At 68.0% G+C, this 56,466-nt stretch carries 52 protein-coding genes (2 of these 52 cut by a window edge); 34 read left to right on the top strand and 18 right to left on the bottom strand.

The genetic code is table 11. From position 1 onward, the window contains the following. On the bottom strand, positions 1-190 hold the 5' end (the start) of the coding sequence (locus tag EV652_RS22920; protein ID WP_132211225.1) for a CHAT domain-containing protein. 2,432 nt of this gene lie to the left of the window's left edge; the window shows 190 of its 2,622 coding nt (coding positions 1-190); its start codon is at positions 188-190; its stop codon lies beyond the left edge, outside the window. 41 nt (positions 191-231) lie between these two features. Between EV652_RS22920 and EV652_RS22915 the strand changes: the two genes are divergently transcribed. After that, complete coding sequence (locus tag EV652_RS22915; protein ID WP_132211224.1) at positions 232-1,647, top strand: S8 family peptidase; 1,416 nt, start codon at positions 232-234, stop codon at positions 1,645-1,647. Positions 1,648-1,650: 3 nt separating this feature from the next. Here EV652_RS22915 and EV652_RS22910 read toward each other — a convergent pair whose 3' ends face one another. After that, entirely contained in the window at positions 1,651-2,208 is a 558-nt protein-coding gene (locus EV652_RS22910) for a hypothetical protein (RefSeq protein WP_132211223.1), read from the bottom strand. A 407-nt stretch (positions 2,209-2,615) separates the two neighbouring features. Between EV652_RS22910 and EV652_RS22905 the strand changes: the two genes are divergently transcribed. Continuing rightward, positions 2,616-3,677, top strand: a complete 1,062-nt coding sequence (locus EV652_RS22905; protein WP_132211222.1) for a hypothetical protein — start codon at positions 2,616-2,618, stop codon at positions 3,675-3,677. Between the two features lie 45 nt (positions 3,678-3,722). Here EV652_RS22905 and EV652_RS22900 read toward each other — a convergent pair whose 3' ends face one another. Both EV652_RS22900 and EV652_RS22895 read right to left on the bottom strand, forming a co-directional pair. Then, positions 3,723-4,718 carry a cation diffusion facilitator family transporter gene (locus EV652_RS22900; RefSeq protein WP_132211221.1) on the bottom strand — a complete coding sequence of 332 codons (996 nt, stop codon included), beginning with the start codon at positions 4,716-4,718 and terminating at the stop codon, positions 3,723-3,725. Positions 4,719-4,761: 43 nt separating this feature from the next. Then, complete coding sequence (locus EV652_RS22895) at positions 4,762-5,517, bottom strand: DUF4118 domain-containing protein (RefSeq protein WP_132211220.1); 756 nt, start codon at positions 5,515-5,517, stop codon at positions 4,762-4,764. A 138-nt stretch (positions 5,518-5,655) separates the two neighbouring features. Between EV652_RS22895 and EV652_RS22890 the strand changes: the two genes are divergently transcribed. Further along, a complete protein-coding gene (locus tag EV652_RS22890; protein WP_132211219.1) occupies positions 5,656-5,949 on the top strand; it encodes a hypothetical protein in 294 nt (97 codons plus the stop codon). Positions 5,950-6,327: 378 nt separating this feature from the next. Here the strand turns inward: EV652_RS22890 and EV652_RS22885 are convergent, their stop codons facing one another. Then, positions 6,328-6,516 (bottom strand): hypothetical protein, encoded by a 189-nt coding sequence (locus EV652_RS22885; RefSeq protein WP_132211218.1) that lies wholly within the window; start codon positions 6,514-6,516, stop codon positions 6,328-6,330. 240 nt (positions 6,517-6,756) lie between these two features. Between EV652_RS22885 and EV652_RS22880 the strand changes: the two genes are divergently transcribed. Continuing rightward, complete coding sequence (locus tag EV652_RS22880) at positions 6,757-7,284, top strand: DinB family protein (protein ID WP_132211217.1); 528 nt, start codon at positions 6,757-6,759, stop codon at positions 7,282-7,284. A 477-nt stretch (positions 7,285-7,761) separates the two neighbouring features. Here EV652_RS22880 and EV652_RS22870 read toward each other — a convergent pair whose 3' ends face one another. The 6 genes from EV652_RS22870 to EV652_RS22845 all read right to left on the bottom strand — a co-directional run bounded on the left by EV652_RS22870 (position 7,762) and on the right by EV652_RS22845 (position 12,936). Further along, positions 7,762-8,409, bottom strand: coding sequence for a hypothetical protein (locus tag EV652_RS22870; RefSeq protein ID WP_132211216.1), 648 nt, complete (start codon positions 8,407-8,409; stop codon positions 7,762-7,764). A gap of 38 nt (positions 8,410-8,447) precedes the next feature. Further along, the gene (locus tag EV652_RS22865) at positions 8,448-9,305 is read right to left on the bottom strand and encodes a hypothetical protein (protein WP_132211215.1); all 858 of its coding nucleotides are present in this window, start codon (positions 9,303-9,305) and stop codon (positions 8,448-8,450) included. Continuing rightward, positions 9,302-10,171 (bottom strand): ATP-binding cassette domain-containing protein, encoded by an 870-nt coding sequence (locus EV652_RS22860; RefSeq protein ID WP_132211214.1) that lies wholly within the window; start codon positions 10,169-10,171, stop codon positions 9,302-9,304. The genes EV652_RS22865 and EV652_RS22860 overlap by 4 nt, the downstream gene beginning before the upstream one ends. Then, entirely contained in the window at positions 10,168-11,001 is an 834-nt protein-coding gene (locus EV652_RS22855) for a zf-HC2 domain-containing protein (RefSeq protein WP_132211213.1), read from the bottom strand. Before EV652_RS22855 ends, EV652_RS22860 begins: the two co-directional genes overlap by 4 nt. Further along, positions 10,998-11,537 (bottom strand): RNA polymerase sigma factor, encoded by a 540-nt coding sequence (locus tag EV652_RS22850; protein WP_132211212.1) that lies wholly within the window; start codon positions 11,535-11,537, stop codon positions 10,998-11,000. Before EV652_RS22850 ends, EV652_RS22855 begins: the two co-directional genes overlap by 4 nt. Before the next feature lie 289 nt (positions 11,538-11,826). Beyond that, on the bottom strand, positions 11,827-12,936 hold the full coding sequence (locus tag EV652_RS22845; protein ID WP_132211211.1) for an ROK family transcriptional regulator: 1,110 nt from the start codon (positions 12,934-12,936) through the stop codon (positions 11,827-11,829). A gap of 231 nt (positions 12,937-13,167) precedes the next feature. Here EV652_RS22845 and EV652_RS22840 point away from each other — a divergent pair, with 231 nt between their 5' ends. The 7 genes from EV652_RS22840 to infA all read left to right on the top strand — a co-directional run bounded on the left by EV652_RS22840 (position 13,168) and on the right by infA (position 22,527). Continuing rightward, positions 13,168-14,460, top strand: a complete 1,293-nt coding sequence (locus EV652_RS22840) for an ABC transporter substrate-binding protein (protein ID WP_132211210.1) — start codon at positions 13,168-13,170, stop codon at positions 14,458-14,460. Then, positions 14,460-15,362, top strand: coding sequence for a carbohydrate ABC transporter permease (locus EV652_RS22835; protein ID WP_132211209.1), 903 nt, complete (start codon positions 14,460-14,462; stop codon positions 15,360-15,362). The genes EV652_RS22840 and EV652_RS22835 overlap by 1 nt, the downstream gene beginning before the upstream one ends. Continuing rightward, positions 15,359-16,240: a carbohydrate ABC transporter permease gene (locus tag EV652_RS22830; protein ID WP_199238336.1), complete on the top strand. Its 882-nt coding sequence runs from the start codon at positions 15,359-15,361 to the stop codon at positions 16,238-16,240. Before EV652_RS22835 ends, EV652_RS22830 begins: the two co-directional genes overlap by 4 nt. Then, positions 16,237-17,577: a Gfo/Idh/MocA family protein gene (locus EV652_RS22825; RefSeq protein WP_132211208.1), complete on the top strand. Its 1,341-nt coding sequence runs from the start codon at positions 16,237-16,239 to the stop codon at positions 17,575-17,577. Before EV652_RS22830 ends, EV652_RS22825 begins: the two co-directional genes overlap by 4 nt. Before the next feature lies 1 nt (position 17,578). Then, complete coding sequence (locus EV652_RS22820; RefSeq protein ID WP_132211207.1) at positions 17,579-20,890, top strand: NEW3 domain-containing protein; 3,312 nt, start codon at positions 17,579-17,581, stop codon at positions 20,888-20,890. 615 nt (positions 20,891-21,505) lie between these two features. After that, positions 21,506-22,300 (top strand): GNAT family N-acetyltransferase, encoded by a 795-nt coding sequence (locus EV652_RS22815; protein ID WP_132211206.1) that lies wholly within the window; start codon positions 21,506-21,508, stop codon positions 22,298-22,300. Between the two features lie 2 nt (positions 22,301-22,302). Further along, positions 22,303-22,527, top strand: coding sequence for a translation initiation factor IF-1 (gene infA, locus EV652_RS22810; RefSeq protein ID WP_132211205.1), 225 nt, complete (start codon positions 22,303-22,305; stop codon positions 22,525-22,527). A gap of 594 nt (positions 22,528-23,121) precedes the next feature. Here infA and EV652_RS22805 read toward each other — a convergent pair. Beyond that, positions 23,122-24,093: an NmrA/HSCARG family protein gene (locus EV652_RS22805; protein WP_132211204.1), complete on the bottom strand. Its 972-nt coding sequence runs from the start codon at positions 24,091-24,093 to the stop codon at positions 23,122-23,124. 88 nt (positions 24,094-24,181) lie between these two features. Between EV652_RS22805 and EV652_RS22800 the strand changes: the two genes are divergently transcribed. After that, positions 24,182-24,676, top strand: a complete 495-nt coding sequence (locus EV652_RS22800) for a MarR family winged helix-turn-helix transcriptional regulator (RefSeq protein ID WP_132211203.1) — start codon at positions 24,182-24,184, stop codon at positions 24,674-24,676. A 229-nt stretch (positions 24,677-24,905) separates the two neighbouring features. Here the strand turns inward: EV652_RS22800 and EV652_RS44110 are convergent, their stop codons facing one another. Next, positions 24,906-25,076, bottom strand: a complete 171-nt coding sequence (locus tag EV652_RS44110; RefSeq protein ID WP_158441222.1) for a hypothetical protein — start codon at positions 25,074-25,076, stop codon at positions 24,906-24,908. Between the two features lie 24 nt (positions 25,077-25,100). Here EV652_RS44110 and EV652_RS22795 point away from each other — a divergent pair, with 24 nt between their 5' ends. The 5 genes from EV652_RS22795 to EV652_RS22775 all read left to right on the top strand — a co-directional run bounded on the left by EV652_RS22795 (position 25,101) and on the right by EV652_RS22775 (position 33,004). Beyond that, positions 25,101-26,009 (top strand): FAD:protein FMN transferase, encoded by a 909-nt coding sequence (locus tag EV652_RS22795; RefSeq protein ID WP_132211202.1) that lies wholly within the window; start codon positions 25,101-25,103, stop codon positions 26,007-26,009. Then, positions 26,009-26,581 carry a hypothetical protein gene (locus EV652_RS22790; RefSeq protein ID WP_132211201.1) on the top strand — a complete coding sequence of 191 codons (573 nt, stop codon included), beginning with the start codon at positions 26,009-26,011 and terminating at the stop codon, positions 26,579-26,581. The genes EV652_RS22795 and EV652_RS22790 overlap by 1 nt, the downstream gene beginning before the upstream one ends. After that, entirely contained in the window at positions 26,578-27,798 is a 1,221-nt protein-coding gene (locus EV652_RS22785; protein ID WP_132211200.1) for an NADH-ubiquinone oxidoreductase-F iron-sulfur binding region domain-containing protein, read from the top strand. The genes EV652_RS22790 and EV652_RS22785 overlap by 4 nt, the downstream gene beginning before the upstream one ends. Next, positions 27,792-28,013 carry a ferredoxin gene (locus tag EV652_RS22780; protein ID WP_132211199.1) on the top strand — a complete coding sequence of 74 codons (222 nt, stop codon included), beginning with the start codon at positions 27,792-27,794 and terminating at the stop codon, positions 28,011-28,013. Before EV652_RS22785 ends, EV652_RS22780 begins: the two co-directional genes overlap by 7 nt. A gap of 128 nt (positions 28,014-28,141) precedes the next feature. After that, on the top strand, positions 28,142-33,004 hold the full coding sequence (locus tag EV652_RS22775; RefSeq protein WP_132211198.1) for an NAD-glutamate dehydrogenase: 4,863 nt from the start codon (positions 28,142-28,144) through the stop codon (positions 33,002-33,004). 272 nt (positions 33,005-33,276) lie between these two features. Here the strand turns inward: EV652_RS22775 and EV652_RS22770 are convergent, their stop codons facing one another. Further along, positions 33,277-34,017, bottom strand: a complete 741-nt coding sequence (locus EV652_RS22770; protein ID WP_132211197.1) for a GntR family transcriptional regulator — start codon at positions 34,015-34,017, stop codon at positions 33,277-33,279. 276 nt (positions 34,018-34,293) lie between these two features. On the opposite strand from EV652_RS22770, the gene EV652_RS22765 reads away from it, so the two are divergent. From EV652_RS22765 to EV652_RS22705, 13 genes are all read left to right on the top strand, one after another. Further along, positions 34,294-35,289: a Gfo/Idh/MocA family protein gene (locus EV652_RS22765; protein WP_132211196.1), complete on the top strand. Its 996-nt coding sequence runs from the start codon at positions 34,294-34,296 to the stop codon at positions 35,287-35,289. Between the two features lie 51 nt (positions 35,290-35,340). Continuing rightward, entirely contained in the window at positions 35,341-36,225 is an 885-nt protein-coding gene (locus EV652_RS22760) for a sugar phosphate isomerase/epimerase family protein (RefSeq protein ID WP_132211195.1), read from the top strand. Next, a complete protein-coding gene (gene iolC / locus EV652_RS22755; protein WP_242001931.1) occupies positions 36,222-37,298 on the top strand; it encodes a 5-dehydro-2-deoxygluconokinase in 1,077 nt (358 codons plus the stop codon). Before EV652_RS22760 ends, iolC begins: the two co-directional genes overlap by 4 nt. Next, complete coding sequence (locus tag EV652_RS22750; protein ID WP_242001930.1) at positions 37,295-38,182, top strand: Cgl0159 family (beta/alpha)8-fold protein; 888 nt, start codon at positions 37,295-37,297, stop codon at positions 38,180-38,182. The genes iolC and EV652_RS22750 overlap by 4 nt, the downstream gene beginning before the upstream one ends. Beyond that, complete coding sequence (gene iolB / locus EV652_RS22745) at positions 38,179-39,069, top strand: 5-deoxy-glucuronate isomerase (protein WP_132211194.1); 891 nt, start codon at positions 38,179-38,181, stop codon at positions 39,067-39,069. Before EV652_RS22750 ends, iolB begins: the two co-directional genes overlap by 4 nt. Before the next feature lie 97 nt (positions 39,070-39,166). Then, positions 39,167-41,080, top strand: coding sequence for a 3D-(3,5/4)-trihydroxycyclohexane-1,2-dione acylhydrolase (decyclizing) (gene iolD, locus EV652_RS22740; RefSeq protein WP_132211193.1), 1,914 nt, complete (start codon positions 39,167-39,169; stop codon positions 41,078-41,080). Between the two features lies 1 nt (position 41,081). Next, positions 41,082-41,978, top strand: coding sequence for a TIM barrel protein (locus EV652_RS22735; RefSeq protein ID WP_132211192.1), 897 nt, complete (start codon positions 41,082-41,084; stop codon positions 41,976-41,978). A gap of 82 nt (positions 41,979-42,060) precedes the next feature. Next, entirely contained in the window at positions 42,061-43,059 is a 999-nt protein-coding gene (locus EV652_RS22730; protein ID WP_132211191.1) for a sugar ABC transporter substrate-binding protein, read from the top strand. Between the two features lie 9 nt (positions 43,060-43,068). Then, the gene (locus EV652_RS22725) at positions 43,069-44,112 is read left to right on the top strand and encodes an ABC transporter permease (RefSeq protein ID WP_132211190.1); all 1,044 of its coding nucleotides are present in this window, start codon (positions 43,069-43,071) and stop codon (positions 44,110-44,112) included. Further along, on the top strand, positions 44,109-44,966 hold the full coding sequence (locus tag EV652_RS22720) for an ATP-binding cassette domain-containing protein (RefSeq protein ID WP_132211189.1): 858 nt from the start codon (positions 44,109-44,111) through the stop codon (positions 44,964-44,966). The genes EV652_RS22725 and EV652_RS22720 overlap by 4 nt, the downstream gene beginning before the upstream one ends. A gap of 88 nt (positions 44,967-45,054) precedes the next feature. Further along, positions 45,055-46,065 carry a Gfo/Idh/MocA family protein gene (locus EV652_RS22715; RefSeq protein ID WP_132211188.1) on the top strand — a complete coding sequence of 337 codons (1,011 nt, stop codon included), beginning with the start codon at positions 45,055-45,057 and terminating at the stop codon, positions 46,063-46,065. Beyond that, positions 46,062-46,928, top strand: coding sequence for a sugar phosphate isomerase/epimerase family protein (locus EV652_RS22710; RefSeq protein ID WP_132211187.1), 867 nt, complete (start codon positions 46,062-46,064; stop codon positions 46,926-46,928). Before EV652_RS22715 ends, EV652_RS22710 begins: the two co-directional genes overlap by 4 nt. Then, positions 46,925-48,421, top strand: coding sequence for a CoA-acylating methylmalonate-semialdehyde dehydrogenase (locus EV652_RS22705; protein ID WP_132211186.1), 1,497 nt, complete (start codon positions 46,925-46,927; stop codon positions 48,419-48,421). The genes EV652_RS22710 and EV652_RS22705 overlap by 4 nt, the downstream gene beginning before the upstream one ends. A gap of 289 nt (positions 48,422-48,710) precedes the next feature. On the opposite strand, the gene EV652_RS22700 is transcribed toward EV652_RS22705, so the two are convergent. Next, the gene (locus tag EV652_RS22700; protein WP_132211185.1) at positions 48,711-49,610 is read right to left on the bottom strand and encodes a LysR family transcriptional regulator; all 900 of its coding nucleotides are present in this window, start codon (positions 49,608-49,610) and stop codon (positions 48,711-48,713) included. A 77-nt stretch (positions 49,611-49,687) separates the two neighbouring features. Between EV652_RS22700 and EV652_RS22695 the strand changes: the two genes are divergently transcribed. Continuing rightward, positions 49,688-50,521 carry a CTP synthase C-terminal region-related (seleno)protein gene (locus tag EV652_RS22695; protein ID WP_132211184.1) on the top strand — a complete coding sequence of 278 codons (834 nt, stop codon included), beginning with the start codon at positions 49,688-49,690 and terminating at the stop codon, positions 50,519-50,521. Here EV652_RS22695 and EV652_RS22690 read toward each other — a convergent pair. Together EV652_RS22690 and EV652_RS22685 are read right to left on the bottom strand one after the other, a co-directional pair. Next, entirely contained in the window at positions 50,476-51,477 is a 1,002-nt protein-coding gene (locus EV652_RS22690; protein ID WP_132211183.1) for a Gfo/Idh/MocA family protein, read from the bottom strand. The two genes, EV652_RS22695 and EV652_RS22690, sit on opposite strands and share 46 nt — an antisense overlap. Before the next feature lie 178 nt (positions 51,478-51,655). Next, on the bottom strand, positions 51,656-52,789 hold the full coding sequence (locus EV652_RS22685; RefSeq protein ID WP_132211182.1) for a phytanoyl-CoA dioxygenase family protein: 1,134 nt from the start codon (positions 52,787-52,789) through the stop codon (positions 51,656-51,658). Between the two features lie 106 nt (positions 52,790-52,895). Here EV652_RS22685 and EV652_RS22680 point away from each other — a divergent pair, with 106 nt between their 5' ends. After that, a complete protein-coding gene (locus EV652_RS22680) occupies positions 52,896-53,909 on the top strand; it encodes a LacI family DNA-binding transcriptional regulator (protein WP_132211181.1) in 1,014 nt (337 codons plus the stop codon). On the opposite strand, the gene EV652_RS22675 is transcribed toward EV652_RS22680, so the two are convergent. Further along, positions 53,906-54,871: a LacI family DNA-binding transcriptional regulator gene (locus EV652_RS22675; RefSeq protein ID WP_132211180.1), complete on the bottom strand. Its 966-nt coding sequence runs from the start codon at positions 54,869-54,871 to the stop codon at positions 53,906-53,908. The two genes, EV652_RS22680 and EV652_RS22675, sit on opposite strands and share 4 nt — an antisense overlap. 101 nt (positions 54,872-54,972) lie before the next feature. On the opposite strand from EV652_RS22675, the gene EV652_RS22670 reads away from it, so the two are divergent. Further along, a complete protein-coding gene (locus EV652_RS22670; RefSeq protein WP_132211179.1) occupies positions 54,973-56,007 on the top strand; it encodes a Gfo/Idh/MocA family oxidoreductase in 1,035 nt (344 codons plus the stop codon). Next, a protein-coding gene (locus tag EV652_RS22665) for a TIM barrel protein (protein WP_132211178.1) crosses the window boundary here: on the top strand, positions 56,007-56,466 show its 5' portion. Its footprint extends 314 nt past the window's final position; 460 of the gene's 774 nt are visible here — the first part of the coding sequence; it begins with the start codon at positions 56,007-56,009; the stop codon falls past the right edge of the window. The genes EV652_RS22670 and EV652_RS22665 overlap by 1 nt, the downstream gene beginning before the upstream one ends.

The raw sequence follows: 56,466 nt of genomic DNA, 5'->3' as shown, positions 1-56,466 counted from the left end.
CGGTGACTGCCTCGGCCTGGTGGCCGGAGTCGCGCAACACGATGGCCCGGGCCTGATGAGCAATCGACGCGCTCCGCGGATCAGGCGTCCCTTCGAGCAGAGCGCCGGCCGCCGCGAACGCCTCCGACGGCCGCGACACCGCCAACGGCAGCAGGTATTCGGGACCTTCCTGTCGTCGGCCATCTGACATTCAAAGAGTCTAGGTAAATCATTGCGGAACTGGGAGGGGCAATGACATCGGACGACGCGAACGAGCAGCCGGGGACTGGCGACGGCGAGAACACACCACCAGAGACCCAGAATCAGAACACCGAGCCAGTGGAGGACACGTTTCCCGAGACGCCAGAGCAGGCTCAGCGAGAGCTCATCCTCAGCTACTACGGTCCGGACACCAGAAACGAGCTGAAGTTCGAGCCAGGGAGAACTGTCGGCTCCGCCAACGAGGCGGACTTCCTGTACGAGGCCGGCGCCATTCTCGTCCGCGAAGAGCATTTCGAGCAGGTACGCGGCATTCTCGATCGCCTGAATCTGCTGTACGCCGATGACGGCGGTCGGCCTGCCACCGAGCCCGTCCTGGCCGGTCTCCGGCTGGTGCGACTCAATCTGGGCGGGAATCCGCAGTTGGACACGCTCGGAACGCTGAGAGTCATCCGCGATGGCGGTCTGGTCCCCATCACTCTGCCGGGCGGGGGCACCCAGGAGATTCTCGTCACCGCGGCCGGTCCGGATGCGGCGGCACCGAACCATGTCCTCGTTGTGTCCGGCAACGGTGCTGGTTGCCCGGCCGACGAGCCCGAACCGGTGCCGGCGAGTAGTGCGCCGTACCCGGGTTACACCGCCAACCGTGCGGCCGGTGAGGGTGTGCGCGTGGTCGTCGTGGACACCGGTCTCGATCAGACGGCGACGCAACGCACCAGTTGGCTGACCGGAGTGACCGGAGATCCCGACTACGCCATCAACGGCACGGACCTCACCGACTACGCCGGCCACGGAACGTTCATCGCGGGAGTCATCAGATGCGTCGCGCCGCTGGCGGAGGTCCTGGTACGCCGGGGGTTCGGCCCCGGCGGCACAGTCACGGAAGCCAGGCTCGTCAAGACGCTCGATCGGGTCCTCGAGCACGACTATCCGGACGTCATCAGCATGTCAGCCGGGACCTACTGCTTCGACGCGACCCGGCTGCTCAGCTTCACGGTCTTCAACGAGCGACGACTGCGGCACCACAAGGGCGTCGTCATGGTTGTGGCCGCAGGCAACGATGGTGACCGCGAAGCGTTCTGGCCGGCCGCGGCGCCGTACACGGTGTCCGTCGGGGCGCTCGGCACGCAGTGGCGAGGGAAGGCCGGCTTCAGCAATTACGGCGGTTGGGTGGACGTCTATGCGCCGGGCCAGGAGCTGGTCAACGCGTTCCCCGTGGGAACGTACACGTACCGCGAGCCACCCCACGTCAACTCCGGGCGGGTGGAGGAGTTCTATGGGATGGCGCGGTGGAGTGGTACGTCGTTCAGTACGCCGATTGTCGCGGGGTTGATCGCGGCCCGGATGTCTCGAACCGGTGAGAACGGCCGGGACGCGGCCGCCGCGCTCATCGCCGAGGCTCAGGAGGCGGCACAGCCCGGGGTCGGTGCGGTGCTGCTCCCCGAGTAGCGGTCATCGCTGGTCCTCGACCGGGTTCGTTTCCTTGTCGGGGACCTGGGTGTCCTCGGGCGGCGTCGCGCCGAGCATCGGACGGAGGCGCCGCATCGCCTGGTCGGTGAAGAGGCCGGCCAGGCAGCCCATCATCACCAGGACCGTCACCCCGGCCGTGGAGGTCGTCTCGTCGCCGATGCTGATCAGTCCCGTGTTGACGGCGACCACGACGACCGAGCCGAGCAGGGCGGACCAGACCGGACGCAACAGATACCACCAGACGAAGCCCCGCTCGAGGGTTTCCAGGCCGGCGCGCTGGGCGAAGACCATGCTCTGATGGATGACGCTGCCGACGGCGCCGGCGGCTGCCCCGACGATCAGCAGGGACATATTCAGCGTGGTGGTGAAGTCCGGTCCCCACCACCGGACCGTCCTGGTCACGACATCGCCAGGCCCGACGACCTCCTGGGCTGACACGAGTCGCTCGGCGATTCCGTACGCCGCGACCAGACCCACCAACGCAAGGACGGCCTCGGCGAAGTTGATCGTGCCGATCACCCGTCGGGTGAGGGGCTTCATGGCGGCGCCTTTGCGCGGCGGGCGCATGCCGGCTGGACGTGCTGTGGTGGTCACTGGGTTCCCTCCGCTTCGGTTCGTTCCGTGCACCGAGCAGAGTCGCCAGGCAGCTTCTGAATACATCCCGTCGGCCGGCTCGTATCGCGAGAGGCCACGGTGTGGTCAGCGCGCAGGCTGACGCGGTGCGGGGTCGCCTCGTCACTGGTGTGACCAAGGTTCCACGCGCACCGCGTCAGCTCCCTCTCCCCCCGGAGCACTGAGCAGAGTCACGAGTACGCCGCCTGATACATCCGGTCTGATCGAGTGTTCGGTCGTATCAGATCGGGAGCTCCGGCCTCCGATCGCTGATGGCTACTTCGGGGGAGGAAACAGACATGACGACGACCCAGACCTGGTTCGGGTGACGAACCATGGGACCGCAGCAGAACCGCCCCATCAGTCGGCAGCTCAAAGACACGCATGCCTTCAGCGGGACGTCTCTGTTCTTCGGCGTCCTTGCGTCCGCGGTGTGCGCGGCGATCATTCCGGCGCTGGGTGCGGGGCGGCTCGCGACGGTGGCCGGGGCGGCGTTGAGCCCGGTGCTGGTGGCGGTGATCACCACGCACGGTCGAGGGCTGGTGCGCAGTATCGGGATTGCGGGGCTGAGCGCCTTCGCACTCGTGATCACCATCGGCGGATTCACCGTGCCGGAGGCGATCGCCGGCCAGGGATCCCTGACGGGAAAGGGCTCCGGCACCTTCGTGAGCACCAAGCGGCTCCCGACGCCGACACCGCCGGCGGTGTGGCCGACGAAACCCCGGGTGGTCCCGTCCACGAAACCGCCGGCGAAACCGGTGCCGTCGACACCGCCGACCTCGCCGTCCGGGATGAAGGTCGCGATCCCGGAGGTCCGGAGATGTCCCGAGGTGGAGGTCGGTGGAAACGAGGTCTGCAAACAGATCGTCATCCGCAACGTCGGCTCGACCACCGTCAAGGTCGCCACCGGGGATATCGAGGGCGACCAGTCCAGTGACTTCATCCTGACCAAGGTGTGCGACGGGACCTTGAAGCCGAAGAAGTCCTGCTCGATCCGGCTGAGGTTCTGGCCCACTGTCGCCGGAGCTCGCGAAGCCTTCCTGGTCGTCCACCTGCAACCCGGCGACGTCGAGCACCGCGTCACGATCACCGGCAACGCCGTAGCCAAGAACGGCGACGACGACGGCGGCACCGAGCCCACCGGTTGCCGGGAGGGGTTCGTGCCACGTGTTGCCGGCCCAGGCGACTCGGTCTGCGTCACACCAGAGGAACGCGCCACCGTCCGGCAACAGAACCACGCCCATGTCGACGGCCACCGCGCCAATCCCAACGGCACCTGCGTCGACGGGTTCGTCTGGCGGGAAGCCGTCCCCCAGGACCACACCTGTGTCACCCCGCCCGAGCGAGCCGCGACCCAACACCAGAACCAACTGAACTCCGAACGAGTAATCACCTGATTCGAACCCCGCCCCACCAGTGCCCGTACGGCGTTGTGACGGCGGTCAGGGGTGTTCGACGTACCAAGGTGGCAGTGGGTCGGGGCTGAGGTTTGTGGTGTCGCCGGGGCGAGTGAGGGTGAGGACGGCGCGTTCGATCTCGGGGCGGGCGTGGAGGGCGTCCTCGACGGAGTTGAGTCGCGCCGCGACATCGGACTCGGGGGCGTTGCCGGCCACGTCGACCGCGGCAACCAGGAAGATCCGGTCGGCACCAACCCACTCCATGTGTAGGAAGCTCACCCGCTCGATCTCCTCGTGGTCCAGCAATGCCCGGAGCGCGCGGTTACGAGCAAGCGGAGTCACTGCCTCACCGGTGAGGAAGTCCATGTTCCTTCCGATCAGGAACAGCGCGACGCAGCCGAGCAGGACACCGACTACGATCGAGCCGATCGCGTCCCAGACGGGATCTCCGGTGAGCTGATGCAGTGCGATCGCGATCGCCGCGATCGTGAGGCCGATCAGCGCCGCCAGGTCCTCGGCGAACACCGCGCGCAGCATCGGGTTCGAGGTGACCCGGATGTAGCGCAACGGCGTGAGGCGCCGTTGGGTCGCGCCGGTCCTCGTCTGCCGCAGCGCCTGCAGGAACGAGATGCCTTCCAGGACGAAGGCGATCGCGAGTACGGCGTACGCCCACCCGTACGACGTACCGTCGGCCTCGCCACCGCGCAGCGACTGGATCCCGTGCCAGACGGAGACGGCCGCGCCCACCGTGAACAATCCGAACGCGGCGAACATCGACCAGATGTAGCCGACTCGCCCGTATCCGAGCGGGTGAGCCGGGTCGGCGGGCTTCCTGGCCTTGCGTTCACCGACGAGGAGGAAGATCTCGTTTCCGGTGTCCGCCCAGGAGTGTGCCGCCTCCGCCATCATCGAGGCGGAGCCGGTGATCACGGCGACAATCGTCTTGGCAACGGCGATCAAGAAGTTCGCACTCAACGCGACGACGACAGTCAGCAGACTCTCGCCTCCGGTCGCCGCAGCGGTGTCGTTGCGTGTGCTCACCCCACGACACTAAGCCTCGATCCACCGTGAGCTCAGGAGCAGATCACCAAGATCTGTCGTGCGTCGCCAGGGCGGCACCGACCTGGTCCGCCAGGGCGACCGCGACCTGTCTCTGTGCGACGGACGGACGGGCCACCCGGGTCGATGCGACGAGCAGGAAACGGCCGCGGGTGATGCCGTCGTGGTGCACTCGCAGTTCGATCTCGCAGTCGGTGGGCAGCCCGAACCGCTCGACCTCGAGATCGCGGCCGCGGCGTACGACGGTGCCGTCGCGGACGATCGCGGCCGGGGCAGCGTCGCGAGTGTCGCTGTCGAAGTAGCAGTCGTCGATGCCGAGCAACTCGACGAGTTGGTCCGCGACGTGCTCGATCACGCCCTCGGTGTGTGAGCTACCGGCGGCGACGATGCCCGCGGTCCGGAGGACGCCGCCGAGGTAATCCTGTTGCTGGCTGGCGCGGGCCTGGTGACGCCGCCCCCAGAGAATCTCCGCGACCGCGAGGGTGACCAACGTGAGCAGCACTGCAGTCTCGATGTCGGCGCGGTCGGTGATGGTCATCTGCTGGTACGGCTGAGTGAGGAAGAAGGCCCAGCACACCGTGCCGGACAAGGCCGCGACGATGCCTGCCCAGCGCACGCCGGTCGCCGCCGCCGCGATGACGACCAGGACCAGCGCCAAGGCGGCGTTCGTGTTCTCGATCCGCATCCGGAACGGCACGATGGCCGCGCACACCAGAGCGGGAACGGCCGCGGCCCCCACGACCACCGCCGTACGGGCTCGCTCGGAGAGGTGAACTCGCATCCCCCCATCATGAATCGTCCCGGCGAAGCCCGCCGCCGAGGGTCCACTCCCCGCAACGGTTGGTCGAACCAAGTGGCGAGGTCCTGCGTAACTACTGCTGCTGAATCCCGATCTTGTCACCGATCTTGTGGAGGACACATGAGCATCGCAGTACGCGTGGGGAGTGGCCTGGCCGCCGCCGTGATGGCGGGTGGTGGCGCGCTGATCCAGGCTGCGCCGAGCGCCCAGGCGAACGACATCATTCCCTGTGGGACTTACCACTTCGCCGGCGACGGCTTGGTGTACTGGGGGAACTGCACCTCCCAGGACACGCTGATCTCAGTCGCGCAACCGGGTATCGAGGCCGTTCTCCAGTGTGTCCCCGCGAAGAGCGCGGTGCTCTTGGGCGCACCCGCTCAGTGGATCGTCAAAGACCTCCACCGGGACTGTTGATCCACACCCACAGGGACCGACAGAACCGGCCGTCTCGGCGGCCGGTTCTGGCCCGCCCTACACACCCCACGGAACGAGCGTTCTCCACCCGGTGGTCCAGCGACCGCTGGCCCTGGGCGGTACCAGACCAGCCAACGAAGCAGCTCTCCTGCAGGGCTGGACGAAGACGCTGGACCTCCTGAAGACGCTCTGACCTCCAGAGCGGCGCGTGGGGCAAGCCGACCGTCGAGCGGCGACCCTCAAGCCCTCCCCGTGATGACAGGCGAATCCGTACCAGCTCACCCTCACCTGCGCTGATGGCATCGAGACTCCCATCGTTGCTCCGGCAAGCCGGTGTCTGCATCCGACCCGTCGGCGGCGGCGATCCCACCCGGAGACTCAGCGCTTAGTCCGGTCAACAGGCTGCTGCCGCCGTTCTGGGCGAAGGACATCAAGGTCGGCGCGAAGATTCTCTGCACTAATCAAGGGGCGCGGTGCTTCCCTCGGCGGCGCTGCCGAGACGAGACAGCGACTGAGGATGCCGTTGATCCGGTCGGCGTCGTTGTCGTCGGGGTCGAGACCGTTCATGATCAGTCCTCATGCCACGTTGTACTCGCGGACGTTGCCGTGGCACTCCATGATCAACAGCTGCCCGCAAGAGGATCCACCGCCGGACAGACGGGTAAATCGTTCCGCTGGGATGCCTTCGGGTCAGTTGGCGAGCGGCCTGGCAACGAACGCCGAGCTCGGCCTGCCATACGTTAAGACCAACCGCGTCCAATTCCCGGCGCTGCCACCCAGAACCATCACGGAAGGATCAACGCCTAGATGTCCGTGGACGAAGCACAGTTCTACCCCGACCTCGACGCTGACGAGCGAACCACCCTCAGCCAGTTTCTTGATCAGTATCGTCATCGGGTGCTCACCCGATTCGGGAGGCTGACGGACGAGCAGGCCCGAACCAAGTCCCTGCCGGCAACCAATCTGACACCAGGCGCTGTGGTGAAGCATCTCGCGCACATGGAGGACCACTGGTTCATCGCGCGCGTCGGCGGCGGTGATCTGCCTGAGCCCTGGGCGTCCGCGCCGTTCGACACGCAGCCGGAGTGGGACCTCAAGTCCGCGGCCGACGACACCGTCGGGGAGATCGTCGAGCTCTACCGTGCCGCGTGCTCGCGCAGCCGCGGCGTCGCAAGTCAACTTCCTAGCCTCGACACGGCCGCGCCCCGGCCATCATTCGGCAAGGGTCCCGTGACGCTTCGCTGGGTGATGGTGCACATGCTGGAAGAGACCGCATGCCATGTCGGCCATTTGGACCTCTTAACCGATCCGCTATCCGTACGCAGCGCCCGATAGGCGTTCCCAAACTGGACACGACCCGCCGGACGGCCGCGAGATGTCCTTGGCCCACGGCCAGCCAGCACCGTCTCAGACAAGTGGCTCGGTGAAAGGCTCGCTTGTCGGAGGCTAACCCCGCCCCAGTGGCCTGCAGTTCTGGAGGATTCGGCGACGACCGCATCCAGCCGACCAGGACGGCGACCTGGGAGGACGTCGCCTGGTCCCAACCGACCCTCAGTTCCCACAGCTGGCGGAACCACCGCAACAGGTCGAAGCCGTAGCTACGACAGGTCAACGGGCCGACGTCACTTAGGGCCAGAGGAGCCATCGAGGCAGTCTCCCGCACCCGTCCCGCAGGCGCCACGTTCGGCGACTAACGATCGTTATCTTGAGGCGCTGGCGTGGGCGCTCCTGTGACCTGGGAGTTTCGTCATGGACGAGGTCCCCATCGAGGCGGTCATGGTGCGTGGGGCCGACGTCAGCAAGGCTCGATCGTTATCCAAGTGGGTCCCGCCGGTCCGAGGGCCGTTTTGACAGTCCACGCGGGTCGGCCGGCCGCCGGCTCGGCCGAGTTGCCGGATCACGCGACGCGATGAGCAGCACGATCGTCGCGGCGACCGCGATGCCGACCCACCACACCCGGCGGTGGGGATCGCCCGGGCCACTCATGAACAGTGTGATATTCAGCGCTGGTTGAGCGATCAGTGCGCCGACCCCCAGCAGCACGATCGCAGGCGCCACCAGATTCCCCGGCTCCGGCTCACCCCTGCGGGCAGCCACGGCGGCCGCCGCCACGGCCACCGAGACCAGCGCCGCGACCTCGATCGTGAGGGCCGAGGTTGATGGTGTCGGAGACTGCTGGTTCAGCAGTACGACAATGACCGTCCAAGCCGCTCCGACCACTGCCAGTCCGGCAAACAGGGTGGGCGCCCGTCGGCGCCAGAGCCTCTGAGGCGTGGCGGCCGTGACCGCGATCGCAGCGTCGTCAAGCAGGTACGCCGCTCCCGAGGCGAGCGCCACTGCCGCCAGATGAACCACGAAGAGCGGAACGGCGCTCGACGGACGTGCTATCGACAGCAGGGCCACCAATCCGGCCGACATCACGGCGAGCAGAACCATCGGCCAGGGCGTCTGCAGCAACACACGGGGCAGCGTGGTTGCGTGCCGTCGTACCAAGCTGGTCATCGGACAGCGAGCAACAGCGCGCCGGCCGCCGCGACTGTGAGCGCGGCCGAGACAGCAAGCAGTTGCCGCCGACCGGTACCGTCCCGCAGCAGCGCCGCGACGACCGCGAGGCCGCAGAGGCACAGGGAATACGCCAGGTGCCAGCGAGGTGATAGCCACTCCGCCAACCAGGAAGACCGTAGCTGTCCGTCGACGACCAATGAGTCACTGAAGACCTGGTAGGGCGCGATGGCTGCCCAGCCGGAGGTCCACCCATCGGCCACTGCGGTACCCACCACGAGCACCACAAGCGCGAGCAGCGCAGAACCGCGGAACGGCGCCCACCGGGCCACGGCCACACCGAGCAGCGATCCGCCTAGCGCGGCCACCGGGCCGCCCTCCACAAGTGCGGCCAAGATGTCGACTGCCGGCTCGTGACCGAACCACGACACCGGGTCTCCTGCCGGGATCGCGACCGGCGGCCAGACGGCGGCGGCGACGAGCGACCCCGCCATCATCGCCACTGCAACACCCGTTGGCACCAGGCAGGCCAGGCAGAGCGAGATAGTGCGTCTGCGCTCGTCGACCGGCGCAATCTCGGCGAGGTCAGGGGTGCGACGCAGGGAAGTCGTCAGCCGATGGGCTACGACGAACCCGAACACTCCGAGGAAGAACGCGGGCGCGACAGTGCTCTCGAGCGGCGCCGGATCGCCACCGATGGCGACGGATGCCAGAAGGAGAAGGCACACCGCGACACCGAACAGAAACAGTGGGTGCCGGGCAAACCGGCGGGCGTCGGCACGCGCAAGGGCCGCCAGGGTTGACCTCGGCGGCGCGGCCGGCTCGGTGGTCAGCGGAACCATCGTGGAGCTCATGCGACTGCCTCCTTCTCCGTCGCCCGCGCACGGTCGCCGACCAGCAGCAGGTATGCGTCCTCGAGCGTCGGGTCGACCACCTCGCATCCCGCCGGTGGATCACCGACGTTGCGCCACCGACCGCTTCCGATCCGCCATGCGTGCTGGGCGTCCGGATGCCTGTCGGTTGCCAGCCAGACCCGTCCGGAGGCCGAGCTGATCAGGCCCTCGACGGAGCCGTCGAAATGCACACGGCCCCGGTCAAGCACGATCACCCGCTCGCACAAGGCCGCAACGTCCTCGGTTTGATGGGTCGAGATCACCAGGGTGGCGGTCTCCCCGGCCGTCGACAGGATGTCGCGCAATCGGGCGCGCTGCGCGGGATCGAGTCCGGTGGTCGGCTCGTCGAGCACCAGCAGATCCGGCTGGCCGATCAGCGCCTGGGCCAGCAGCACGCGACGGCGCTGCCCACCCGACAGCGCGTGCACCCGTTTGGTGGCGACGGCCGACAGATCGGCGAGACCGACGACCCGCCGTACCTCGGCGTGCCGGGCTGCGCGATCGCCCCATTCCTTGAGAATGGCCATGTAGTCGACGAACCCGAATGCGGTGAAGCCGCGCGGGAAGCCCGACTCCTGCGGCAGGTAGCCGAGCCGCCGCCGGATCGCGAGACGCCCGGCGGTGTCGGCCGGATTCTGGCCGAGCACCCGAACCTGTCCCTCATCCGCGGCAAGCGCGGTCGCGAGGATCCGTAGCAGCGTGGTCTTGCCCGCCCCATTCGGTCCGAGCAGCCCGGTCACGCCCGACGACAGCCGGAGATCAACACCCGTCAGCGCCGGAGCACGTCCGTACCGTTTGCCAAGTCCGGTGAGAATGACTGAACTCATGTCTGCCCCCTTGGCAGATCGAAGAGCCGAAAGTGCGTGAGTATGGTCGTGACGGCGGCAGCGCAGAGCACCAGCGAACCGACCTGAACTGCTGGGCCGGCGAGATCCATCGGATCGCCGATCTTCGATACCGCGATCGCGATGACGGACCAGGTGGCCGCGACCGCCCCACTGGAGAACGTCGCACCGACGAACGGTGCCGCCGCCAACGACAACGACACGAACGCAAGGCCAGGGATCAGCCAGGCGACCGCCAACCAGGCCGGACCCGGCAATGCCAATCCGACCAGCGCAGCGACCGGGAGTGACGTGGCCAGGACTGCAGCGGTCCGCAGCAACAGCAGCCGACCGGCCGAGTACGGCGTCGTCACGACCAGCTCGTGGGACGGGTCCGCGTCACCGCCGTACGCGGCCGCCACACCCATCACCGGTACCAGCGGAGCAACCAGCAAGAACAGGGCGAGCCCGAAACCGCTGGCGAACAGCGCGGCGCCGCCGGCGAAGAGCAGCGCCGCCGTCGCGCCGATCAGCCATGCGCCCCGCATGGCAGGCACCGCCACCAGCAGGCGACCGGACTCGGCCGAGACGCCAAACCTCCGTAGTAGGCGCTCTACCACGCTCGGCTTAGGCGCTTCGACGGTCTCCCTGATCGCCGTCCACACCGAGTCCAAAAGGTCGCCGTCAACGAGGTCGTTCATCCGCGCACGGCAGATTCCGCACCGCATCAGGTGGGACTCGACAGATGCGCCGAGTGCTGGTCCAGCGACTCCGTCTGCCAGTGCTCGCAGTTCTGCTTCGTCGGCGTGCCAGGTCCTTGGTCGCTGGGTCATGCGAGCTCCTCCCGCAGCCTCGTGCGCGCTCGTACCAGCCGCGTCTTGACGGTTCCTTGCGGAATGTTGAGCGCCCGCGCCGCCTCCCGGGTGGTCAGACCGTCCAACACCGTTGCCTGCAGTACCACGCGTAGCTCGGGCGACAGCCGTGCCAGCGCGGTGCCCAGATCGGAGTACTCGACAGTGAGCAGCGCAGTTTCCTCCGCGGAGACATCGACAGCGTCGTACAGCTTCCACGTCGGGGCCTTCGCGGCACGGCCGTCGGCCAGCCGGAGGCGGCTGATCAGCCGACGAATGGCTATCCCCCACAACCAGGCGGCGACATCCCCATCGCCGCGGAACTTGCCGGCGCCGTTCCAAGCCGCGACGAAGGTGTCTTGCAGGACGTCCGCGACTACGTCGGTGTCAGCGCACCGCCGCCTCAGCCGCGCGGAGACCCAAGCGGCGTGGCGGCCGTAGAGCAGCCGAAGCGCGGCCTCGTCGTGCTCGGACATCGAGTTGATGAGGTCGGCGTCTGTGGAATCACAGTCAGCCATACCCTCACTGTCGCCCCTTGCGACCAGATCGGTTCGGCAACGGGGAAACTTTCTTCGGCCGCAGCGTCGTCACCCAGTGTTCGGGTAGGCATCACCGGATCCTTCAAGCGGGCGGTACGTTGGCCAATCGCAGATCGACGGTGGCAGGGTGAGGAACCAGCGGGGCCGACAGCTATGACGGTGTGGGCCGCGGGGTGGCGGGTAGGACGGAGGTCCGTTGTCGCTTGACTCGACGGCCCGGCTCCAGCCCAGGCCCCTCTGGCCCGTTGATGTCGAGCTGAAATGACGCTTACCGGCGGTCGAGGTTGAAGAGGCGGGACTCGACTCGGTCGAGGGCTAGGCGGACGGCGCCCAAGGCGGCGGCCTCGGGGCCGAGCTTGGACGATCGCACCTCGAGCGGGAACACGCAGACGGACTTGAGATGGGCCTCCAACGGTGCGGTCAGTGTCTCGCCGACGCCGGACAGCTCGCCTGCGATGACGACGCAGTCGGGGTCGAACGCGAGGACCAGGGCAGCGAGGCCTGGAGCGAGGTGGCGAGTGAAGTTTTGGGTCGCGGCCAGGGCTCGTCTGTCACCCTCGGCCGCCCTCCTGAACAGTTCTGCACCGCCCTCGTTGCCCAGAGCGTCGACGGCCTGCTGCCACCCGGACTCGGCGAGTACGCCGATCTCCCCGGAGGCACCGTGGCGGCCGTGATAGACCTCGCCGTCGATGACGACACCTGCGGCCGTCGTGGCCCCGGCCAGGACGTTGACGAAGGTGGACACATCAGTCGCCGCCCCGAGCCAGTGCTCGGCCAGTGCCGCCAGCCGAGCATCGTTGCCGACGACAACGTCAGCGCGTCCGATGCCGCGAAGGGCCGTCGCGACATCGGTGCCGGCCCAGTCCGCGAGTCTCGTGCTTTTCGTGACGCGGCCTGCAGGGTCGATGACACCGGTGGTGGCGACGCCGATCGTCCACAGATCGGACTTGCGGATCTCGGCCTCGAGCAGGGCGTCCTTCAGGGCACGACGCGCTACGTCCAGCCGGTCCGCGGCCGGCAGACCTGGATCGATCGTCGTCTCGGATGTGGCGAGCAGGGCGCCTCGCAGGTCTGCCGTCAGTACCCGGATGCTGCGCACGCTGATGTCGGCACCCAGCACATAGCCGGCATCGGTGCGGAACTGGTACCGCTTGGCCGGGCGCCCGACCGGCCGTCGGCCGTCCGTGGCGGGGGAGATTTCGACCGCGAGACCCTCCTCGATCAGGTCGGCCATCGCATCCTCGACCGTCGGGCGGGACAGCGACGTGGACGCCGTCAGGTCCGCGAACGTCATCGATTCGGCCCCGTGGAGAGCCCGGAGCACGGCGACCCCGTTGAGCCGACGGAGCACCTGGGCGTTGCCGCTGACTGCTGGCATGGCTTTCCCTTCCGTTCGCGTTGCCGTCTCGAGGCAATTATTCACCCCATCTCATGAAATCCCTGCATCTGCCCTCCGAAGCGGTCCGCCGAGCGCCTAGGTGGGTAGACAATTCGCCCGGCTCAGAGTCTTGACCGGACCCGAGCCGCGGTGCTTCAGTTGGCGAAACCTATTTTATAGGCGGCCTGAAAAATTAGCTGCAGGCCTGGTCGCACAGCGAGGAGCTGAGCCATGCTGAGGAGACTTGCCGTACTCACGGCCGCCGCGGTGGTCGCGGTGACGGGCTGCACGGTCGGTGGTGACAACGCCGGGCGTGGCGGGGCCCAGGGCGACAGTGTCACGTTGACGTTCTTGACGTTCGAGACGCCGAACCTGGATGCGAAGTATTGGGATGCGGCGATCGCTCGTGCCTCGGCGAAGGTTCCGGGCGTTTCGATCAAGAAGCTGGTCGCGCCGAGCGCCGACCGGACGGCATACGCCAAGCAGTTGTCGGCGTCAGGTCAGCTGCCGGACGTGATGATCGCTGTGAACCCAGACGGGTTCGCGCAGTCGGGGCAGCTCGCACCGTGGACGGTGGAGGAGCTGAAGAACTACGAGTTCCCCGAGTCCAACCCGATCGGCGGCAAGGTCTACCAGCTGCCTTACAACACCCAGCCGACGCCGCTCGTTTACTACAACAAGAGCCTCTTCGCCAAGGCCGGGATTCCGGCGCCGCCGAAGACCTATCCGGACCTCCTCACCGTCAGCGCGAAGCTCAAGGCGGCGGGCATCAACCCGGTCGTGGTAGGCGGTGGGGGGAAGGACACCTTCGCCGCCGGCTACCCCTGGATCGCGGCCGTCGGCGCCGACCTCTATCGCAGGCATCCCGACTGGTTGTCGAAACGTGCGGCGGGTCAGTTGACCTTCGCCGATCCGGCGTTCGTCGCCGCGGCGGACAAGGTCGCCGATCTGGCTCGTCGTGGCTACATCGACAAGGCCGGGCTGAGCCGGTCCTATGCCGACACCGAGCAGGCGTTCCGCGATGGCAAGGGTGCGATGTACCCGATGGGCTCGTGGTTCGCCGCCTCGGCAGACCAGAAGAAGCCCGGCTTCGAGGTCGGGGTGTTCCCGTGGCCGACCGCCGGCGGTGAGGGGGTCGTCCCGGCGTACACCGGCGGCGGGATGAGCGTCAGCACTGAGGCGCCGGACGTAGACAAGGCGAAGAAGTGGGCGCTCGCCTTCATGGAGGACAAGGAGAACCTCGATGCCGGCGTCAAGGCGGACGGTTCGATCATCGCGATCAAGGGCTATCAGCCGCCGACAGACATGGGACCGGTGTACCAGCAGACGGTCGCCGTATACGAGCGCGCGGTGCGCAGCGGTGGCGTGGTGAACGCGTTCACGGTCGAGACCGGCGACGGCGCCCTGCCGCCTGGGATGCCGGACCAGGTCTTCGCGGCCGCGGCAGACCTGATCAGTGGCCGGAAGTCCGCAACCGACGTCGCGAAGTTCCTGGACACCCAGTACGTCAAGGCGACGCGGTGATGACCGACCTGACGATCCGGGGCCGGAGTGGGAGCCTGGGCTGGTGGCGGTTCGGCGTCTTCGCAGCTCCCGGACTGCTGGTGTACGGCACGCTGGTGGCCGTCCCGGTCGCGCTGAGTCTCGGTTACAGCCTGACCGACCGGAACCCGTTTCGGCCACCGGCCACTTGGGTTGCCTTCGACAACTATCGGTTGCTGCTGACGGACCCGGACTTCCTGCGGACGTTGGGGAACACCGCGATCCTTACGCTGATCGTCACGATCGTGCCGAACGTCCTCGGCCTGGCCGTCGCGCTGCTGCTGGACCGTCCCGCACGGCTCTACCGGTGGCTGCGGACGGTCTTCTTCGCGCCGGTCGTCCTCAGCTCTGTCGTGGTCAGCGTCATCTGGCAGGCCCTGCTCAATGACGGCGGGCTGCTGAACCGCGCTCTGGGCGAGGCTGGCGTCGGCTCCCCGCCGGGCTGGCTTTCCGACCCCGATCTCGCGCTGTACTCGGTGGGCTGGATCATCTCGTGGCAGATGCTCGGGTTCTGCACGGTGGTCTACCTCGCCGGCCTGCAGGGTGTGCCGCAATCGCTGCGGGAGGCCGCGGCGCTCGACGGTGCGGGGCCGTTGCGGCAGTTCCGGGCCGTGACCTGGCCGTTGCTGGCACCTGCGGTGACCATCAACACGGTGATGCTGATGATCACCGGCTTCAAGGTGTACGACCACGTCCAGGTCATCACCAATGGTGGTCCCGGCAGCGGTACGACGGCCACCATCGCCTTCGACATCATCCGGACCGGCTTCACCGGCAACCGGGTCGGGTACGCGTCGGCAATGGCGACCGTGATGCTGATCGTCATCGCTGTGGTCTCGGCCATCGCCCTGCGCCTGCTCCAGCGCCGGGAGGTCTCGCTGTGACAGAGGCAAGTCTGTCGTCGGTCCGGGCTTCACGGACGACCGGGGATCCGAGGCTGCTCGCGGTCCCGTGGCTCCGGCCACTGCTGACGGTGTTCGTGGCCGCCTGCTTCTGCCTGCCGCTCTATCTGGTGCTGGTCAACGTGTTCAAGCCGGGCGCGGACATCGTCACAGACCCGGCCGGACTGCCTGTACACCTGACGCTGGAGAACCTTCGTGAGGTGCTGGGCAGGCAGGATCGGCTGTTCTGGTTCGGACTCGTCAACAGCATCCAGGTGACCGCGCTGTCGGTGACGGTGCTGGTCGTCCTGTCCGCCATGCTCGGTCACTATCTCGCCAGGTCGCAGGCTCGTTCGGCGAAGGCTGTGCTCGTCCTGCTGCTGTGCGGATTGATGGTCCCGCAGGCGGTGATTCTGGCCCCGGTGACCGAGGTACTCCGCGCGCTCGGCCTGATGACCTCGGTGCCGGGTCTCGTGATCGCCAACGTCGGTTACTACCTACCGTTCGGGGTGTTCGTCTTCGCGGGATTCCTGAAGGCGATCCCGGTCGAGCTGGAGGAGGCGGCCGCGCTGGACGGCGCGGGTCCGTTGCGAGCTTTCTGGCAGGTCGTCTTTCCCCTGCTGCGACCGGCCAGCGCCAGCGTGTTCATCTTTCTCGGCGTCTGGATCTGGAACGACTTCCTGAATCCGCTGATCATCCTCGGTCCGGCCGAAGGCACGACCGTGACCGTCGGCATCTACCGGGCCATCGGGGAGCACCAGACGGATCTCGGTGCCGTCTTCGCCTTCATGTTTCTGGCCTCGCTGCCGGTGATCGTTCTCTACCTGCTGTTCCAGAAGCACTTCGTCAAAGGTTTGACGGGAGGGGCAACGAAGGGATGACCATCATCGACACGGAGCCGACGCGACACGGCACACCGCTCCGCCGTCCGCTGACGTTGGCGGTGGCCGGGGCAGGCGCCCGCGGCACGGCGTACGCCGACCTGGCCGCGCGACGCCCGGACAGCTGCACCGTTGTGGCGGTCGCGGAACCGCGGGAGCGGGCCCGCCGGTCCTTCGCGGAACGGCATCGGATCGATCCGGCGAAGGTGTTCGACTCCTGGCGCGATCTCGCCGAGGCTCCACGCATCGCCGACGCCGTCGTCGTCGCGTTGCTCGACGAACAACACGTCGAGGCGGCCCTCGCCTTCATCGAGCGTGGTTACGACCTTCTGCTGGAGAAGCCGATGGCAACCACCGAGGAGGGCTGCCGGCGGATCAGCGAGGCAGCCGAGCTCGCCGGGGTCGCCGTACAGATCTGTCACGTGATGCGCCACACCACGTACACCCGGGCTCTGAAGGCCGAGCTGGCGCGGGACGCAATCGGCGAGATCATCAGTGTCGAGCACCTCGAACCGGTCGGCTACTACCACTTCGCGCACTCGTTCGTCCGGGGCAACTGGCGCCGCCAGGACGAGACCAGCTCCGTACTGCTGACCAAGTCGTGTCACGACCTCGACTGGCTGAACCACGTGATCTCCCGTGCGCCGCGGCGGGTCGCGTCGTTCGGGTCGCTGACACATTTCCGGCCCGAGAACCGTCCCCCTGGCGCGGCAGACCGCTGCCTGGACTGTGCCGTGGAGAGCAGCTGCCCCTTCTCGGCAGAGCGGCTCTACCGCACCGGTTTGCGCGAGGGCGGCACCAAGCAGTACTTCGCCAACGTCATAACCGGCGGTGTGCTGACCGAAGACGCGGTGACCGAGGCGCTCGCGACCGGGCCTTACGGGCGTTGCGTGTACGCCTGCGACAACGACGTCGCCGATCACCAGGTCGTCAGCATCGAGTACGACGGCGGCGTCACCGCGTCGTTCACGCTGTCGGCCTTCACCCCACTGGAGAACCGCCACACCAAGATCTTCGGTACTCGCGGCCAGCTCACCGGCGACGGACGCTTCCTCGAGATATACGACTTCCGCACCGAGCGACGGACCGTCATCGACACATCCAGGGACGGATCTGCGGCCGCCGAAGGACACGCGGGCGGCGACCAAGCCCTGATGGACGACTTCATCGACGCCCTGACCGCCGGCCGGCCCGACCGGATCACCGCCCACCTCCAAGACACCCTCGACGGACACCGCCTCGTCTTCGCCGCCGAACACTCCCGCCGCGAGGGCGGTGTCGTCGAGGTCCGCACCCAGAGCCCGGCCAACCAGGCCCGAACCCAACCAGGAGGATGACATGCCGAGACTCCCCGACCGATTGTTCAGACATCCGTTCCGCAGCCCGCCGGCCCGCCGGGTCGGCGCCGCCGTCGCGGCCGGGGTACTGATGATGAGCTTCTGCGCGGTGACGACCGCCGCGGCCGGCAGCGCTGAGGAGGCGACCATCCGCGCGGCGAGCGCCGGGCTGGAGGTCTCAGCCGGGTACCTGACCATCGAACTGGACGGCACCGGCACCGTCACCGGGCTCGACGACTCGCGGACCGCACGAGACTACGCGGCGGCGGGCAAGCCCGCGTCGCTGGTCAGCCTGGTCATCGGTGGCGAGCAGGTGAGGCCGACCAAGGTGGCCAAAGATCGTGACCTGCTGGTCTTCACCAACGACACCGTCGGCTTCGAGGTCGACGTGCGGGTCGAAGACAAGGCCGGCTACGCCAGCTTCGAGGCGGTCAAGGTCGAAGGGCCGGACGGTGCGGACGTGCAGACGCTGCTCTGGGGTCCGCTGGCGACGTCCATCACGCAGACCATCGGTGAAACCGTCGGCGTGGTCCGGGACAGTGGGTTCGCCATCGGACTGCGGCCGCTGACCGACCGTACGGAAGGTGCCTGGCCGCAGGAGTACCAGCAGTTCGGCTGGGAGAGCGAGGTCGACGACAACCCCTCAAAGCTCGAGGTGGCTCCTCACGAGGAGTTCAGTGCCGCGGGGAAGACCGCGTGGGGTTCGGTACTGCGTGCCTTCACCTTCGACTACACCAAGGAGCGGGCACGGCAGAACCGCAACGGTTACCGACTCCCGGTCGGCCCGTTGCCCGGGGACAGTGGTCAGGTGACGGGGTCGAAGATCGCGCTGTTCGGTGCCTCGCCGGAGCTGACCCCGACCGTGCTGTCGAACATCGCCCGCGGGGAGAACCTGCCGTACCCGACACAGGACGGCCAATGGCAGAAGACCGCCCAAGCAAGTAGCCAGTCCTTCCTCGTGCTCGGCGATCTGCGCACCACGAACATCCCGACGGCAGCCAATTACGCGACCGCCGCCGGGATCGACTACATCTACTCGCTGCCCAACGCAGTCGGGCCGTGGCAATCCACCGGGCACTACCAGTTCAACTCCAGCCTGGGCGGCAACGATGCAGGCGCACGAGCGGCCGTGGACCTCGCCAAGGCCAACGGCGTACGGATCGGTGTCCACACGATCTCGGATTTCATCAGCACCAACGACCAGTACCTCTCGCCGCCGGCCGACGACCGGCTCGCCACGGGCGGCCGAGCGTTCCTGACCCGTCCACTTGGCGCCGGCGACACCACGCTGTACCTCGACTCCGCCTCGCTGCTCGCCCCTGGGCTTCCCGGGCGCGTCCTGCGTATCGGTGACGAGTTCGTCACCTACGCAGCGGCGGCGCAGGTCGGGACCGAGTGGCAACTGACCGGGCTACAGCGAGCCCAGTGGAGATCTGTCGCAGCGAGCCACGCTGCCGGCGATCAGGCCGCTCGGATGGTCGTCAACCAGTACGGCGGGGCGATCGGCGGCCACGCGATCATCGACGAGATCAGCACCAGGCTGTCCACGGCCTGGAACAGCACCGGCATCATGTCCAACTCGTACGACGGCGTCGAGTCGGCCTCAGAGTCCGGCTGGGGCCCCTATGGGCAAGCCCTGCTGGTGAACGGGACCTACGCCAAGACCCAGGCGAAGGACGGCTACGTCACCGAGACGAGCCGGATGACCTCGAACACGTGGGACGCGATCACCCGGGCGAGCTGGGGCGAGGTCGCCTCGACGTCCATGGCCCAGGTCTTCATCAACAACGAGTTCTACCGGGCCAACTTCCTGCCCGGCATGCTGGGCTGGATCAGCCTGTCAGGTTCGGAGAGCCTACTCAGCGTCGAGAGCAAGCTGGCCCGAGGCGCCGGGCTGAACGCCGGCGCCGGATTCCAGACCTCCGTGGCCAGCCTCGCCGCCGGCGGAGACAACGGCCAGAAGGTGCTCGACGCGATCAAACAGTGGGAGACCGCGCGCAACCTCGGCGCCTTCACCGACGCGCAGCGAGCCCGGCTGCGCGACCGGTCCACCAACTGGCACCTCACCGTCGTCGAGCCGGGCAAAAAGTGGTCCCTACAGGAGCTCGACGCTGCCGGGACAGCCATCGGCGCGGCACAAGAGGTCGTCGTACCGACACCCCGGCTGAACGCGGTGGCGTTGCCACCGGCAACCACCCATGCGCTGTACGAGGCAAAGGTCGATACGAACACGCCGGCCACGATCCGCTACGAGGTGACCGGCGGTGCTTTGCCCGAGGGCCTCCGCTTGAACCCGGACACGGGCGGCATCGTCGGGAAGCCGATCCGGAGCAAGATCGCGCGCTTCACCATCACCGCCCACCAGACTGGTGGATTGCCCGACGCGCGGGCGGACTACGAGGTCAACGTCCGGACCGGCCCGCCTCAGCCGGTCCCTCAGCTGGCCGTCACAGCAGGCGGGACGACACTGCCCGGCGTCGGCGGCGAGGCCGTCACGGAGTTCATCAATGGAGGAGCGCAGCCGGTTCACGGTGTCGAGATGACGCTGGCCGCACCCACTGGCTGGAAGGTGGAAGCGGCCACTCCCGCGACCTTCGATGCCGTACCGGCCGGCGGCTCAGTCTCAACCAAGTGGACGGTTACCCCGGCGCAGGATGCACAAGGCGGGTGGTACCCGCTGACGGCGGGCGCGAGCTACCAGGGCACAGGTGGCTCCCAAACTGCCGAGGCTGAAGGCCAGGTCACCGTCGCAGCCGTCCAGCCCACGCTCAAGTCCGCGTTCAACAACGTCGGCATCACCGCCGACAGCAACCCAGGCCCCGGCAACTACGACGGAGGCGGCAACAGTTGGTCCGAGCAAGCACTCGCCGAGGTCGGCCTGACCCCAGGCGCTGCAGTCACGCACCAGGGCGTGAACTACACATGGCCCGACGTTGCTCGCGGGTCAGCCGACAATGCCGCGGGCGGTGCAGCCACCATCCGGCTGGACGGCCAAGGGGACCGGCTGGGCGTGCTCGGCTCCGGTGTCGGACAAGCCACCGGGACATTCACCGTTCACTACGCGGACGGGACGAGCACCGCAGCTTCCGTTACCTTCCCCAACTGGTGCTGCACCGGCGACGCGATCAGCGGTGGCGCAAGCCTCGTGGCGACAGCGCGCTACCGCAACACCCAGAACGGACCTGCCAACTTCGGCGCCGGGTATCGAGTCTTCGCCCAGACCATCCCCGTTGACCCCAGCAAGCACGTGGTCGCACTGACCCTGCCGACTGAGAGTTCGATCCACGTCTTCGCGGTCGGGCTCGGCCACTGACACCTTGGGTGATCAACCGGCGGCGCGGTGACCTTAGTCTCCGGCGCGCTCGCTTTAGTTGTCGGGTTGGCCGCCACCATGTTGGTGGCGGCCAACCTGGCAGCCGCGCAGGGCGCGTCGAATCCCAAGCGTCGCGGATCCAGCCGTCGAGCTCGCCGTTCTGCCACTGGGCCCGCTGGACCGGCTGGGCCGGGTCCACCTTGCGTACGGCGTCGGCCGGTCGCGGGCCGTGAGCGTCGTACTGGACGTCGAGATCGCTGGCTGTCCGGTGGGCCTCCATCTCGTTGTCGATGTCTGTCGCTCGCCACCCGTTGACCGCGCCGTCCCGGACGCCGAATCTGTTCGATCCGTCGTCGGAAGGCCGCACCGTGAACCGACCAAGCATGGGCCCAGATTAGCAACAGTCGAAGATATGTTCGAGAGGCTGGAAAACTCTTGGCTGACGGGGTGGGTGGGCTGGTACGGTGCCGAGGTCCGTGACGTCACGCTTGGAGGTGAGAACCCATGAAGGCTGTAGCGCAGTGGGTGCTCCCCCTCTCGTGGTCACGGGCGGGCGATTGACGTAGGTGTCGCCGGGAGCGCCTCGAGAAGTCGGCACTCCCGAAAGGAACACCTATGAACCCTTTGCCTAACAGTGCGGGCCTCGGCGCCCACGAGGTGACGATCTCACGCGTCGCGGACAATCAGTGGCACGCGATCGAGAACGATCTGGTTGTCGGCCGTGGTCACGCTTCACGGCGGCTCGACGGCCGGACCTTCCTCAGCATCGACACGTGGCGCGACGCTGTCTTCGACCAGCTCGCCGCCGCGATGCTGGCCGACCAGCCGGCACCGCGGTACACGGTGGTCGACGAGACCGACCGCGAGCTCACGGCCAGTTGGGTACGCGCGGGTTTCGCGACGTGGCGCCGCGAGTCGGAGTTCGCCGTACCCACGGGTCTCACTGCGGCGGCTGCACCTGCTGGGGTGGTGATCTCCACCGCCGATGAAGTGGCCGAGGCTCCGTTGCGTGAGTTGGACCGGACGATTCGCGCCGAGGTCGAGTCCACCGTCGGTTGGCAGACGATGCCCGCGGAGGTGCTGCCCTGGCAAGGCGGGACGAGGCCGATCGACCCGTCGAAGTACACTCTCGCGGTGCGAGACGATCGCTACGTCGGACTGGTCCGGGTAGCGACGATGACCCGGCGCCCGCGGATCGGGTTGGTCGCGGTGCTGGCCGCCGAGCAACGGCAGGGCATCGCCCGGGCGTTGCTGAGTCAGGTGCTGGGCGAGCTGTACCGTTCCGGTTTCGAGGCAGCCACGGCGGAGGTCGACGAGACGAACACGGCTGCGATGGCGCTGTTCGAGGGGCTTGGCGGCCGCCGTACGGGCAGCAGTCTGGAACTGGTCAGGCGGCCGGGAAAGGTCTGACGATGTCCAGAACAGCAGGCGGTATCGAGGTCGAGGGCACCGTCATCGAGTGCCTCCGCAACGCCAACTTCCGGGTCGAGCTCACCAATGGCCACCAGGTCCTCGCCCACATCAGCGGGAAGATCCGGAAGAACTACATCAAGATCCTCCCCGAGGACCGCGTTCTCGTGGAGCTAAGCCCCTATGACCTGGACCGAGGCCGGATCATCTTCCGCTACCGGACCTGACCCCATCGCGCCCGCGCTCGGCAGTCTGCAGCTGCCGGGCGCGGACGCGCTTCCACCGCGCTGCAGGTCCACTGCCCTAACGTGCGATGACAAAGGGTGGTGGGGCTTGGTCAGCTGACGGTGTCGATGGCGCCGAGAGTGTCCAGGAGTTGCCGTATGGACGCTGTGCCAGCCCCCAGCGGAGTGAGGCATGGTCGCTACTGGCGCGTCAGCCGTGATGAGGCAGGGCTGGCCGGCCCGGCGGACCGTTGCACGGTTGACGGAGATCAGACAGGCCTCGCCGCTGCGGCGCCTCATCGTCAGCTTCCGGCGCTGGTCAGCAAAGCCGCGAAGCAAGACGCCTGGCACCGTGTGGTGGTGACGTTTCAGATCCTTCACGGTTGCCAAGTATGCGCTCGTCTCTCCCGCCGAACGTAGTGGCTTCTTGGCGCGCCAAGAGGTGCCACCGCGAGCTTGCCGACGTTGCGTCCAGAGGCGTGATCCTGCTCCGTCCCTGCTCCGTGGATTGCTGCCAAACGATGGTCAATGGCGCGAGCGGACGAGTGACTGTCGGGGAATGAGGGCGGACCGGACACGAGTCCGGTCCGCCGTCGATTACACCGTGGGGATGGCGTCCTTGTGCTTGGACAGCCAGTCGGTGAAGGACTGGAGGGCCGGGTTCAACTCCCGCACCTTGTCGAGGTTGCGGTCGCCGGTGGAGCGTTCGTGGTCTTCGGCGTAGAACTGGAACATGTTGCTGAACTCGGTGGCCAGGGGGAAGGGGAGGGCTCGGTACTCGTCCCAGGGCAGCGGGCGATAGGCGACCTTCTCGCCGAGGGCCCCGGTCAGGGCGGCGGCGTACTCCGAGCCGGTCAAGTGGTCGCCGGCGATGCTGATCGTGGTGCCGATCAGGTCAGGCCGGGTGAAGACGGCGAGGGCGGTCCGGCCGATGTCGTCGGAGGCGATGCCGGACAGCGGCTTGTCGGCCATCGGCATGGTGATGGCGAGGGTGCCGTCGGTGTCGCGCGTCGGCTCCATCCCACCGATGAAGGCGTCGAAGTAGAACGTCGTACGGAGGTTGGTCGTCGGTACGCCGTACTGCGTGAAGAGGGCATCGGCTTCGCCCTTGGCGTCGAAGTGGGGGACCTTGTAGCGGCCGTCGTCCAGGCTGGGTACGTCGTCCCGGTCGCCGAAGAACGGGCGGGTGTCCTCGAGGGTCGACCAGATCAGGTGCTGGACGCCGGCGTCGCGAGCGGCCCGGGCGGCGGTCTCGGCCTGGGCCAGTTCCATCTCCGCGGCTGTCCGCGCGGCCTCTTCCTCGGGGGTCCGCGGCGCCCAGTAGTTCGTCACCACGAAAGCGCCGTACACGCCCTCGAAGGCGGCCCGCACACTCGCCTCGTCGTCCAGGTCGGCCGCGACCACCTCGGCACCAGCCGCCGCGAGTGCCTGGGACTTGGCGGACTCCGGGCTCCGGGTCAGCGCGCGGACGGCGAACGCCTCGGACGGATCCTCCAGGATTGCCCGGACCAGCCCACCGCCCTGCGCTCCGGTGGCTCCGACGACCGCGATCAGCTTCTTCTCACTCATATCCGCGAACTCCTTGGGTTGATGTGTCAACTCCGCCGATCGTAGCTCGCTAGGTTGATGTGTCAACCCCGTCCGGTAGGATGGGGGCGTGGCAAAGGGACCGTGGCTCGACGACGACGAGCAGACCGCGTGGCGCAGCTATCTGCTGATGAACAAAACGCTGACGACGCACCTGGAGCGTCACCTGCAGCGTGAGTTCGGCATGTCCAACTCGGATTTCGAGATCCTGGTCAACCTGTCCGAGTCGGAGTCCGGCCGGATGCGCGCGTTCGAGCTCGGCCGGGCGACGCAGTGGGAGAAGAGCCGGATGTCGCACCACCTGAGCCGGATGGAGAAGCGCGGCCTCATCCGCAAGGAAGCCTGCGACTCCCGCTACCCCGAGATCGTCATCACCGACGAGGGGCTGGCCGCGATCAAGGCCTGCGCGCCGGCGCACGCCGCCAGGGTCCGCGAGTTCTTCGTCGACGTCCTCGGCCCGGATCGGATGGTCGCCCTCGGTGAGGCGTCCGACGAGATCGTCGACACCATCGGCAAACACTGCGAGTCCAACTGCCCCCCAGAGGTCAGCGGCCTGCTGACCTGAGAGGACCTCTCAGAGAGCTCTCAGCAGAACTTGATGGTGGCTTGAGGTTCTCTTGGAGTGCGGCTGAGGAGCCTCCCGGGAGGCTTACGGCCATGGTCACCACAGATGCGTTCGACGAGTCCCACTCTCCCCGCCGGCGCTGGTTGCGCCGGGCCTCGGCGGCTGCGATCGCGACGGCGATCCTCGGCATCGGCGGCACCGGCCTGTCCGTCGCCGTCGTGTCCGCCCGTCAGTCCGACTCCGGCAGCACCGGTACGACGGCCAGCTCCACCAGCTCCGACGACTCGGGCTCCAGCAGCAGCTCCGGCAACTCGAGCAGTTCGAGCAGCTCAGGCAGCAGCGGCTCCAGCTCGGACGACTCGAGCAGCAGCGGACTCGGGTCGGCGTCGTCGGGCTCCACGTCGCAGGGTGGGAGCAACGGATCATGACCGCATCCCGCACCTGGACCGCGTGGAGCTGCACGGTCCGGCTGACGGTCGACGACCCGGCCGTCCTCGGCGCCGCCTGCGGTGAGCTGAAGGCGTTGATGGACCGGGTCGACAAGGCCGCCAGCCGGTTCCGGCCGGACTCCGAGCTGTCGGTCGTGAACTCCCGGGCAGATGCGATGGTCCCGGTGTCGCGGCTGCTGGTCGACCTGGTCGACGTCAGCCTGGTGGCCGCGTCCATGAGCGGCGGCGCGGTCGACCCGACGGTCGGCGCCGCGGTGATCGCGGCCGGCTACAACGACGACATCGAGCGGGTACGACGGCGCTTCCCGCAGCCGGCCGAGGAGCTGAAGCCGATCCCGGGCTGGGAGCAGGTCCGACTCAACCGGAAGCTCGCGCTGCTCGGCGTACCGCAGGACTCTGCTCTCGACCTCGGGGCGATCGCCAAGGCGTGGACCGCGGACCGGGCCGCCCTGGTGCTCAGCAAGCGGTACGGCTGTGCTGTGCTCGTCGAGATCGGCGGCGACCTGCGCGCTGCCGGTGAGCCGGCCGAGCCATGGATCATCACGGTCGCTGAACGCGCCGGCGATCCCGGAGTGCTCGTCACCCTGGCTCACGGTGGCCTGACTACGTCGACGAGGACAGTACGGCGTTGGGAGACTCCGGACGGCTCCGCTCACCACCTGATCGACCCGCGGACCGGTAAGCCCGCGGACGGGCCTTGGCGGACCGCATCGGTCTGGGCGCCGACCGCCGTACGAGCGAACACCTTCAGTACGGCGCTCGTCGCGACAGGCGAAGCGGCGGTCGGGCGGCTGACGCTGGCCGGCCACCCGGCCAGGCTGGTGGCGGACGACGGTGAGGTCACTGAGCTGGCGGGCTGGCCCGCTGCGAGCAGGGCCGCCTGATGACGCTGTGGTACCTGGCCCGCGCGGCCGGAGTCGTCGCCATGGTCATGTTCACGGTGTCGGCCTCGCTCGGCATCCTCACGTCGGGCAGTCGCAAGCCCGAGCGGCGCTTCTGGCTGCAGTACGTCCACCGCTCGGCTGCTGCCACCGGTCTGGTCCTGCTGATCACCCATGTAGTCGCGGTGATCTCTGACAGCTATGTAGCCATCAGTCCGACGGTTCTGGTCTGGCCATTCGGCGCGGGCTATCGACCCGTCGCCATGGCGGTCGGCACGCTCGCCCTCTACGGGCTCGTCCTGGCCGCTGTCGTCGGAGCCGCCCGCGGTCGGCTGGCCACGTCCGAAGCCTTCACCAAGCACTGGCGCACGATCCACATCGCCGCCTCGGCCGGCTGGCTGCTGTCCATCGGGCACGCGCTGCTGGCCGGTACGGACCGCGGTACGCCGTGGATGCTCGCCATCACCATCGGCTGCCTGGCCGCAGTCGCCGCAGCGGGTGCCTACCGGGTCCGCAGTCAGGCAGCACGCGCCAGTACGCCGCTCAACCTCGCACGAGCCGGGAGGACCCGATGACGATGTTGCAAGCGGCCAGAGTCGAGCTGAGGGTCATCGGTGAGCCGAGGCTGCTGGCCGGACTCGACCAAGGCCGGGCTGACCGGCAGCGACACCTCTTTACTCATGGAGCCCAGCCGGACCTGACCCGGGCGGACTACACCAAGCTGACCGAGGCCGTGGGATTGAGAGGACGCGGTGGCGCGGCCTTCCCGGTCGCACTCAAGCTTGCCGACCTGCCGGCCAAGGGCATCGAAGCCGTGGTCGTCAACGGGTCCGAAAGCGAGCCGGTGAGCCGCAAGGATCGACTGCTCCTCACGCTCGCGCCACACCTCGTCCTGGACGGTGCCACCGGGCTGGCCCGGGCGCTTGGCGCTCCGCACGTGCTGATCGCCGTACATGATGCCGAAGCCGCCACGTCCATCCGTGAGGCGCTGATGGAGCGGGACGACGGTCTGGCGATCGAGGTCAGTGACACTCCCGGCCGTTTCGTCGCCGGCGAGGCTCGTGCGGTGTTGAGCGTGCTCGAAGGTGGTCCCGCCGTACCGCCGGGTCGGAGGGTGTTGCCGACGCGGAAGGGGTATCACCGGCGCCCGACGTTCCTGTCGAATGTGGAGACGTTCGCGCAGCTCGCCGTACTGGCTCGGCTGGGGTCGAAGCGGTTCAGCAGTACCGGACTGATCAGTGAGCCAGGGACGCAGTTGCTGACCGTCGATGGCGCGGTGCAGCGGCCCGGTGTGATCGAGACGCCGATCGGCGTACCGCTGGAGGCTGTCATGCAGTTCTCCGGGGCTGAGGCCGGTCCGGTGCTGCTCGGTGGGTACCACGGCCGGTGGCTGCCGCACAGCGGCGGCGTGGTCCTGAAGCGACCGGATGTGTCCGCGGGGATCATCCTGGCGCTCGGTACGGAGACCTGCCCGCTTGGTGAGGTGCACCGGGTCTCGCAGTGGCTGGCAAGCCAGTCGGCTGGGCAGTGCGGACCATGCGTGTTCGGACTCGCCTCACTGGTCGACGACTTCGACAGGCTCGTGAAGGGCGACCCGTCCGGCTGGCACGACGCCGAGCGGCATCTGGGACTGGTCCCAGGGCGGGGAGCGTGCGCACACCCCGACGGCTCGGCGCGGTTCCTCGCATCGGCGCTGGAGGTGTTCGGCGAGGACGTCCGGCTGCACCTCGCCGGCAGTGGCTGCGGGCGCCAGGTCAAGGGCGTCCTACCGGTACCCGGAGGTGCATGGTGAATACAGCAAACAAGGTGGAGATCGACTGGACCCGGTGTGATGGGCACGGTCTGTGCGCGACTCTGTTGCCGGACGACGTGGCCCTTGACGAGTGGGGTTTTCCCGTCCTCCGGGGCCGTGAGATCACCGCCGGTGAGCTACCGCATGCGCGCCGCGCAGTGCTGGCTTGCCCCGCCCTGGCATTGCGTCTTGATCCACCTGTTGAACGTGATTGATCAGGCTCCGGACAGGCTCGTCCCGACATCACACCAGTGACCGAGGTGGACTAGTCTCTGAGTGACGGCACAATGTCGTGCGGTCCGGTGCGAACGGCGCCGATGTCACGCGTTGGAGACGGTGGGGAATGCAGAGCAAGCTGGACGTCCAGAAGGCGGAAGTGCTCGCCAAGGCGGTGGCTGCGGGATCACATGGGCACGACAAGTCGATCGATCCGGCCAAGCTGAGAACGTTCCTCGAGCGGTACTACCGCCATGTCGCCGCCGAGGACGTCGCCGAGCGGGAGCCGACCGACTGCCTGGGCGCCGCGAAGCACCACTACAAGTCCGCGACGTCGCGGCCGCAGGGCACCGCGAAGGTGCACGTCTTCACCCCGACCCCGGAGGACCACGGCTGGTCGGCGAACGGCCGGACCGTGGTGGAGATCGTCGTCGACGACATGCCGTTCCTGGTGGACAGCGCGTCGATGGTGATCAACGAGCACAACCTCGAGCTGCAGCTGCTGGTGCACCCGCAGTTCGTTGTCCGGCGGGACGTCGCCGGCACGCTCCAGGAGGTCCTGGACGACACCGCCACCTCGGACGAGCACGACCTGGTCCGGGAGAGCTGGATGCACCTGGAGATCGAGCGGATCTCCGACGTCGCCGAGCAGCGCGCTCTGGAGGAGGAGCTGCAGCGGGTGCTGCACGACGTGCGGGTGGCGGTCGAGGACTGGCCGAAGATGCACGAGCGAGCCGTCACCATCGCCGACGGGCTGGACGCCTCCAAGCTGCCGGTGAGCGAGCACGAGGTCGAGGAGGCCCGCGAGCTGCTCGAGTGGCTCGCCGACGAGCACTTCACCTTCCTCGGCTACCGCGAGTACGACTTCACCATGGAGGGCGAGCAGGGCATCCTCCGCGGCCGGCCGGGGTCCGGCCTGGGCATTCTCCGGGCCGACCCGAAGCCGAACTCGGGCAAGCTGCCGCCTGAGGTGAGCGCGAAGGCGCAGGAGCGCAAGCTGCTCATCCTGACCAAGGCGAACTCGCGCTCCACCGTGCACCGGTCGGCGTACCTGGACTACGTCGGCATCAAGCAGTTCGACGAGAACGGCGAGCCGATCGCGGAGTCCCGCTTCATCGGTCTGTTGTCGTCGACGGCGTACACCGAGAGCGTCATGCAGGTGCCGGTGCTGCGGCGCAAGGCGCTGGAGCTGTTCCGGCTGACCGGCTTCGACCCGAACAGCCACAGTGGCAAGGGCCTGCTCGACGTACTGGAGACCTACCCGCGCGACGAGCTGCTGCAGGCGCCGGTGGAGGACCTGCTGCCGATCGTGCAGTCCGTGCTGCACATGCAGGAGCGTCGCGCCGTCAAGCTGTTCGTACGACGTGACGTCTACAACCGCTACCTGTCGTGCCTGGTGTATCTGCCGCGTGACCGCTACACCACCGCGGTCCGGTTGAAGATGCAGCAGATCCTCAAGGACGCCATCGGCGCCGAGACCGTCACCTACGCCGCCTACGTGACCGAGTCCGTGCTCGCCCGCGTCCACTTCGTCGTCCGGATGAAGCAGGGCGAGACCGTCGGTGAGTACGACGCCGAGCTGCTCGAGCAGAAGGTGGTCGAGGCGACCCGGGCCTGGGCCGACGACTTCACCGCCGCACTGCACGCCAAGGGCGGCGACGGCGCGGTCACACAGCTGGCCCGCAAGTACGCCGACGCGTTCCCGGAGGCGTACAAAGAGGACTTCGACGCCCGCGTCGCGGTCAACGACGTCAACGTGCTGGAGAGCCTGCCGCCGGAGAACGGCCTGGCCATGTCGCTCTACAGCCCGATCGACGAGGAGTGGGAGGGCGAGCGGCGCTTCAAGGTCTACCGGACCGGTTCCGCGCTGTCGCTGTCGCAGGTGCTGCCGCACCTGACCCACATGGGCGTCGAGGTGATCGACGAGCGCCCGTACGAGATCCGGTCCGGCGACGCGACGGCGTACATCTACGACTTCGGGCTCAAGGTGCCGACCGACACCGAGGAACGTCCCGAGCTGCGCAAGCTGTTCTCGGACACGTTCCAGGCGGTCTGGGAGGGCCGGGCCGAGTCCGACAAGCTGAACGCGCTGGTCCTGCGTGGCAACCTCAGCTGGCGGCAGGTGTCGATCCTGCGCGCCTACCGGAAGTACATCCGACAGGGCGGTACTCCGTTCAGCCAGAACTACATCGAGAACACCTTCCTGAACCACGTGGACGTGGCCGGCCTGCTGGTCCAGTTGTTCGAGACCAGCTTCGACCCGGCCCGCGGTGCCGCGGACGATCCGGACCGGCGGACGCTGGCGGGCCAACTGGAGAAGGAGATCCTGGCCGCGCTGGACACGGTGAAGAGCCTGGACGAGGACCGGATCCTGCGGTCCTACCTGACCGTGATCAAGGCGACGCTGCGGACGAACTACTTCCAGCCGGCCGTCGCCGACGGTTCGCCGCGGCCGTACATCTCGTTGAAGCTGGAGCCGAAGGCGATCCCGGATCTGCCGCAGCCGCGGCCGGCGTACGAGATCTTCGTGTACTCGCCGCAGGTCGAAGGTGTGCACCTGCGCTTCGGTGCGGTCGCCCGCGGTGGTCTGCGCTGGTCGGACCGGCGGGAGGACTTCCGGACGGAGGTGCTCGGCCTGGTCAAGGCGCAGATGGTGAAGAACTCGGTGATCGTGCCGGTGGGTGCCAAGGGCGGGTTCTACGCCAAGCAGCTGCCAGATCCGGCGGTCGATCGGGACGCATGGATGGCCGAAGGCATCGCGTCGTACAAGACCTTCATCTCCGGGCTGCTCGACATCACCGACAACATTGTTGCCGGCGAGATCGTCGCGCCGCGGGACGTGGTCCGGTACGACGGTGACGACGCCTATCTGGTGGTGGCCGCGGACAAGGGCACCGCGACGTTCTCGGACATCGCGAACGGCGTAGCCAAGGAGTACGGGTTCTGGCTGGGTGACGCGTTCGCCTCGGGTGGCTCGGTCGGGTACGACCACAAGGCGATGGGGATCACCGCGCGCGGTGCCTGGGAGTCGGTCAAGCGGCACTTCCGCGAACTGGGGCACGACTGCCAGAACCAGGACTTCACCGTCGTCGGTGTCGGTGACATGTCCGGTGACGTGTTCGGCAACGGGATGCTGTTGTCGGAGCACATCCGGCTGGTCGCGGCGTTCGACCACCGGCACATCTTCCTCGACCCATCGCCGGATGCGGCCAAGAGCTTCGCGGAACGGCGTCGGCTGTTCGAGCTCCCGCGGTCGTCCTGGGCGGACTACGACGCGTCGCTGATCTCGGCCGGCGGCGGGGTGTTCCCGCGCACCGACAAGGCGATCCCGATCTCGGCCGAGGTGCGCGAGGCGCTCGGGATCGAGGGCGCGCCGGCGACGCTGACACCGGCCGAATTGATGAACGCGATCCTGAAGGCACCGGTCGACCTGTTCTGGAACGGCGGGATCGGCACCTATGTGAAGTCGTCGGGCGAGACGAACGCCGACGTCGGCGACAAGGCGAACGACGCGATCCGGATCAACGGCTCGGAACTGCGTGCCCGCGCGGTCGGCGAGGGCGGCAACCTCGGGTTCACCCAGCTGGGCCGGATCGAGTACGCGATGCAGGGCGGCCGGATCAACACCGATTTCATCGACAACGTGGCCGGCGTGGACACCTCCGACCACGAGGTGAACATCAAGATCCTGCTGGACAAGGTGGTCGCCGACGGCGACCTGACCGAGAAGCAGCGCAACGACATCATCGCGTCGATGACCGATGAGGTGGCCGGGCTGGTGCTGAAGAGCAACTACCGGCAGAACCTCGCGCTGGCGAACGGGACCGCGCAGGCGCCGGCTCTGATGCACGTCCATCAGGACTGGGTACGGCGGCTGGAGAAGCAAGGACTGCTGGACCGCGAGCTGGAGTTCCTGCCCAGTGTGGCGGAGTTCAAGCGACGCAAGGCCGAGGGGCGTGGGCTGAGCTCGCCTGAGCTGTCGGTGCTGCTCGCCTACACCAAGATCGTGATGGAGGCGGAGCTGCTGAAGACGTCGCTGCCGGACGACCAGTTCCTGGCGCACAAGCTGGCCAGCTACTTCCCGAAGCCGATCCAGCAACGGTTCGCCGACCAGATCCAGAGCCACCAGCTGCGCCGCGAGATCATCACCACCCAGGTCGTGAACGAGTTCGTGAACACGTCCGGGATCACGGCGTACCACCGGCTGTCGCTGGAGACCGGCGGTTCGGTCGAGGACGTCGTCCGGGCGAACCTGGCCGCCAGCAGGATCTTCCAGCAGCCCGAGTTGCTGGCTCGCAACGCCGAGCTGGACAACGTGGTCGACGCGGCGACGCAGACGCACATGCGGCTGGAGACCCGCACGCTGGTCGAGCGGGCGACCCGGTGGCTGGTCAGCAACCGACGCTCGCCGATCGACATCGAGGAACTGATCGAGTTCTTCGCACCGGGGATCGCCAAGCTCACCGCCGCGCTGCCCGACGTACTGCGGGGACGCGAGCTGGCGTTGTTCGAGCAGCGCCGGGAAACCCTGGTGAACAAGGGGGTTCCGGCCGACTTCGCGAGCCGGATCGCCGTGCTGCCACCGGCGTACGGCGGCCTCGGGATCGTCGAGACGGCGTCCCGCGACGACCTCGACATCATGGAGGTCGCCAAGGTCCACTTCGCCCTCGGCGAGCGGCTCCAGCTCGGTGCCTTCCTGGAACGCATCATCGGCTTGCCGCGGACCGACCGCTGGCAGACGATGGCCCGCGCGGCGCTGCGCGACGACCTGCACGCCGTCCACGCTCGCCTCACCGCGCAGGTGCTGGAAACCACCGACGCCTCGGCCGAGCCCGAGCAGCGCGTCATCGCCTGGCAGGACCAGAACGAGACCGCGCTGTCGCGGGCCGCGACCATGCTCGAGGAGATCGTCGAGACCGAAGGACCGGAGCTCGCGCACCTATCGGTCGGACTTCGACTCGTGCGTACCTTGCTGGCAAACCAAGCGTGAATTAACGCCTGTCCCGGGTGCGGAGGGTCTGGTCCAGCACCCATCGCTCTACCTCGCTGAGTTGCCGCCGGCCACGGCTGTCACGGTGAAGACGTACGGCGGGAGCGCTGCCGAGGTGGTTGCGGACGGTGTCCCGGAAGTCGTTTCCTGCAAGGGTTCCTGGGCATCCGTGACCAGCCAGGGTCTGGGACCTGCTCGACCCGTCGTTGCGGGTCGGGTTGTTCGTCGTACCGCTGGACGCGTCGGACTTTGCGGACGCGGTGGTTCGCTGATCAGCGTTCGGAGACGATGACGTCGACGGAGTACTGGTCGGCGCGGTAGCAGTGGTCGCCGAACTCGACCGGGGAGCCGTCGGCGGCGTACGCGGAGCGGGTCATGGTGACGAGCGGCTCGGCCTTGGACATGTGCAGGGTACGGCGCTCGTCAGCGGTCGCGTTGCGGGCGCCGATGCGCTGCCGGGCCACGGTGGGCCGGATCCCGCGCGCCCGGAGTACGGCGTACAGGCCGGTGCTGGTGAGCTCCTCCAGGCTCAGGTCGTTGAGTGCCGGAGGCAACCAGTTGCGCATGATCGCGAGCGGCATGTCGTCGGCGTACCGGAGCCGGACGATCGCGACCAGCGGGGTCCCGGGCGGCAGCTCGAGAACGGCGGCGGCGCGGTCGTCCTGGGCGTCGCAGTCGAGTGAGAGCACCTCGGTCCGCGGTGTCCGGCCTTCGCGTTCGAGGTCGTCGTACAGGCTGGTCAGCTCGGCCTTGCGATGCACCATCTGGTTCGCGACCGTGGTCCCGATCCCGCGGCGGCGGACCAGCAGGCCCTGGTTGACCAGCTCGGAGATGGCCCGGCGGACGGTCGGCCGGGACAGGTTGAGCCGGTCCGACATGCCGATCTCGTTCTCGAACGGGTCACCTGGGCGCAGTGTGCCCTCGGTGATGGCAGCGGTCAGCTGCTCGGCGAGCTGGTGGTATAGCGGTACCGGGCTCGACCGATCGAGCTGGATCGGCAAGGCGGCGGTCATGGGGCCTCCCGGCCTGGACTGAGGAGCGCAGGGAGCGAAGCGACTGTAGTGACGAGGGAAGGGCCGGAGTCAGGGCCGCATGACCCACCGCGCCGGAGGCGTGGCATCAGTGCGGTCATGAGCGGATGTTACAACAGCGAGGTATGTATGTCTCTACGTGAAAATGTGTTAACAAACTCTTGACACCTCTTCCGCGGCCCGGAAGGCTGGCGGACAACCAGCGCGCCGCCTCCGGGACCCGGCGCGCCTGTCCGGTGATCGAGGAGAGGGCTGCGGATGCGGATCGGGTTGGTCGGGGTCGGGCGGATCGGGGCGTTCCATGCCGCGACCTTGAAGGGGTTGCCGGCGGTGGACCAGGTGGTGGTCGCGGATGCCGACGCGAGCCGCGCCGAACTGGTCGCCAAGGACCTCGGGCTGGAGTACGCGCCGGACGTGGACGCGTTGCTGGCCAGCGGGCTCGACGGGTTCGTCATCGCGGCCGCGACCTCGGCGCACGCGGACCTGATCGCGGCTGGTGTCGCTGCCCGGATCCCGACGTTCTGTGAGAAGCCGGTCGCGATCGACCTGGCCGACACCCTGCGCGTGGTCGAGCTGGTCGAAGGCTCGGACGTGCCGGTGCACATCGGATTCCAGCGCCGGTTCGACGCCGGGTACCAGACGGCCGCAGCGGCGGTCCGCTCCGGCGAGCTCGGGTTCGTCCACCACATCCGGGCGAACACGAACGACGCGTTCCCGCCGGCGCAGGAGTACATCCCGACCAGCGGCGGCTTCTTCCGCGACTGCACCGTGCACGACTTCGACATCATTCGGTACGTCACCGGCCGCGAGGTCGTCAGCGTGTTCGCCACCGGCGCGAACCGCGGTGAGCGTTTCTTCGGCGAGTACGGCGACGTCGACGCGGCGGCCGCGTTGCTCACCCTGGACGACAACACGTTCGTCTCGGTCAGCGGCACTCGGTACAACGCCGCCGGCCACGACGTCCGGATGGAGCTGCTCGGCAGCCTCGGCTCGATCGCGGTCGGCCTGGACGAGCACACCGCATTGCGGTCGGCCGAAGCTGGTGTCACCTTCCCCGGCGGGCAGCCGCACACCACCTTCATGGACCGCTTCCGGCCGGCGTACGTCGCCGAACTGACCGCCTTCACCGAGGTCGTCGCCGGAACCCGCGAGGTCCCCTGCACGGTCCGGGACGCCTACCAGGCCTTCCGGATCGCCGACGCCTGCGAACTCTCCCGCCGCGAAAACCGCCTCGTCCAGCTAGGCCGTGTCTGATGGCCTCGACGAGCCGGCATGAACCCCTTCGACCACAGAGGAGACCGGCCGATGACTGACCTTGCACTCCGGATCGCGGGCGCCCCGATCTCGTGGGGTGTCTGCGAGGTCCCCGGGTGGGGCTGGCAGTACGACCCGGAGACGGTGCTCGCCGAGATGCGCGAGGTCGGTATCGCAGCGACCGAGTTCGGTCCGGACGGCTTCCTGCCCGACGACCCGGCGGAGAAGGCGAAGACCCTCGCCGACCTCGGCCTCCGCGCCGTCGGCGGTTTCGTCCCGGTCGTCCTGCACGACCCGTCGCACGACCCGGCTCCCGAGGTCGCGGCGGCCCTCGAAGGTTTCGTCGCCGCCGGTGCGACCACGTTGGTGCTCGCCGCGGCGACCGGCCAGGACGGGTACGACGACCGCCCGGTGCTCGACGAGACCGGTTGGAGCACGCTGCTCGGCAACCTGGACAAGCTGTCCGCACTGGCGGCCGAGCGCGGGGTGCTGGCCACGATCCACCCGCACGTCGGGACCATGGTGGAGAACGCCGACGACGTCGATCGGGTACTGCGGGGATCGTCGATCGGCCTCACCTTGGACACCGGCCACCTGGTGATCGGCGGTGTCGATCCGGTCGCGCTGACCGTCGAGCACACCGGCCGGATCAAGCACACGCACCTCAAGGACGTCGACGCCGAGTGGGCCGCGAAGGTCCAAGCCGGTGAGGTCTCCTACACGGACGCCGTACGCCAAGGCATGTATCGGCCGTTGGGTGCCGGTGACATCGACCTCAGCACGATCGTCGCCACCCTGGAGAACTCCGGCTACCGCGGCTGGTACGTCCTCGAGCAGGACACCGTGCTCCAGTCCCGACCCGCTGACGAAGGCCCCGTCACCGACGTCCGCACCAGCATCACCCACCTCCACACCATCGCGGAGACCCTCGTATGACCCCCGACAGCCAAACACCCCAACCGACGCCACCGGCAGCTGCTGAGAAACTCCGGCACACCCCTGTCGACGCGCCACCCGGCGGCCCCGAGGCTGTAGCCGGCAGCGCCCAGGCGGGTGCTTCGCAGGCTGGGGCGGACGAGGTTCTGACGATCGGGCGGATCGGGGTGGATCTGTATCCGTTGCAGGTGGGGACTCACCTGGAGGATGTGGAGAGCTTCGGGAAGTTCCTGGGTGGCAGCGCCACGAACGTCGCGGTGGCGGCGGCCCGGCACGGTCGGCGGTCGGCGGTGATCAGCCGGACCGGCAACGACCCGTTCGGCACCTTCATCCACCGCAGCCTGCGCGAGCTCGGTGTCGACGACCGGTTCGTGACACCGGTCGACAAGCTGCCGACGCCGATCACCTTCTGCGAGATCTTCCCGCCGGACAACTTCCCGCTGTACTTCTACCGGTTCCCCAAGGCCCCGGACCTCGAGATCTACCCGTCCGAGCTCGACCTGACCGCGATCCACGACGCGAGCATCTACTGGTCCACCGTCACCGGCCTGTCCGCCGAACCCAGCCGCTCGGCCCACTTCGTCGCCTGGGAAGCCCGCGAACGCCGCCCGCTCACCGTCCTCGACCTCGACTACCGGCCGATGTTCTGGGCTGACCCGAGTGAGGCGCACGAGCAGGTCAGCCGCGCTCTCGGGTTCTGCACGGTTGCCGTGGGCAACCGTGAGGAGTGCGAGGTGGCGGTCGGCGAGACCGATCCGGACAAGGCGGCGCAGGCGCTGCTCGACCGTGGCCTCGACCTGGCGATTGTCAAACAAGGCCCGAAGGGCACCCTGGCCCGCACCCGCGACGAGCGTGTCGAGGTCCCGCCGTTCCCGGTCGACGTGGTCAACGGCCTCGGCGCCGGCGACGGCTTCGGCGGCGCGCTCTGCCACGGACTGCTCGCGGGCTGGCCGTTGGAGAAGGTGATCCGGTTCGCCAACACCGCCGGCGCGATCGTCGCCTCCCGGCTCGAATGCTCGACCGCGATGCCTTCCGAGGCCGAGGTCCTGAGCCTGCTGGGTGAGGAAGCATGAGCGACAAGACCATCGATCTGACCGAGTTGCGGGTGCGGCAGCCGGAGCGGATCACCGAGGCCTGGCAGCAGCGGCGTCGCCGTGAACTCGTCGGTGCCGACGGTCGCCTGCTGATCGTCGCGGCCGACCACCCGGCCCGAGGTGCGCTCGGCGTGCGCGGTGACCGGATGGCGATGGCCAGCCGTCCGGCGCTGATCGACCGGCTGACGACCGCGTTGGAGCGGCCCGGCGTAGACGGCGTTCTGGCGACTCCCGACGTACTGGAAGACCTGCTGCTGCTCGGCGCGCTCGAGGGCAAGGTCGTCATCGGCTCGATGAACCGCGGCGGCCTGCAGGGCTCGGCCTTCGAACTGGACGACCGCTTCACCGCCTATCGCTCGGCCGACGAGATCGCCGCCCGCCGGCTCGACGGCGGCAAGATGCTGACCAGGATCGACCTTGCCGATCCGGGCACGGTGGCGACGCTGGAGAGCAGTGCCGCCGCGGTCACCGGGCTGGCCGAGCACAAGCTGATGGCGATGGTCGAGCCGTTCTGGTCGACGCGTACGGACGGACGGGTGACGAACCTGCTCGACCCGGACTCGGTGATCAAGTCGATCCACATCGCCGCCGGCCTCGGCGCGACCAGCGCGTACACCTGGCTCAAGCTACCGGTCGTCGACGACCTCGAGCGGGTGATGGAAGCAACCACACTGCCGACGCTGCTGCTCGGCGGTGACCCGACCGTCTCGCCCGAGGAGACGTACGCCTCGTGGGGTAAGGCGCTCAGCCTTCCGTCCGTCCGTGGTCTCGTCGTCGGCCGTGCGCTGCTCTTCCCACCCGATGGCGACGTCGCCGCAGCCGTCGACCAGGCTGCCGCTCTCGTGCACGGGGGTGTCGCATGACCCAGTGGTTCAGGCCTGCCGGTACGACGGCACGCGACGGGTTCGAGTTGATGGTGAGCCCGGGGGAGCAGGACTGGCATCACACCGGCCTGTCGATCCGCACGCTGCTGCCGGGACAGTCGGTCGAGTTCGACACAGGCGACTGCGAGTACCTGGTCCTGCCGTTGAGCGGCTCGGCCGAGGTGATCGTCGAGGGTGAAACCCTCCCGCTGGGCGGTCGCGCCGACGTGTTCGCCGGACCGACCGACCTCGCGTACGTGCCGCGTGGCACAACCGTCGCAGTCACCAGCGCCGGCGGTGCCCGCATCGCCTTCCCGCATGCGAAGGCCGCGAGCGACTACCCGTATCACCGGATCGGCGTCGAACAGGTGGAGACCGAACTCCGCGGCGCCGGCGTGTCATCCCGCCAGGTCCGCAACTTCGGTACGCCGTCCGTACTCGAGGCCGACTCGATCATCGCCTGCGAGGTTCTCACCCCGGCAGGGAACTGGTCGTCGTACCCGCCGCACAAGCACGACGAGCACAAGCCTGGTAAGGAGAGTGAGCTCGAGGAGATCTACTACTTCGAGCTGCAGCTCTCCGACGCCGCCCCGGAAGATGTCAAGGGCAACGACCCGATCGGGTACCAGCGGGTCTACGGCACCGAGGACCGCCCCATCGACGTCCTCGCGGAGGTCCGCAGTGGGGATCTGGTGCTGGTGCCTCATGGTTGGCATGGTCCGGCGATGGCGCCTCCTGGTTATGACATGTACTACCTGAACGTGATGGCCGGCCCCGGTGCCGAGCGCGAGTGGCTGATCACCGACGACCCGCAGCACGGCTGGGTCCGCGAACTCTGGTCCACCCAGGCGATCGACCCCCGCCTCCCGTTCGGAGCACCCCGATGACCGCCCCGACCGGAACACGACCGGCAGGCCCACGAGTGCGGACGAGAACGACTACAGGGATGAAGTCTCAGTTGATGGTTTGTGGAGGAGGACAGCGATGACGGTGCGTCTCACGGTCGCGCAGGCGTTGGTGCGATTCCTGAGCGTCCAGTACTCGGAGCGCGACGGCCGGCGACAGCGGCTGTTCGCCGGATGCCTGGGCATCTTCGGACACGGCAACGTGGCCGGTGTCGGCCAGGCGCTGCTGCAGGCCGAGCTCGAGGACCCGGACGCGCTGCCGTACATCCTGGCCCGCAACGAGCAGGCCATGGTGCACACCGCGTCCGCGTTCGCCCGCACCCGCGACCGGCTCCAGACCTATGCCTGCACGGCAAGCATCGGCCCGGGCTCGACCAACATGGTGACCGGCGCGGCCCTCGCCACGGTCAATCGGCTGCCTGTTCTCATCCTCCCTTCGGATGTGTTCGCGACCCGGGTGGCAACACCCGTGCTGCAGGAGCTGGAGAGCTTCGGCGCCGGCGACGTCTCCGTCAACGACGCGTTCCGCCCGGTGTCCAAGTACTTCGACCGCGTCTGGCGCCCCGAACAGTTGCCCTCGGCACTGCTCAACGCCATGCGCGTGCTGACCGACCCCGTCGAGACCGGAGCGGTGACACTGGCCCTGCCGCAGGACGTCCAGGCCGAGGCCTACGACTGGCCCGAGGAGCTCTTCACCGAGCGCACCTGGTACGTAGGAAGGCCGTTGCCCGAAGCATCAATTGTCGACAAGGCGGTAGATCTCCTACGGTCCGCGCAGCGGCCGCTGATCGTCGCCGGCGGTGGTGTGCACTACTCCGGCGCGGAGGAGGCGCTCCGCGAGTTCGCCGAGGCGACCGGCGTACCGGTCGCGGAATCCCAGGCAGGCAAGGGATCGCTGCGTTACGACCACCCGCAGTCGGTCGGTGCCGTCGGCTCGACCGGGACCACGGCAGCCAACGCCCTGGCCCGTGACGCCGACCTGGTGATCGGCATCGGCACCCGGTACGCCGACTTCACGACGGCCTCGCGGACCGCCTTCCAGAACCCTGACGTGCGGTTCGTCAATATCAACGTGGCGCGTTTCGACGGTGGCAAACATGCCGGCCTTCCTCTCGTCGCGGATGCCAGGGAAGCCCTTGTTTCGTTGCGATCCGCGGTTGGTGACTGGTCTGTGAGCGACCAGTACAGATCCTTGACCGCCATGCTCGCAACCCAGTGGGACGCGATTGTGGAAAACACCTACAACCCGCCCGCCGAGGTGACCGCGAAACTGGCCGAAGGTCTGCTGACACAGGGCGAAGTGCTCGGTGCCGTGAACGAATTGTCGGCGCCGTCTGATGTGGTGGTCTGCGCAGCCGGTTCGATGCCGGGTGACCTGCACAAACTGTGGCGGACGCGCGACCCGAAGGGATACCACGTCGAGTATGGCTACTCCTGCATGGGCTACGAGATCGCCGGCGGTATCGGCGTCCGCCTCGGCGCGCCGGACCGCGACGTGTTCGTCATGGTCGGCGACGGGTCGTACCTGATGATGTCGACCGAGCTCGTCACCGCGGTCCAGGAGAACGTGAAGGTCGTCGTCGTCCTGGTCCAGAACCACGGCTTCGCTTCGATCGGCGCGCTGTCGGAGTCGCTGGGTTCGCAGCGGTTCGGTACGGCGTACCGGCGCCGCAGCAGCGACGGACGCCTCGACGGCGACTACCTGCCGGTCGACCTGGCCGCGAATGTCCGCAGCCTCGGGGTCGACGTGATCGAGGTGCACGACCGCGCCGAGCTGGAGAAGGCGATCGGTACGGCGAAGGCCGCGGACGGACCGATCGCGATCCACGTGACGACGGACCCGTTGATCGGCGCACCGGACAGCGAGTCCTGGTGGGACGTGCCGGTCAGCGAGGTGTCTGCGCTCGACTCCACGCAGGCCGCGTCGGCGTCGTACCAGGAATCCAAGCAGAGCCAGCGGCCGTACCTGACGCCCACTGAGGGAGATCGCTGATATGGGCAAGGTCAATGTCGGCAGCGCGCCGGACTCGTGGGGCGTGTGGTTCGCCGATGATCCGCAGCAGACGCCGTGGGAGAGGTTCCTCGACGAGGTCGCAGCGGCCGGGTACACCCGGATCGAGCTCGGGCCGTACGGCTACCTGCCGACCGACCCGTCGGTGTTGAAGGAGGAGCTGGACAAGCGCGGCCTGACCATGACGGCCGGCACGATCTTCGAGCACCTGCATCGGCCGGACTCGTGGGAGTCGACCTGGCGTGACGTGTCCAAGGCCGCCGAGCTGACCGCGGCGATGGGCGCCAAGCACCTGGTCGTGATTCCGTCGATGTGGCGCGACGGGGTCACCGGCGAGATCACCGAGCCCCGGCTCGACCGCGAGGGCCAGGCCCGGCACGGCCGTCAGGTCACCGAGCTCGGCCGCCGGATCGCCGAGGAGTTCGGGTTGAAGACGCAGTACCACCCGCATGCGGACGGCCATGTGGACACCCATGAGACCGTCGAGCACTTCCTCGAGGACACCGACAGCGCGTACGTCAACCTCTGCCTCGACACGGGTCACATCAGCTACTGCGGCGGCGACAACCTGAAGCTGATCCAGGACCATCCTGACCGGATCGGGTACGTCCACCTCAAGCAGGTCGACCCCGAGATCCTGGCCGCGGTGGAGGCCGACGGGGTCGGCTTCGGCGAGGCGGTCAAGCGTGGCGTGATGTGCGAGCCGCCGACCGGAATTCCCGAGCTCCCGCCGCTCCTGGACGCGCTGGCGGGGCTCGACGTGGACCTGTTCGCGATCGTCGAACAGGACCTGTATCCGTGCCCGCCCGACGTCCCGCTGCCGATCGCGGAGCGGACGTTGGCCTATCTGAGATCCCACGGGGGTGGCGTATCGATCTGACGGCCAGCAGAGTGTGCACTCTCTGGTCCCATGCAACACCGCGGAGTAATCCCGCGGATCGTCTGAAAGGCTGGTTGTAGTCATGGTTCGGTGGCAGAAGAAGTCGGCGGCGGTGGGGGCTGCGCTCGTGCTGGTCACGGCGTTGGTCGCCTGCAGTTCGTCCGGTGGCAAGCAGGAAGAGGAGCAGAGCTCCGGCGGCTCCGGGGGCAGCGTGGCGGACACGCCGCGCATGAAGGTCGCGTTCATCACGCACGCGGCGCCTGGTGACACCTTCTGGGACCTGGTCCGCAGAGGTGCCGAGGCCGCGGCGAAGAAGGACAACGTCGAACTGCAGTACACCGGCGCGCCCGAGGGGGCGGACCAGGCCAACCTGGTGCAGACCGCGATCGACTCGAAGGTCGACGGGATCGCCGTCACCCTGGCGAAGGCCGACGCGATGCAGGCGAACGTGAAGAAAGCCGCGGACGGCGGCATTCCGGTGGTGGCGCTGAACGGCGGTATCGAAGCGTGGAAGCAGGCCGGTGCGCTCGGGTACTTCGGCCAGGACGAGCGGATCGCGGGCCAGGCGGCCGGTGACAAGCTGACCCAGCTGGGTGCGAAGAAGGCTGTCTGCGTGATCCAGGAACAGGGCCACGTCGGGCTCGAGGCCCGGTGCCAGGGTGTGAAGGACAAGTTCCCGAACTCCGAGAAGATCTACATCACCGGCACCGACATGCCGGGCAGCACCACGACCATGACGTCGAAGCTGCAGCAGGACAAGAGCATCGACTACGTCGTCACCCTGGGCGCTCCGTTCGCGCTGGCCGCGGTCCAGTCGGTCAAGGACTCGGGTTCGAGTGCCAAGGTCGGCACCTTCGACACCAACAAGGACCTGGTCGGTGCGATCAAGGACGGCCGCGTGCAATGGGCCGTCGACCAGCAGCCGTACCTGCAGGGCTACCTGGCCGTTGACAGCCTGTGGCTCTACAAGACCAACGGCAACACCATCGGCGGTGGACAGGCGACCCTGACCGGGCCGGCGTTCATCGACAAGAGCAATGTGGCCTCGGTGGAGAAGTTCGCCGCCGCCGGGACGCGCTGAGGTCCGATCATGGCTTCCACACTGACGGCGCCGACGTCGGTTGACGACCGCGTCTCGCGCCGCTCGCTCGCAGCCCGCCTGCTCAGCCGGCCCGAGGTCGGATCGTTGGTCGGCGCCGCGGTCATCCTGGTGTTCTTCCTGATCGTGGCCGAGCCGTTCCGAAGCCCGGCCAACATCGGGACAGTCCTCTACCAGGCCGCACTGATCGGCGTCATGGCCGTACCGGTCGCCCTGTTGATGATCGGCGGCGAGTTCGACCTGTCCGCCGGTGTCGCGGTGACGACGTCCGGGCTGTTCGCCGGTCTGTTCGCCTACCAGTTCAGCGTCAACGTCTGGGTGGGCATCCTGGTCGCGCTGGTGGCGGCCCTGGCTGTCGGTGCCTTCAACGGCTGGCTGCTGATGCGGACCGGGCTGCCGAGCTTCCTGGTGACGCTGGGCACCTTCTTCATCCTGCAGGGCCTGAACCTCGCGATCACCCGGCTGCTGTCCGGCCAGGTCTCCTCGAACTCGATCAGCGACATGGACGGGTTCGAGTCGGCGAAGGCGGTGTTCGCGTCGGAGTTCTCGATCGGCTCGGTCACCGTCAAGATCCTCGTCGTCTGGTGGATCCTGTTCGTGATCGCCGGCAGCTGGGTGCTGCTCAAGACGAAGATCGGCAACTGGATCTTCGCCGTCGGCGGTGACGCGGCCGCGGCCCGGGCCGTCGGTGTCCCGGTGAAGCGGGTCAAGATCGGGCTGTTCATGACGGTCGGTGCCTTCGCGTGGTTCTCCGGGATGCACCTGCTCTTCACCCAGAGCAGCGTGCAGTCCGGTGAGGGCGTCGGCAAGGAGTTCATCTACATCATCGCGGCGGTGGTCGGTGGTTGCCTGCTGACCGGCGGCTACGGGTCCGTGGTCGGATCGGCGATCGGTGCACTGATCTTCGCCATGACCCAGCTCGGTGTCGTGTACGCCGGCTGGAACGCGGACTGGTTCAAGGCGTTCCTGGGCGTGATGTTGCTCCTCGCAACGATCGTGAACCTGATGGTGAAGAGAAGGGCGGATCTGCGATGACCACCACCGACAAGTTCGCGGAAGAGGCCAGCACCAGCCCGAACACACCGGTGGTGCACCTGGAAGAGGTCGGCAAGAGCTACGGCAACGTGCATGCGTTGCGCGGGGTCTCGCTGGCCGTCCGGCAAGGTGAGATCACCTGCGTGCTGGGTGACAACGGTGCGGGCAAGTCGACGCTGATCAAGATCATCGCCGGCTTGCACGAGCACACCGACGGGGTCCTGTCGGTGAACGGCGAGGAGCGCCGGTTCAGCTCACCGCGCGAGTCGCTGGACAGCGGGATCGCCACGGTCTACCAGGACCTGGCACTGGCCCCGCTGATGTCGGTGTGGCGGAACTTCTTCCTCGGCAACGAGATCACCAAGCGCCCGTTCGGCCGGCTGGACGACCGCAAGATGAAGCGGGTCGCCGACGAGGAACTGACCAAGATGGGGATCTCGATCCCCAACCTGGAACAGCCGGTCGGCATGCTGTCGGGCGGCCAGCGGCAGTGCATCGCGATCGCCCGGGCGATCTACTTCGGCGCCAAGGTACTGATCCTGGACGAGCCGACCGCCGCACTCGGCGTGAAGCAGTCCGGGGTGGTGCTGAAGTACATCGTCAAGGCCCGCGACGCCGGCCTGGGGGTCGTGTTCATCACCCACAACCCGCACCACGCGTACCTGGTCGGCAACCACTTCGTGGTGCTCAAGCTGGGCCGGGTCGCGCTCGACACCCATCGCGCCGACATCACGCTGGCCCAGCTGACCAACGAGATGGCCGGTGGTTCGGAGCTCGAGTCGCTCAGCCACGAGTTGCGCGGTATCGACCCTGAGCTGGTTGTCGAGCCCCAAGACCGTCCAGGAGCTATTTAGTACGCCGGCGAGCGCGGGCCGGCAATCGGAGAGTCCGGCCCGCGCACACCGTCGTACGGAAGGCACGCAGAGCAGAGAGAAGGTGGAGATGCGGGACCTGAGGATCGGGATCGTCGGGGTCGGGATGATGGGTGCGGACCATGCCGAGCGGGTGGCGCGCCGGATCTCCGGTGCCCGCCTGGTCGCGGTATCCGATCCGGACACGGATCGGGCCGCCGCGCTCGCAACGAAATTCGACGAGGTCCGGGCGATCGACGACCCGCTGGCGCTGGTCGGCGCCGCCGACGTGGACGCGGTGATCATCGCGTCGCCGGGGTTCGCTCACGCCGAGCAGTTGACGGCCTGTCTCGAACACGCCAAGCCGGTGTTGTGCGAGAAACCGCTGACCATGGACGCGGAGTCGTCGTTGCGAGTGGTCGAGGCGGAGCACAAGCTCGGCAAGCAGCTGATCCAGGTCGGCTTCATGCGCCGCTTCGACCCGGAGTACGCGGCGCTGAAAGAGCTGCTCGACTCCGGTGAGCTCGGCCGGACGCTGCTGCTGCACAACGTGCATCGCAACAAGACGGTCCCGGCGACGTTCCGCAGCGAGATGATCGTGCGCGACTCGCTGGTCCACGAGGTCGACGTGGCCCGCTGGCTGTACGGCGACGAGATCGCCCGGATCACCGTGCACGCGCCGAAGCCGAGCGGCCTGGTCGGCGAGGACGTGCTGGATCCGCAGTTCGCGGTGTTCGAGATGGCGAGCGGCGCGATGGCCGACGTCGAGGTGTTCGTGAACTGCCAGGTCGGGTACGAGGTCCGGTGTGAGGCGGTCGGCGAGAAGGGCAGCGCGACCATCGGCCTGGGGGTCGACGTGCTGACCAAGCGGGCCGGACACTGGGGTGGTGCGGTGCCGGACGACTTCCGGGTCCGGTTCGCGCTCGCGTACGACCTGGAGATCCAGCGCTGGGTGAACGCGGTCGCGAAGGGCACGATCGACGGACCGGGGGCGTGGGACGGGTACGCCGCCGCCGCGGTCTGCACCGCCGGCGTGCGGTCGCTGCAGGAGGGACGTCCGGTGGAGGTGGAGATGGTTCCGAGGAGTGAGGTGCTCGGGTGAAACTCAGCCTCGACCCGTACATGTTCCGCGGTACGCCGCTGCCGGAGTTGCCGGCGTTGGTCGCCGAGCTCGGCTACGCGTGGATGGAGTTGTCGCCACGCGACGACTTCCTGCCGTTCTTCAACCACCCGAGGGTGAACGACGCGGGGGGCGCCGCCCTCAAGCGCGAGCTCGCCGCCGCGGGGGTCGGGGTCTCGTCGGTGCTGCCGCTGTACAAGTGGTCGGGGCCGGACGAGGACGAGCGGCAGGCGGCCGTCCGCTACTGGAAGCGGGCGATCCGGATCACCGCCGATCTCGGCGTCGACGTGATGAACTCCGAGTTCAACGGCCGCCCCGAGCAGGCGGCCCGGAGCGAGGCGCAGTTCTGGCGGTCGCTGGAGGAGTTGCTGCCGGTCTTCGAGGCCGAGGGGGTCCGGCTGGTGCTGGAACCGCATCCGGACGACTTCGAGGAGGACGGCAAGGCAGCGGTCGACCTGATCCGCGGGATCAACCATCCGCTGGTGAGTTTCCTGTACTGCGCGCCGCACACGTTCCACATGGGCAACGACGCCCCTGGCATCATCAGCCACGCCGGTGACCTGCTCACCAACGTGCACGTGGCCGACTCGTTCGACCACACCGGGTCGTCGGGGCTGCGCTACATCGTCAACCCGCCCGGGTCGACGGTCCGGGTGCATCAGCACCTGGACATCGGCCAGGGCGAGGTCGATTTCGACGAGCTGTTCGCCGAGCTGGCCGCGGCCGGCTTCGACGGCACCATCACCACCTGTGTCTTCGCCTGGGAGGAGCGTGCTCGGGAGTCGAGCACGTTCATGCGGGAGAAGATCACCGAGCTACTGACCAAACAAGGGATGCAGTTGTGAGTACTGAGCGAATCACCCATCTGATCGGTGGGGCCCCGTGGACCGGGGTCTCGGAGCGCACCAGCAAGGTGTACAACCCGGCGACAGGTGAGGTCACCGGCGAGCTGGACCTGGCCTCGGCGGCGACGGTCGACGAGGTGGTCAAGGTCGCCCACGACGCCTCGAAGGCGTGGGCGCAGACCTCGCTCAGCAAGCGCACCCAGGTGCTGTTCGCGTTCCGGGAGCTGGTGAACCAGCGCAAGGAGCAGATCGCCGCCCTGATCACCGCCGAGCACGGCAAGGTGCTGTCGGACGCGGTCGGTGAGGTGACCCGCGGCCTCGAGGTGATCGAGTTCGCCTGCGGCATCCCGCACCTGCTCAAGGGCGGCTTCAGCGAGGGCGTCTCGACGAAGGTCGATGTGTACTCGATTCGTCAGCCGCTCGGTGTCTGCGCGGTGATCTCGCCGTTCAACTTCCCGGCCATGGTGCCGATGTGGTTCGTCCCGATCGCCGTCGCGTGTGGCAACAGCGTGGTGATCAAGCCGTCCGAGAAGGACCCGTCCGCCGCGAACGCGATGGCCGAGCTGTGGAAGGAGGCCGGCCTGCCGGACGGTGTGGTCAACGTCGTCCACGGCGACAAGGAGGCCGTCGACCGGCTGCTGGAGCACCCTGACATCAAGTCGGTGTCGTTCGTCGGCTCGACCCCGATCGCGAAGTACGTCTACGAGAACGGCACCAAGAACGGCAAGCGCGTGCAAGCGCTCGGCGGCGCGAAGAACCACATGGTCGTGCTGCCCGACGCCGATCTGGACCTGGCCGCCGACGCCGCGGTGAACGCCGGCTTCGGCTCGGCGGGCGAGCGGTGCATGGCCATCTCCGCGCTGGTGGCGGTAGAGCCGATCGCCGACGAGCTGGTGGGCAAGATCAAGGAGCGGATGGCGACGCTGAAGACCGGCGACGGGACTCGGGGTTGCGACATGGGCCCGCTCGTCACGGGACCCCACCGTGACAAGGTCACCGGGTACGTCGCGGCCGGGGTCGAGTCCGGTGCGGAGCTTGTCGTGGACGGACGGGACGGCGAGTTCGACGGCGCCGCTGACGGGTTCTGGCTCGGGCCGACGCTGTTCGACAAGGTGACGCCGGAGATGTCGATCTACACCGACGAGATCTTCGGTCCGGTGCTGTCCGTCGTACGACTTCCCTCGTACGACGCCGCACTCGACCTGGTGAACTCCAACCCGTACGGCAACGGCACCGCGATCTTCACCAACGACGGTGGCGCGGCACGCCGGTTCCAGAACGAGGTCGAGGTCGGGATGGTCGGCATCAATGTGCCGATCCCGGTCCCGATGGCGTACTACTCGTTCGGCGGCTGGAAGAACTCCTTGTTCGGCGACACCCACGCCCACGGCATGGAAGGCGTCCACTTCTTCACCCGCGGCAAGGTGGTCACGTCCCGCTGGCTCGACCCGTCTCACGGCGGCCTGAACCTGGGCTTCCCCACCCACGACTAACCCGGGCTATTGGGGCTGCCGGGGTGTAGCGTCGAGGACAACCCCCGGGGCATGAGGAGTACCGCGGCGTACGAAGGCCGTTGGCCTGTCCGTAGTCGTCGAGCTGGTCACCGAGCCAGCCACCAGCCCCAGGAGTGCGTCGTGTCCAAGAACAAGGGTGGACGTGAAGTCCGCAAGCCCAAGCAACCCAAGAAGCCGAAGGCCGTTCCCGCCGACAGCGCCATCATCCCGCCCACCAAACAGGCGCGGAAGTAACCGCCGGCCGCCCCGGCCATCGTCGTACCCGATGTCAGTTGGTACGACGGATGGCCGGGGCGGTGAGTGCGGCGACGAGATCGGTGGCCTGAGGTTCGTCGAGGTGGCCGTACAGGAGTTCCGTGCGGTGCACGAGGCGCGGTGCGTGGACCGGCACCGCGGCGACGTCGGCCGGTAGGTCCAGTGATGCCGGGAGTACGGCGAGACCGTGACCGGCGGCAACCAACGCCAGCAGACAGAGGATGTCGGTACCGGAGTAGGTCAGGGCCGCACGGATGCCGTCGGTCTCGGTTGCGGCGCGGAGGTCCGGCAGTGGCGCGGCGACATCGGGTGCGTCGATCCATCGTGCATCGACCAATGCCGGCAGCCCGAGCCGTTTGCGCCGGGCCAGCGGGTGGTCGTCCGGGAGCACAACGACGAGCTTGTCCTGTGCGACCGCAGAGGTGCGGACCGCTCCGACGTCCGGGAGCTTCAACGGATCGCTGGGCGCGGCGATGCCGTCGACCAGACCGAGGTGGTACGCGCCGGACGCGACGCCACGCGCCACCTCGTCCCGGCGAGCCACCTCGAAGGTCACCGCGATCCCGGGCCTCGTCTGCCTGAGTTGGGTCAGTGCCCGCGCGACGCGGGTCGCCCCGGCCAGGGGAGTCGCGGCGAAGACGATCTCGCCGGGCGGTTCGCCGACCACCCGTCGTACGTCGGCCCGGGCGGCCTCGATCCGGAGGAGGATCGCGCCGGCGTGCTCGAGCAGGCGCTCGCCCGCCGGGGTCGGCGCCACCGGGCGACGGGTCAGGAGCGCGGTTCCGAGGGAGTTCTCGAGGGCGGCGATGTGCTGCGAGACGGCCGACTGGGTGTAGCCGAGCTCGGCTGCCGCGGCCGAGAAGGAACCAGTCGTCGCCACCGCGATGAAGGTGCGGAGCAGATGCGGATCCACGCCGATCAGTATCGCTTATCGACCATGCAGAGATCATCGTTGGTACTGATCCGGGCCTGCGGCGCAGGATGGGGGACATGACCGTACTTACGCACGCGTATTCCGCCCGGATTGCCCTGGTCGGCGACCGGTCCCCGCACGTCCGTTCACACCAGCGGGTGCCGCAGGTGCTCGACCGCCTGCGCGAGCGGGAGGGGCTCGACCTGGACGTGTACTGGGTCGCCACCGACGAGGTGGATGCGATGGACGCTTTCGACGGGATCTGGGTCCTGCCGGGGAGTCCGTACCGGAGCGAGGCCGGCGCGATCAGCGCGATCCAGACGGCGCGGGAGCGGGGGATCCCGTTCCTCGGTACGTGTGGCGGGTTCCAGCACACGATGCTCGAGTATGCGCGCAACGTCTGCGGTGCTACCGGCGTACAGCATGCTGAGAACACTCCGGACGGCGACGACCTGCTGATCGTCCCGCTGGCGTGCTCACTCGACGGTCACGAGGCCACGGTCGAGGTGCGGCCCGGCACGCTGGCCGGGCGGCTGCTCGGCGCGGAGCGGTCCACCGAGCGCTACCACTGCTCATACGGACTCGACCCTGCGCGGCAGAGTCTGCTCGAGGAGCGCGGTCTGGTCTTCAGTGCGTACGACGCCGAAGGCGCGCCGCGGGTCGCCGAGCTACCCGAGCATCCGTTCTTCCTGGTGACATTGTTCCAGCCCGAGCTGTCCGGCGACGGCACCCGGCCGCACCCGTTCATCCAGGCGTTCGCCCATGCGGCCGCCGGACAGGCCGGCCAGCATGCGGCCGCAGGGCAGGCCGGCCAGCATCCGGCCGCCGGAGACGCCGGCCAGCACGCGGCCGCCGGACAGGCTGGTCAGATCGTGGAGGCCGGGCGCGGGGCCATCCCGGCGTCGCGGTAGCAGGCGTCGATCAGCTCCATTGTCGCCAGCGCGTCGTCGGCGTCGGTGAGCACAGGTGCGCCGTTGCGAACCGCCCCGGCGAACGCCTCCAGTTGGTACGTGTACGACGACCGAGTGCCGAGGTGCTCGACCCAGGTGTCCTCCTTGGTCGTCACGATCACCCTGTCGTCGTTCTGCGGCAGCACGAAGAACGGCGCGAACGCCTCACCGCGCGTGCCGACCACCTTGAGGCTGAAGTCGACGCTCTCGGCGGCCATGCTGGTCCGGATCGCGCCGGTCGCACCGCTCGGGAACTCGAGATCCGCGTTCAGCCACTCGTCCACCCCGGGCAGCCGCTTGCGCTCACCGGCCCGTGCGCTGATCAGCTTCGGCGCACCACCGGCGTACTGCGCCAGCATCCGCTGCGCGTGGATCGCGTAGCAGCCGACGTCCATCACCGCGCCACCGGCGAGCGGCAGCGACCAGCGTGGGTCGGCGTCCGGCGGCGGGGGCATCACCATGGTCGCCTCGACGTGCTGCAGGTCGCCCAGCTCACCCTTGGCGAGCAGCTCCTGCAGCCGCCGCATCACCGGGTGGTACGCGTAGTGGAACGCCTCCATGAAGACCACGCCGTGCTCGCGGACGGCGTCGCGGACCCGGACTGCTTCCTCGGCGTTGCTGGCCGACGGCTTCTCGGTCAGCACATGTTTGCCCGCGGCAATCGCCCGCAGGTTCCACGGTCCGTGCAGGCCGTTGGCCAGCGGGTTGTAGATCGCCTCGACCTCGGGGTCGTCCAGCACGTCCTGGTACGACGCGTGCACTCTCATCACCTGATGTTCCGCCGCGAACGCCTCGGCCCGTTCGGTCTCCCGGGCCGCCACCGCGACCAGCCGGGCGCCGGTCAGCCGGGCCGGCTCGACGATCGCCCGGCCGGCGATCCGGGCGGCCCCGAGAATCCCGATACGCAGCGGTTCCATGCCTTCTCCTTCGATGGGCGGCGTACAGCAGCTCGGCTGAGTGGCGCGTTCCGCCGGTAAGAGTATTCCTCCGCCCCGACGGCGAACGCGCCATCCTGCCTGACGATCACCCCTCGGGGACACCACCTGCCCGTGATCCGGACCAGGTTCACCCAAGGTTCACCGATTTGGTATCGGCTCAGTGCGTCAGCCGCCGATTGTTGCCCTCGGTAAGGGCTTGGTCCAGCTGGTCGGGCGCCCAGGTCTCGGCGACGGCCTGGCGGAGCAGGTCGGCCTGCGACTGGGGTGCGAGGCCGCCGATCGGCTGGTCCCGGTCGAGGTTGGTGGGGAAGGCATAACCCTCGGCGCTGGCGGCGATGACGTTGGCGACACCGGCCGGATCGTCCTTCGCCTGCCGGAGCAGGACCGGGTAGAGGGCCGTTGCCATCCGGGTCCGGTCGACGCTCTCCATCGCGCGGCCGAACGCGGACGAGACCTGCAACAGGTTCGCCATCCGCTTGATGTCCGCGGAGTGGTTGCTGCCGGCTGCGTGGAAGAGCGCGGGGTTGAAGAAGACGGCGTCGCCCTTCTCCAGTGGGAGTTGGACGTGGTTCGCCACGAAGTACTCCGAGAACTCACGTCGCCGATAGGCCAGATACCCGAGCTCGTACTTCTGCGAGTGTGGCAGGTACAGCGTCGGCCCCGACTCGACCGGCATGTCGCAGTGCGCGACCGCGCCCTGCAAAGTCAGGACGGACGACAACCGGTGCACGTGGGCCGGGTACTGCGCCGCCACCTCATCGGACTGGAAACCGAGGTGGTAGTCGCGATGGACCGTCTGTCCCTCACCGCCCGGGTTCACGACGTTCACCTGCGAGGTCACCTGGTACGCCGGACCGAGCCAAGCCGTCGCGACGAGGGCGAGCAGGTCGTTGGCGTAGTACGCGGCGAACACCTCGGGCGCGCCGACGGCCAGCTTCTCCAGGGCGTTCCAGACCCGATCGTTCGCGCCCGGCTTGGCAAAGTGGTCGCCGGCCGCGGTTCCGGATCGGTGCTGCTCCTCGATCAGCCGGTTGAACTCGGCCGTCGTCGCGTCGACGAGTGCGTTGCCGAAGGCACCCTTCAGGACGACGATGCCTGGGCCCGGTCCGAACGCGGTGGCGAACTCGGCCTGCACAACCCGAGGATCCGCGGTCCGGAGCCGGGCGGCGTCGTACACCGGGACCTGTTGCTCGATCAGTTCGGCGTGTGGGTAGTCGGCGGCGTCGGTCTGCTCCTTGAGGACGGTCAGCAGGTCGTCCAAGCGGCCATCGTCGGGGTTCAGCCAGTTCATCGGGGTAGCTCCTTGTCTCCTGGTTGTTCTAGCGTGGGGGTTTCCTGATGGGTTCGGAATCCCCTGGATCCGTCAAAAACCCGTCATTCCAGGCCGGAGGAGTGCAATGGGGCGTGAGCACCGGGTCCGCGACATCGCGGTCCAGGCCGGGCTGAGCGAGACGACGGTCGACCGGGTGCTCAGCGGTCGCGCCGGTGTCAGTGCCCGCGCCCGCCGTCAGGTCGAGCAGGCGATGCTCGACCTGGACCGGCAGGCCACCCAGGTCCGTCTCGGCGGCCGCACGCTGGTGATCGACCTCGTCATGCAGGCACCCAGCCGGTTCTCCTGGGCGGTGCGTACAGCCCTCGAGGCGGCTCTGCCCGGCCTTCGTCCAGCGGTCCTGCGGGCTCGGTTCGACCTCAGCGAGACGGCGTCCGCCGCTGAGCTGATCGCGACCCTGGAGAAGGTGCGCAAACGCGGCTCACAGGGCTTGATCCTCAAGGCACCGGACGAGCCCGAGGTCGTCGAGGCCGTCGACAAGTTAGTTGCCGCCGGCATCCCGGTCGTCACCCTCGTCACCGATCTGCCCGGCAGCAGGCGGCTCGCGTACGTCGGCATCGACAATCGGTCCGCTGGTGCGACAGCGGCGTACTTCCTCACCCAATGGCTGGGCGACGATCCGGGCAGTGTGCTCGTCACGCTGAGCCGTGGATCGTTCCGCGGCGAGGAGGAACGCGAGATGGGTTTCCGCTCGACCCTCCGCAAGCTTTCACCGGGTCGTGCGGTCGTGGAGCTGGCCGAGACGGACGGCCTCGACACCACGATCCACGGGCAGGCGCTGGCGGCACTGACTGCCGACCCGACCATCAACGCGGTCTACTCCATCGGGGGTGGCAACCGTGCCATCGTCCAGGCGTTCGCCGATCTTGAGCGACCGTACCGCTGCTTCGTTGCCCACGACCTCGATGCCGACAACCTCGCCCTGCTGCGTTCCGGTGCTCTCTCGGTGGTGCTGAACCACGACCTGCCCACCGACCTTCACCGCGCGTGCCAGCACCTCCTGCACGCACACCGGCTCCTGCCCAACGTCCCGGGTACGCCGAGCAACCTGCACCCGATCACGCCGTACAACGTCCCTTAGGCGGTCGTCTTGCGCGGCAGCAGGTCCGGACTGGTGATGACCTCCTGGGGCGACTCGCGGTCCTGACAGGTCGCGAGGCTGAGAGCGGCGGACGCCAGGCGGTCGGCGTTCTGGGCGATGGTCGACAGCTGGATGTGATCCAGGCGGGACGGCGTGGAGTCGTCGTACCCGATGATCGAGACGTCTTCCGGGACCCGGCGGCCGCCGGCCCGGAGGGTGTGCAGCAGGCCGATCGCACACGCATCGTTGAAGGCGGCAACGGCTGTGACGTCCGGGGGGAGTCGGTGCGCCGCCTCAGTGCCCGCTGCCTCGGTCAAGCCGCCGGGAATGACCACAGGGGTGAGTCCTGCGCGCCGCATGGTGTGGACATACGCAGTACGGCGTTCTGCTGCGCCAGGCGCACGGGCGCCGTCGACGTGGGCGATGCGCGTGTGTCCAAGAGACAGCAGGTATTCCACAGCTAGGCGTGACCCAGACGCGTCATCTGTGCGTACGACGTGCACACCGGCCGCTCGCACCTTGCGGGCGATGACAACGGTCGGTTGGGACTCGGCGAGAGCTGTCAGCGCGGATGATGGTGACGTAGGCCCAATCAGGACCAGTGACTCGCAGCGGTAGTCCAGCAGGGACTGGACGGCGGCTGCCTCGCGACGGCTACCGGTGACGGCGCTCAGAGTGAGGCTGTAGCCGAGGGACTCGGCAGCCGGGTACAGCGCCTCGACCAGGTCGCCGTGGAAGGGGTAGCGCACGTCGAAGGCCACGCCGATAAGACGAGTGCGTTGCCTGCTGCCGAGCAGCCGGGCCCGATGGTCCGGGCGGTAGCCGAGCTCGTCGCCGACCGCGAACACGCGCGCCCGCGTCTCGTCGCTCGCCCCCGGCACGTTGCGGTAGACGATCGACACGAGGGCACGGGACACGCCGGCCCGGGCGGCGACGTCCTCCATCGTCGGTCGGGGGTTCATCTCACCTGCTCTCGTGGGTCTTGACCGAGACCATCAAAGCAGTGTTCGCTAGCTCCTGACTAGAGCGCTCTAGTCCGAGCGGGCAGGTGGAGGGGTGGAGAATGCGGAACGACCATGGACTGCGGGTGGTACGGCTGGGGTTGATCGGGGCCGGGCGGATCGGGACGATGCATGCCCGGAACATCGCCCGCCACGTCCCCGGTGCCGAGCTCGCCGTCGTCGCCGATACCAGGGCGGAAGCCGCCCAACAGCTTGCGGGCAGGTACGACGCCGACGCGCGCGACGTCGAAGGACTGCTCAAGGACCCCGAGATCGACGGTGTCGTGATCACCTCGATCGCGGCCGTGCACGAGGAGCTGATCGTGCGCGCGGCCGAGGCCGGCAAGCAGGTGTGGTGCGAGAAGCCGGCGTCGCTGACGTTGGCGGAGATGGACCGGGCGATCGCCGCCACCGAGCGGGCCGGTGTCGCTTTCCAAGTCGGCTTCAACCGCAGGTTCGCCCGCGACTTCGCCGCCGCGCGCACGACGATCGAGGCTGGCGGAATCGGTACGCCGCAACTGATGCGATCGATCACCCGGGATCCGGGCCGGCCGGAGGGCATGGGGTCCGCAGCCGCCGGGATCCGGCCGTGGACGATCTTCCGCGAGACGCTCATTCACGACTTCGATACGCTGCTCTGGCTCAATCCAGGCGCGCAGCCGGTCGAGGTCTACACGAAGGCGGACGCGCTGGTCGCCCCCGAGTACAAGGAGAACGGGCTCCTTGACACCGCGGTTGTGATGATCACGTTCGACAACGGTGCAATCGCGACCGCCGAGGCGAACTTCTCCGCGCTGTACGGGTACGACGTACGCGGCGAAGTCTTCGGTAGCAAGGGCATGGTCGTGGCCGGCCGGTTGGCGAGTAGTCCGATGGTGCATTACGACGTGAGCGGATCGCATCAGCACACCTTGCGCAGTGACGAGGAGATGTTCCGCGACGCCTATGTCCAGGAACTTGCCGAGTTCACCGAAGTTGTCCGCGGCAACATCGCGGCGCCGGTCACCGGTCAGGACGCCCGGAATGCGCTGCAGGTCGCACTTGCAGCGATGAAGTCGCACGAGGAAAGCCGTCCGGTGAAGGTCGAGGAGATCTGATGAGGCTCGCCGTCTGTGCCGAAATGGTGTTCACCGAGCTGCCTTTCCTGGACCGGGTGGAGCGCATTCATGCGGCCGGATTCGACGTCGTGATCTGGAACTGGCCCACGAAGGACATCGCCGGGCTGAAGAAGACCGGTGCCGCTTTCTCGTCGATGACCGGATACGTCAGCGGGTCGCTCACCCATGACCAGGACCGGCTGCTGGCAACCGCGGAACAGTCCATCCAGGTCGCGCTCGAGCTCGGCTGCCCGCGGCTCAACCTGCACGGCACCGAGCTCGACGATCACGGGCTGCCCGTCGTACCGCAGTACCAGGTCACCGGCGAGATGTGGCTGACGGCCGCCCGGACGCTGGAAAAGCTGGCCAAACTCGCGGAGCGGTACGACGTGATGTTCGTCCTGGAGAATCTCAACACCGAGGTCGACCATCCCGGCGTACCGTTCGGGAAAGCCGCCG

Origin of the sequence: Kribbella steppae (genome assembly GCF_004342025.1) — a bacterium.
GTDB classification, from domain to species: domain Bacteria; phylum Actinomycetota; class Actinomycetes; order Propionibacteriales; family Kribbellaceae; genus Kribbella; species Kribbella steppae.
Note: the sequence above shows the minus strand (reverse complement) of the source record. Positions and strands in the feature narration are given on the sequence as shown.

What these genes read in the sequence shown, in the direction of transcription:
- EV652_RS22915 (WP_132211224.1), top strand. Translation starts at nt 232, where the DNA reads ATGACATCGGACGACGCGAACGAGCAGCCGGGGACTGGCGACGGCGAG.
- EV652_RS22910 (WP_132211223.1), bottom strand. Translation starts at nt 2,208, where the DNA reads ATGAAGCCCCTCACCCGACGGGTGATCGGCACGATCAACTTCGCCGAG.
- EV652_RS22905 (WP_132211222.1), top strand. Translation starts at nt 2,616, where the DNA reads ATGGGACCGCAGCAGAACCGCCCCATCAGTCGGCAGCTCAAAGACACG.
- EV652_RS22895 (WP_132211220.1), bottom strand. Translation starts at nt 5,517, where the DNA reads ATGCGAGTTCACCTCTCCGAGCGAGCCCGTACGGCGGTGGTCGTGGGG.
- EV652_RS22890 (WP_132211219.1), top strand. Translation starts at nt 5,656, where the DNA reads ATGAGCATCGCAGTACGCGTGGGGAGTGGCCTGGCCGCCGCCGTGATG.
- EV652_RS22885 (WP_132211218.1), bottom strand. Translation starts at nt 6,516, where the DNA reads ATGAACGGTCTCGACCCCGACGACAACGACGCCGACCGGATCAACGGC.
- EV652_RS22880 (WP_132211217.1), top strand. Translation starts at nt 6,757, where the DNA reads ATGTCCGTGGACGAAGCACAGTTCTACCCCGACCTCGACGCTGACGAG.
- EV652_RS22865 (WP_132211215.1), bottom strand. Translation starts at nt 9,305, where the DNA reads ATGAGCTCCACGATGGTTCCGCTGACCACCGAGCCGGCCGCGCCGCCG.
- EV652_RS22860 (WP_132211214.1), bottom strand. Translation starts at nt 10,171, where the DNA reads ATGAGTTCAGTCATTCTCACCGGACTTGGCAAACGGTACGGACGTGCT.
- EV652_RS22855 (WP_132211213.1), bottom strand. Translation starts at nt 11,001, where the DNA reads ATGACCCAGCGACCAAGGACCTGGCACGCCGACGAAGCAGAACTGCGA.
- EV652_RS22850 (WP_132211212.1), bottom strand. Translation starts at nt 11,537, where the DNA reads ATGGCTGACTGTGATTCCACAGACGCCGACCTCATCAACTCGATGTCC.
- EV652_RS22845 (WP_132211211.1), bottom strand. Translation starts at nt 12,936, where the DNA reads ATGCCAGCAGTCAGCGGCAACGCCCAGGTGCTCCGTCGGCTCAACGGG.
- EV652_RS22840 (WP_132211210.1), top strand. Translation starts at nt 13,168, where the DNA reads ATGCTGAGGAGACTTGCCGTACTCACGGCCGCCGCGGTGGTCGCGGTG.
- EV652_RS22835 (WP_132211209.1), top strand. Translation starts at nt 14,460, where the DNA reads ATGACCGACCTGACGATCCGGGGCCGGAGTGGGAGCCTGGGCTGGTGG.
- EV652_RS22825 (WP_132211208.1), top strand. Translation starts at nt 16,237, where the DNA reads ATGACCATCATCGACACGGAGCCGACGCGACACGGCACACCGCTCCGC.
- EV652_RS22820 (WP_132211207.1), top strand. Translation starts at nt 17,579, where the DNA reads ATGCCGAGACTCCCCGACCGATTGTTCAGACATCCGTTCCGCAGCCCG.
- EV652_RS22815 (WP_132211206.1), top strand. Translation starts at nt 21,506, where the DNA reads ATGAACCCTTTGCCTAACAGTGCGGGCCTCGGCGCCCACGAGGTGACG.
- infA (WP_132211205.1), top strand. Translation starts at nt 22,303, where the DNA reads ATGTCCAGAACAGCAGGCGGTATCGAGGTCGAGGGCACCGTCATCGAG.
- EV652_RS22805 (WP_132211204.1), bottom strand. Translation starts at nt 24,093, where the DNA reads ATGAGTGAGAAGAAGCTGATCGCGGTCGTCGGAGCCACCGGAGCGCAG.
- EV652_RS22795 (WP_132211202.1), top strand. Translation starts at nt 25,101, where the DNA reads ATGACCGCATCCCGCACCTGGACCGCGTGGAGCTGCACGGTCCGGCTG.
- EV652_RS22790 (WP_132211201.1), top strand. Translation starts at nt 26,009, where the DNA reads ATGACGCTGTGGTACCTGGCCCGCGCGGCCGGAGTCGTCGCCATGGTC.
- EV652_RS22785 (WP_132211200.1), top strand. Translation starts at nt 26,578, where the DNA reads ATGACGATGTTGCAAGCGGCCAGAGTCGAGCTGAGGGTCATCGGTGAG.
- EV652_RS22780 (WP_132211199.1), top strand. Translation starts at nt 27,792, where the DNA reads ATGGTGAATACAGCAAACAAGGTGGAGATCGACTGGACCCGGTGTGAT.
- EV652_RS22775 (WP_132211198.1), top strand. Translation starts at nt 28,142, where the DNA reads ATGCAGAGCAAGCTGGACGTCCAGAAGGCGGAAGTGCTCGCCAAGGCG.
- EV652_RS22770 (WP_132211197.1), bottom strand. Translation starts at nt 34,017, where the DNA reads ATGACCGCCGCCTTGCCGATCCAGCTCGATCGGTCGAGCCCGGTACCG.
- EV652_RS22765 (WP_132211196.1), top strand. Translation starts at nt 34,294, where the DNA reads ATGCGGATCGGGTTGGTCGGGGTCGGGCGGATCGGGGCGTTCCATGCC.
- EV652_RS22760 (WP_132211195.1), top strand. Translation starts at nt 35,341, where the DNA reads ATGACTGACCTTGCACTCCGGATCGCGGGCGCCCCGATCTCGTGGGGT.
- iolC (WP_242001931.1), top strand. Translation starts at nt 36,222, where the DNA reads ATGACCCCCGACAGCCAAACACCCCAACCGACGCCACCGGCAGCTGCT.
- EV652_RS22750 (WP_242001930.1), top strand. Translation starts at nt 37,295, where the DNA reads ATGAGCGACAAGACCATCGATCTGACCGAGTTGCGGGTGCGGCAGCCG.
- iolB (WP_132211194.1), top strand. Translation starts at nt 38,179, where the DNA reads ATGACCCAGTGGTTCAGGCCTGCCGGTACGACGGCACGCGACGGGTTC.
- iolD (WP_132211193.1), top strand. Translation starts at nt 39,167, where the DNA reads ATGACGGTGCGTCTCACGGTCGCGCAGGCGTTGGTGCGATTCCTGAGC.
- EV652_RS22735 (WP_132211192.1), top strand. Translation starts at nt 41,082, where the DNA reads ATGGGCAAGGTCAATGTCGGCAGCGCGCCGGACTCGTGGGGCGTGTGG.
- EV652_RS22730 (WP_132211191.1), top strand. Translation starts at nt 42,061, where the DNA reads ATGGTTCGGTGGCAGAAGAAGTCGGCGGCGGTGGGGGCTGCGCTCGTG.
- EV652_RS22725 (WP_132211190.1), top strand. Translation starts at nt 43,069, where the DNA reads ATGGCTTCCACACTGACGGCGCCGACGTCGGTTGACGACCGCGTCTCG.
- EV652_RS22720 (WP_132211189.1), top strand. Translation starts at nt 44,109, where the DNA reads ATGACCACCACCGACAAGTTCGCGGAAGAGGCCAGCACCAGCCCGAAC.
- EV652_RS22715 (WP_132211188.1), top strand. Translation starts at nt 45,055, where the DNA reads ATGCGGGACCTGAGGATCGGGATCGTCGGGGTCGGGATGATGGGTGCG.
- EV652_RS22695 (WP_132211184.1), top strand. Translation starts at nt 49,688, where the DNA reads ATGACCGTACTTACGCACGCGTATTCCGCCCGGATTGCCCTGGTCGGC.
- EV652_RS22690 (WP_132211183.1), bottom strand. Translation starts at nt 51,477, where the DNA reads ATGGAACCGCTGCGTATCGGGATTCTCGGGGCCGCCCGGATCGCCGGC.
- EV652_RS22685 (WP_132211182.1), bottom strand. Translation starts at nt 52,789, where the DNA reads ATGAACTGGCTGAACCCCGACGATGGCCGCTTGGACGACCTGCTGACC.
- EV652_RS22680 (WP_132211181.1), top strand. Translation starts at nt 52,896, where the DNA reads ATGGGGCGTGAGCACCGGGTCCGCGACATCGCGGTCCAGGCCGGGCTG.
- EV652_RS22675 (WP_132211180.1), bottom strand. Translation starts at nt 54,871, where the DNA reads ATGAACCCCCGACCGACGATGGAGGACGTCGCCGCCCGGGCCGGCGTG.
- EV652_RS22670 (WP_132211179.1), top strand. Translation starts at nt 54,973, where the DNA reads ATGCGGAACGACCATGGACTGCGGGTGGTACGGCTGGGGTTGATCGGG.